Source organism: Pantanalinema rosaneae CENA516, assembly GCF_050753385.1.
Lineage (GTDB): Bacteria > Cyanobacteriota > Cyanobacteriia > Leptolyngbyales > Leptolyngbyaceae > Pantanalinema > Pantanalinema rosaneae.
The window spans coordinates 57,158-114,535 of the sequence record NZ_JBLZFZ010000017.1 but is presented as its reverse complement, the minus strand read 5'-3'; the positions used below and the strand labels follow the sequence as shown (position 1 = coordinate 114,535).

Below are 57,378 nucleotides of genomic sequence, written 5' to 3'. Positions count from 1 at the left end.
TATGGATGCCGATGGCACTCAGGCGGGCTACGACCTGGAGCTAACTCGGACGATCGCTGATCGGGTCGAAATTCCCGTGATTGCTTCCGGGGGGGCAGGGAATTGTCACCATATTTATGAAGCGTTGACGGATGGCAAAGCGGAGGCCGCCCTATTAGCGTCATTACTGCATTACGGACAGTTAACCGTTTCTCAGATAAAGTCTTATCTGGCAGATCATCATGTGCCGGTGCGATCGCTGGCGGCTTGAGTCTGCGATCGTCGTCAAGCTAAATAGATTCAGTAGATTTCACCCAAATCTTTAAAGCTCTCTTACTCTAGAGTTAAATTTCTTTTGACTCCGCATCTGGCAGCTTTGCCTGAGTAACTGTTACAATTTGTAAAATATGCTGATTACAATTCTTGCTATTACGGTTGCTTTGGTTGCCTGGTCACTGCATTTGATGCAGGAGGCGATGGATCGGCGCGAATTTTCATTAATGCTGGCGGGAACGTTAGTGGCGTTTTCAGCCGCCGCCTTAGTCGCCGTTTATTTTTTAATGGGAAATTATATTGGCTATATGGCACAAATGGCGCATCGAGCCAATCAGACTGAGGAGTCTGTCCAGATCTGGATCTCGCAGCTAGAACCTCTAGATGGGGAAGAAATATCATCCTCAGCCGTTCGATCAGATGTGTTCTTTCCTCAGGATGTCGGTCAGTGGGTCATGTCCATTGATGAGTGATGAGGGCTGAGTAGGGAGGCGTTGCGATCGCTGGAACCGGGAAAGCACGATTTTTCGGTGATTAGAGAAGAAAAATTAGGGTTGCTTGAACTGAATGCAACAATCCGGGTTAGAAATTAGTAAGAAGTGGCAAAACTAAGTTCAGCTACGATTCATTAGACGAGAACCGATCGGCTAACATAACTGCTGGACGTGCATCTAGCTCGTTTGATCTGGATGCCACAGTTGTGCGGTCTTTCAGGTTCGCTAACGGAGCTTATCTTAACTGGAGCTTATCTTAACTATGGACTACGCAATTCCTGAGCTTGACACGATTAGCCGACAGTTGATGAGCTTGGAGCGACCCAAAAAGGCAAAGATGTTGGTGGTGGATGATGAGCCAGACAACTTAGATTTGCTCTACCGAACGTTTCGCCGGGATTTTCAGGTCTTAAAGGCAGAAAGTGGGGTGCGGGCATTGGAAATGTTGGCAACCGAGGGCGAAGTTGCCGTGATTATTTCTGACCAACGCATGCCGGAAATGAAGGGAACGGAGTTTCTCAGTCGGACGGTGCCGCAATTCCCGGATACGATGCGGATTATTCTGACCGGGTTTACGGATGTGGAAGATCTGGTGGAAGCGATTAACTCGGGGCAGGTATACAAGTACATCACGAAGCCCTGGGACCCGAATGAACTGAAAGCCGTTGTGCAACGGGCCGCCGAAACCTACGAACTGCTAAAACAACGGACGGAAGAGTTACAACGATCGCAGGCGCAAACTGCCCTTCTGTCGATCATTGTCCGTGTCGCGCAGGAATCTGCCAGCCTGGATGTTTGCCTGGAACCGATCGCGACTGCCTTTGGCAAAAACTTCCATGCCGATGGGGCAATTCTGCAATTGGTTGAAGGGAATACCCTAGTGCCCAGTCAAGGAACCTTTAGTCTAGAGGGGACAGTCGAGAATTGGCTGGATCAAGATCCCCTGGTGAAAGAGGCGATCTCCTCCCACAAAATGCAGGTGGCAGTGAATATTCCGGCGGATAGCAATCTGGCATCCATTGCCCATTACAATACCTCTGGGGTACAGGCACATTTAATTGTGCCAGTGACTTACCGAGAGGAGGTGTTAGCGGTGTTGTCGTTGCAATGGCAGCAGCCCTGTACCTTACGGGAAGATGAACTGGTGTTATTGCATTTGTCGGCACAACAAGTTGCCCTTGCCCTCACCTGTACCCGGCACTACCGTCCTGTTGCCTGAACCTAATCTTCATGACTCCGACCTCTGAGCAGATTCGTGCCATTTTCGATCGCATTGCCCCGGTGTATGATCCGTTAAATCATTGGCTCAGTCTGGGGCAGCATCGGGTCTGGAAGCAAATGACGGTGAAGTGGAGTGGAGCGAAATCCGGAGATACCTGCCTGGATGTCTGTTGTGGCAGTGGCGATCTGACGCAACTCCTCGCTGAACGGGTGGGGGCAACTGGGAAAGTCGTGGGACTGGATTTTTCGACAGCGCAATTAGCGGTAGCTCGGCAACGGGTGCGCGATCGGTTCCTGGACTTGCCAATTACCTGGCAGGAGGGCGATGCTTTGGATTTACCGTTTCCAGATCATAGTTTTGATGCCCTGACGATGGGGTATGGGTTACGCAATGTCACCGATATTCCACGCAGTTTACGAGAACTCTGGCGGGTGTTAAAACCCGGAGCGAAGGCGGCCATTCTAGACTTTAATCATCCCCAGAATCCCCCCATGCGGATGTTTCAGCAATGGTATCTGGATCATTTAGTCGTACCCGTTGCTAACTACTTTGGTCTGACAGATGAATATGCTTATATTGCGCCAAGCCTAGAGCGATTTCCGACTGGCGACCAGCAGGTAAATCTCGCCCTAGAGGTAGGGTTTTCCACCGCCACACACTACCCGATCGCCGGGGGTACGATGGGGGTATTAGTGGTGTGTAAATCGTGATCCGTTCGCGATCGGGTAGTCTGATCAGCCACTAATGACCCATCCCTTATTTTTTCCCTGCCTTGGATCCCTCGACGATTTGGCTATTTATTGCTCCTCCGGTGGTTGGTGGCATTATTGGTTACTTCACCAATGATATTGCCATTAAGATGCTGTTTCGCCCCTACCGTCCGTTGTCTGTGGCTGGCAAGCGGCTACCCTTTACCCCCGGATTGATTCCCCGTAACCAGGCTCGGTTAGCTAAACGGATTTCAGATACCATCATGGGGTCGCTATTGACTCCAGAGGAACTGCACAAACTGGCTCAACGCTTGTTACAAACCGAGCGAGTGCAGGCAGCCTTACTCTGGTTGTTGAAACTTGCCTTGGAACAGTTACAGGGCGATGCCCAACAAAAAACCGCCAAGGTGCTGGCAGGGATTTTGCATGATCTGTTAGGGCAAACCTTACCCCGCTTGTTGAAGGTGCTGGCTCGCCAGGAAGATTTTCTGGAAACCCAGTTGAACCAGATTTTTGATCAGGTTGTGCTGGAGTTTCGTTTAAGTGAGGAACAGGCGACCAAATTAGCTGATTGGTTATTACAGGTCGTGTTGCCATCGGATGCAATTCGGCAACTGTTGATCGACTTTTTGACCGATCGCAATATCCAGGTAATTGATGAAGGTTTTCGGGAAAAAACCAGTGGCACGTACTGGGTGATCGCCAACTTGTTTGGCATCCGGAATGCCTTGCTGCGTCTCCGCACCTTTTGCCTGGATGAACGGGATGCCAGTAATGAGCGGATTGCTGAACTGTTGCAGTCTCTGAATATCCAGCCCCGCTTAAAGGAATGGTTGCAAAATCTGTCGCTGCAAAACCTGCCCGTTTCAACGGTGCGCCAACTGCGGAAAACCTTACGGGATACGGTGCGGAGCTATGCTCAGGATAAAGGGGCTGAGGTCTTAGAGGAATTGGGCAAGTCGGTGGATTGGGATAATCTGGCGATGGTGATTCTGAATCGGCTGCGGACATCCCCGGTGGTGAATGAGTCTCTGGAAGTGATCAGCCTGGAATTAGCGCTGATTCTGGAACGCTACCTGGAACGGGATTTAGAGTCTCTAGTGCAGCAAGCGATTCCGATCCTGAATATTGATCAGGTGATTATTAACCGCGTTAATGCCACATCCCCGAAGGATCTGGAAGCTGCCATTAACGGTATTGTCAAAAGCGAACTGCAAGCGATCGTCAATTTAGGCGGCATTCTGGGCTTCATCATTGGGCTGCTACAATCTGCCTCGCTCCTGTTGCGGTAGATCACTAAACTATTTAGCCTGAAGCTGTTGCATCGCTTGTTGTAGGTTACGATGAGCGGCGGTATAGCTCTGATCCAGGGCGATCGCTTGGCGATAGGCGACGATCGCTTCGGCAATTCTGCCTTGCTGGTGGAGGGCGATCCCTAAATGATGGTAAGCCAAAGCAAATTTCGGGTCAGCTTGAATAGCGTTCTGGTAGGCAACGATCGCGCGATCGACCTGCTGTTGTTGCTTGAGGGCATCCCCTAAAACGGTATGGGCAACGGCAAACTGTGGATCGAAGTCTACCGCCTGTTGGTATGCCGCGATCGCTGCCTCTAACTTACCCTGACGCTCCAATACCTGCCCCAGACTTTGATAGACAAATCCATACCGAGCATCGGCTTGAATCGCCTGTTGGTAAGCCGCGATCGCCGCATCGAGTTGACCTTGCTGTTCTAATAAACCGCCCAAATTGTAAGCACTGTAGGCATCCCAGGGATGGAGTCGTAGAGCGATTTGGTAAGCTGCGATCGCGTGATCAACCTGCTGGTTTTGTTCAGCAGCCCGTCCCTGTTCGACATAAAAGGCATGACTGAACTGATGAATTGCCAGACCTACGGCGATCACCAAGGCTCCACCCAGTAATCCTTTTTGATAGGGGTGCTTGGCGATAGGTTTGCCTGGTCTGAGCGATCGTAGCATTCAGTGAATTCAATAAACTCATGGGTACGATTGCTTTTATCCTAACGGCTGATCAGGTGGGTTGCTTGCGTAAACTTGCTGTTAGAATGAAACCCAAACTTAGAGGAGTTGCCCTATGTGCGTAACCTGTATGCTGACCTCGGCTCTGCTCCTGTTTACGCCGACCGGTTCCGATCTATCAGTACAGCAATCGCGATCGTTGCCGTTAGCCCAGGATGCTCAGATGGCGATTACCGAGGTAGTCAAGCGCATTCCCGCCGATGCAACGACCCAGACGCTCCATCAAGGTCTACAACAGTTGCATGGAAAATTAGCTGAGACGGCGAGTGATCAGGAGGCTAAAGCTGTATTGACGCAGGAGCTAACTGATCTGCGCGATCGGATTGCCGCCGATCCCAATGCCGAGCAGATGAATCAGGTATTAGAAGATTTGGTCATTCCTAATGATCCGTTGCTGGAACTGGAGTCTAGTCCCCAATCCTCCTTAGACAGTAAACGGTGGGGTTGGCTGAAGTAAGCATAAACTACTGCCCAGAAAACCGATAGCCAGCGTACTGATCGCCTTCATATAGGAGTACCAACCAGGTTTGAGGATCGAACTCTAGCGGATAGGCTTCGCGTTGCGCGGTTGCCCCCACCCGAATTTGCAACTCTCCCAGTTCACAATACGGAGCTTTGGTAATCTCCCGCACCTGTTGCTTGTTGCCCCCTTCGGGAATGGCGAGCAGGCGGGCAAGTTGGTGTTTCGATAATGTTGCCTCCGCATGAATCACTTTCTGGCAGGAGTCACCGATCGGTTTGCGATTACCCGAAAGCTGCGATCGTGTTTGCAAATCCGTGAGGAGTCCGAATGCCAGTAATACCGAACCAACGGCCATCATCCGTTTCGATCGCCCATTGCGAGATCCACGAAAAGCCATACGCCTCCAAAGGATGAACCAGGATTGAGAGTAGGGTTGCTCTATAGCCTGCCACCGAGCAAAAATCCCAGCATGATCAGAAACAAGCGATAAATGGAAATCGATCCCGCCCTGGGTACAAACACAGCCAGATAGACGGCGATCGCGGCAGGAGCCAACATCAACAGAGTGACAACGGGAGCCAGCACCGGATAGGACACAACCAGGGCTTGAGCACCGAATCGGATAGCAGTAGCAAGGGCAATCCAGATCCCCGCATCACCAATACGATCCAGGGGTTTTTTCGGTAATCGAAAGATCAGACGTAATGGCAACGATCGTTTGCCAGGAGATCGCTGGCTAGCCCGGGTTGTCCGGGGAACCTCTCGCTCCGCAAACTGGGTCGGGCGGGAAGAAGTAGAGGTCGGTTCTGGTCGCGATCGCTCGGGTGGACTGGATGCTGGCATTGGTCCAGGAATTTCGTCAGTTTCGGTCATGTCCAGTTGCCAATCATCCATTGGGGCTGCCTCTGTATCGGGTAACTGACTGAGAGAACTCGCCGCTTCTTGCATGGCGGTTTCCAGTTCTGCCAATCGCTGTTTAATCCGTTCTGCCTGTGCCTTCAGGGTTTCGGTATCGTCGATTTCACGTGGGTTAGATGAGGCGGAATGAGGCGGTCGCCGCGATCGTCGTTTGACTGAAGTCGAATCCTGCGATCGATTCACCTGTTCCACTGCTTGTTCAAATTGCAGACGGCGGTTTGCCCGTTCGACTAATAGTTGATTAATGCGTTCTGCCTGCGCTTCTAAGCGGTGTAATTCTTCAGCAAAGGGTTGTTGCATCTCCTGAAGTTGCCGAAAGGAGGGTTGAGTTTTCTGCACTGCCGTGGGTTGAGATTTGCGTTTCGCCGCACTCGACGATCGACGTTTGCTGCTAGAGCGACGGTTAAGGGGAGCTTCGGCAATGGTGTCGAGGGATTGTCCAGTTGGGTGACTGGTGGTTGGGTCATCTGCTGGCGGAGGATTACCTAAGTCGTCAGCTAAATCATCCAGCGAATCCGGTTGTTCCGCCAAATTGCGCTGAATGGGATATTTCCGTGCCTTAGGCGACTGAAATTCATCCATAATGGGGCAGACCAAAGTACACAACCAAAAATCCCTACCAGAAGAAATTCTACCAAGGAATCTGGTACTATTGTACTATAATTAAGGATTTGCAGTTTAAAAAATAATCTAAAAAACTTTCAAGTTGGGCGATCGTGGCTGCACTCAATCGTGTTGCTATTCAGATTCAGTCAGGAGCTTGGTAATGGACATCACTGGTCAGATTGCGGTGCTGAAAGGGGGCATCCGACGAGTTAGCCTGTTGCTGGCAGCCATTGGTTGCTTTGTCCTGGGCAGCTTTGTGTTCCCTGCTGCCGCTGTCGGTCATTGGCAGATGGTCGCGCAGTCCGCCGATCGCCAACACGCTCAATATGTTGACCTGGATTCGATCGCTCAAACTGGAGCGATCGTCCGGTTGCACACCTACTGGATGGATCAACGGCAACCGGAGGCGAAAACCTACGCTGTAGCAGAATATCACTGCGATCGCCAGCAATTTCGGGATCTAGAACTCAATGGTGAACCTCACCAGAGTGACTGGCAAACCATCCAAGCCGATCCCCTGAATGCCGCTGTGATGCAGTATGTCTGTCACCATTAACCATTCCTCCTGCGATCGCTCCTAATGAAAGAGGGATAGCATCGGCAAAGTGAGCCAGACAGCGGCCAAACTTAAGGAGTGGATCGTTGGGGTTGCGGGTTTTGCGATCCTGCCAGATGGCATTCTCTACGGTTTGGCTGGTAAGGGGAGTCTAACTCTTCTAAAGCGCTCCAAATTTCCCTGAACAACGCTTAAAATGGCGCAATAACCAGATTCCAGCATCACTATTCTTGGAGCGGCGATGGTAGCTTGGCTGTCAAGCAGTCCAATGGACATGAATACCCGGAAAGAGGAGTTCAGTTATGCCTATATCCACGCGATCGCTTCAGTAGCAGGATTTTCAGTTCATATTAAGGGTAGGTCGATGGATGCGGCTGGTATTGATCTAATGATTGAAGTTCCAGGGGTATTAGCCTCTAAACCTCGCCCTAAGCTGGAACTTCAGGTGAAGTGTACGGATGACGAGAGCATTGTAAAAGAGACAACAGTTAATTTTTCTTTAAAGGTCAAAAACTATAACGATCTGCGTTATTCTGAACCGATCATTCCTGCTCTGCTGGTTGTGATGCTTGTACCAACTGATCTAGAGCAGTGGTTTGAATACTTTAATGTTCCAACTTTATTGTCTGGTAGCAATGATGAGATAACAATTTTAAGAAAATGTGCTTATTGGATGTCATTGAAAGGATCACCAAAAACCTCAAATAAAAAGATTACTGTGCATATCCCTCGTCAAAACCTGCTGACCCCTGAGTCATTAATCGATCTGATGACTAAGGCTGCTAAGGGAGAAGACCTATGAAGCTGCCAACTCAAGACATTGATGCCTTTAACAATGTAGATTTTCAGAAAGTTGCTGAGTATCTTCAGCACAGGAATTGGCATGAAGAAGAAAGAATTGATGATAGGGCAGCAATTTGGGGCTATGTGAATCAGGAGGGGAAAAAGGCTGAGGTTTTGCTTCCTTTAACAAGGGAAGTTCCTGATTATGCTTCCCGTATGGATGATGTATTTCGGGTTTTGGAGATTATTGAACAACGCCCAAAAGCAGAGATTTTCAATGATTTAGTGGATGTGATGGCGATCGCGGCTGACAAACAGCGTGAAATCCTAAACCTTCATTTTTACTTTGAATCAGAAGATAACCGAACCTCAGCAGTGGAGGCATCGGCAAAGCACTTGGGTGCAATTCTGGAATCTCTACAAGCGTTGTTTGATTCGATCGGACAAGTCAAAGCGGGCAGACCTAGTCCGTTTGGAAAGGTTGCCAAAGACATCACTGATCAGACTCGGTTATCGGTTTTGGGAACTTTCAAAGGGTCTTTTGGAGTGCGATTGGCATTAGCCCCTCAACCACAGGAACAGCAGCCAAATCTGTTCAACCAGCTTCCCCCTGAACCATTGGGCGAACTGGTAACACAGGAATTTTTAGAGATTCTGAGCCAGACCCATGAGCAACGGTTAGAGCAGTTGAGCGATCGCCTGATCAGTCTGCAACGTCGCACCGCTTCTAACTATCGGAAGTTTTTGCTCTCGTTACTGGATGCCAGCACAGATTTAAGGGTGGATTGGGGGTCACTCAACGCTAATCGGGGTGGAACGGCAGCAGTCACATCAGCAGATGCGATCGCCACGGTGGAAGCGATTAAGAAAATTGAGGCAGATGCCCCCCAAGAGTATCAATTAGTCAGTGAGCTTTTAGCAGCCAGTAAGAGCAATAAAACCTTTGAGCTTCGTAATATGGAGAATGATGCTCCCCTCGTAGGAAAAATAGCCGATGAAATCATTAGCTCTGGAGAGGTGGAGCTAACCATTGGCAAGCTTTACAACGTAACTGTGAGAGAACGAATCTCTGTATCCCCAATTACTGGAGAAGGCAAGATCGAACGTACCCTAATAGCAATTCACCCTTGGCATTCAGATACAACGGTTGCGGCTTAGAAAACGTTAAGCCGCAAAACCCCTCATATCAATCTTGCCAGTAACAGCATCGGAGATCAGAGCGGTGCGGTATTCTTCCAGTTTGACGATTTGCTCTTTCACATTCTAAATCGCCTCTTTCATCTGTTAGCAGACCAGTGCTCCTATTTCCAGGGGGGTATGCTGAACGGGACTGGCGCGATTCGAACGCGCGACCTATCGCTTAGGAGGCGATCGCTCTATCCTGCTGAGCTACAGCCCCAATTCTTTCGTCATCATAACAGTTACCTTCTAGATCCGGTATTTTAAGAACCTACCGGAGTCGGTTGAGGGGTTGGAGTGAGCTTCGGATAGGCAATGCGTTGATGATTAAACTGTTGCCAAACCTGTACAAAAATCTCGGCAATTTGGGACATTTCCTCCCGGGTTAACCCAGAATCAACCAATTGATTATCCTGCCACCGGGCTCGGAGAATTTTGTTGATCATCGATAGGGCTTCTTCGTAGGTCGCATCCTTCAGCGATCGTAGTGCCGCTTCGCAGGAATCTGCCAACATCACAATCCCTGTTTCCCGGCTTTGGGGAATAGGGCCGTCATAGCGAAAATCGGCTTCGTTGACCTCGGGTATAATGCCATCTACTTCTGCTTGTTGCTGTGCTCGTTGTTGTGCCTGGTGGTAGAAGTAGGCAATTAACATGCTGCCTTGATGTTCTGGGATAAAGGCTCGTACAGCTTTCGGCAAGCGGAATTTCCGCGCCATCACTAAGCCTTCAGACACATGCTTTTTGATGATCTCAGCACTTTTGTATGGATCATCAATCAAGTCATGTTTATTGGTTCCCCCCATCTGGTTTTCGATGAATCCCTGGGGATCATGCATCTTGCCAATATCGTGGTACAGAGTGCCGGTGCGTACCAGTTCGACATTGCAGCCTAGGGCGCGGGCAGCCGCTTCTGCCAGGGTGGAGACAAACAACGTATGTTGGAAGGTTCCTGGCGTTTCCGCAGCTAAGCGCTTAAGCAACAGCCGATTAGGATTAGCCAGTTCAACTAACCGAATAGTGGTGACCAGGTCAAAGAGTTGTTCTAAATAAGGGCTACTGCCTAATGCCACGATGATCCAGGCAAGTCCAATTAAGCCTTGGAGGGCACTAGCTCCTAATAAGGTGTACCAAACTACGCCGGAGGCAACATTCAGAACTAGATAAAGAGTGCCTTGCAGTAAGCCGACGGCTCCTCCTAGTAGGGCTAGTTCTTCCCGCGATCGCAACCGTCCTGCCACCGCACCACAGAGCAAACCACCCGCCGCACTGGCAAGCAATTGGCTCCAGGCAATGTCCATGCCAATTGGCAGTAGTACAGCTAATAGTCCAGTGACGACCAGCCCCAGGGGCGCACCATAGAAGCCACCCACCAGAAAGCCGACGACAGGTAGATTCGTTGATGGCAGTCGTAGTGCCACCAGGATAGGGGTACTGAGGGCAAGCAACCAGACCAAAATGCAGTCTCGCCGCCGTAGTTGTGGTTGGTAGCGGCGTTTCACCACCCAAACGATCGTGACGGCACCCCCCACTAGAGTGCCAAAGCTAATCAAGCCAACCCAGTCTAACCCCCGCCGACTTAAGCCAAAGTAATCCAGTAGGGCAAAGTTGGCTGAGGTGATTGTTTGACCAGCCTGGACAATTACTTCCCCCCGTTTGATACTGACCTGAACGGGTTGAATCTCTTGCGCGGCTTGCTCAGCTTGAATTCGCGTTTGATCCTCGTCCCGGATCAGGTTGGGTTCCAGTGAGGTCAGCAGCAGTTGGGCGGCGATCGGGGCAACCTGTGCTGGTAACTGCTCCTTCACTTGCAACTGCACCGCACTGGATAAAATAATTTGCGGTAGTCCCTGGTGGATCCCCTGGGCTAAAATACGCTGGGCAATCCGGCGGGTCTGGGTTTGAGTGTTCTCCCATTCTGCCGGAGTCAAATCCAGTAACGCCGCATCAAATAATGGTTGTTGTTTCGACTCAGGCGAATTGATGGGTGATAGGGAGCCCAGGGCAGTGGCGTAGTTTAACCGAGCTTCTGAAATCGTTTCGATCAGTGCCAGGTAGCTGCCTAAGTCAGCCGAACGCCGATAGGCCAACAGTTCCCCGATCGCCTGTTGTCGCTCTGCTTCTGTGGAGGCAGGGGAAGGGTTAGACGAGGGGGTGGTTGCAGCCGTTGATTTGGGCGATCGAGGGGAGGAAGCAGGAGGATTGGTGCGAGTACCCAACACGATTTGCCAGTCCGACTCGGGAGCGCGGCGCAGATATAACTGGGTTTGGGTGGACAGGATAGCGGTGCTAGTAAAGGGAAACTGTCCTGCCATGCCTCGAAAATCACTACCCTGTTGAAAACGCTCCTGAAGCCGTTTATAGCTTTCCTGGGTCGCCAAATGATCGAGCTTTAACACTGAAATCGAGCCATCACGGGCAGCTTTCCGTTTGTCGGCGGTTGCCTTGGCATCCTCAACCGTAGCGGCGGCGGGGGCGTAGATGGTTTGGGGAGCGGCTCGCCCAATATCGAGTTTAGGGGCGTTATAAAACCGGTAGCCGATCGCGCTAGTCAGGGATGCGACAGTCACCATTAGCACTAATGGCGGACTGGAAACCAGAGTTAATAATCGTTGATTGCGGGCTGGAGGTCTGGAACTGCTGCCTTTAGTTGCATCTAATATAGGCTTTGGCTGACTGCCCAACCAATCATGAAATTTAAATTGCTTGTTCCACAGGGCTTTACTGGAGTCCATCCATGAGCGATCGCGGTATTGTAAGCGAACCTGTTCAAGCTGGTGTGCCAGCGATTGCAGCAGCTTCATCACATCACCCAATCCCAAAGATGGACGGTAACGATTCCTGGCGAAGGTAGAAACGTTCGGGGGAGGAATGCATAGGCTCCTACATTATAAGAAGCTGGATCAAAAACCAGGACAATTCTCTATGCCAATTTCATAGAGTCGCATTTGGTGATGAATTCCAACGAGGGCGAAGGACTTGCGGCGCGGCTACGGCTGCCATCCGTTGTTCAACCACCGCCACATTGTAGCTGCCCGACCAACTGGCGAAGAGTCGGGTTGCCTGGTGGCGGATTTCTAAGGTTGTCGGTAAGGCATCGGTTCTGCTGATACGGCTGTGATCATAGGCTGTCAGCCAGGGGATGGGCATCCCGATCGCGCTGTTATAGGTTCCAGATAAAGCTCCAGTAATGGCGGCGACGAGGGTAGGAGCATAACTGGTGTGGGTAGCCTGGTGGACGGATAGCTGCAATGTCTCGGGGGCGCTTAAAAAGCAGTAGAAAGCTAAGGCGATCGCCCCAGCTATCTGCGGCTGACGTTGCCATTGCTGAACGATCGTCATTGCCGTTTGTAGGTCGGTTGCGTCGGTTAACAGCATTTGGGTTGTGGCTAACCAGGTGTTTGGGGTTGTCGTTTGCGGCGAACCGGGGGGAAGGCATAACTCCAGATAGGCACTCACTTCGGATAGGAGAGTGGTGGGATTGAGTTGTTGCTTGCAGGCTTGGGCGATCGCATACCCTAGCGCCAGGAGGCTTGCCTGCGTGTTGCTCTCAGTGTGCCAGGATGGCATTGCCTGGGTTAAAGCCTGTTGTTGCTTCAAGGCATCATCATGGAAAAACAGCATCAGTGGGAGGGTGGCGATCGCCTGAGCATCAATGGGTGCTGTGGAGGAATCATGCCCGTTCGCCTGGGGAGAGTGAAGCCAGGAGAATGTGGCTGCTTGCTCGGGGGGTTGGATCAACGGTTCCAAGGATTGCCAGATCAAGGGATTCCAGACGATCGCGGTATCTGTGATCTGGGTCGCTGCATATTCTCCTAATCCGCTGCCTAACAAACATCCTTGAAATCGGCTTAATAATGAATAGGGCATGACCAGATCAGCATGGCGATTGCTGCTTGAAGAAACATCAGTTTGAAATGCGATCGCGGCTCACGTATGCTAACTTCTGCGAGAGGTTAAGCACTTAGTTTCAGAGCGCTCTCCTCACTATAGACAATACCCGACTTAAGGATGCCGATCATGAAAGGGCAACGGAACCAGTCTACTGTAGCGGCGTACTACGAGAATCCATGCTGGATCGACTGGCATCAATTGATGGGGGGTAGCCCATTGAAGTGTCTAACGTTCCGGCTACCTACCACGCTGGTTGTTTTCCTGCTGCCGCAGATTTTGGTGGCGGAAATAGTCTTGAGTCAGTCACCTGCGCCGATTCCCGCTACAAATTCCAGCCGTGACGGAGCGGCTCAATCGGCCGGGCGATCGACCTTAAAGGTGGGTAGCCAGGGAGCGGAAGTGACTGAGGTACAGGCAATGCTGCAACTCCTAGGATTCTTGAAAGATACTGTGAATGGGGTTTATGGGCAAAGTACGGCGGAAGCCGTCGCCAAATTTCAGCAAGTGGCAGGTTTAACTCCCGATGGCATTGTAGGCATGGCAACCTGGAACCGACTGTTACCGCCGACTCCAGCCTTCACGCCGACTCCGGCAGCGACCGGCTCTGCACCAGAGGGCTTTCCCCTGCCGACAGCTACTCCTACCATGCCCTCCCCAACTCCATCTCCGACTCAATCGGCTCCAGCGACCCATGACAGCGATCGTCCGGCGACCAGTCAAACTTCAGCCAGACCCACTCCCGCCGCCCTTCCGATTCTGCGAATGGGGATGCAAGGAACAGCCGTAACAGGGCTTCAAGAGCGATTACGGGCATTAGGGTGGCTCAAATCCTCGGCAGATGGGGTATTTGGGGCAGAAACCTTAGCGGCTGTGAAAGCGGCGCAGCGTCAATTTAGTTTAGAAGCCGATGGAGTGGTGGGGCCAGCCACCTGGGAAGCCTTGCTGCGATAAGGCTGGTTAGCCGTTCAGTAACTATCTGCAACATTAGGGGACTGCCCGATCGCGGGAGGACTGAGTTATGGTGGTAGACAACTCTGACCGTGGACGGATGCCATGAAAAAGTTTCTGCTGCTGGTGTTGTTTCTGATTGGTCTGGGCTGGGCAATCTCTAACTTTAGCGGTCTGGCAGCTCAGGGGACGTATGACTCGATCGTCCTGGACTTCCGGGAGGATGTTGGCGCCGCCCAAATTGAAAATCAAATTAATTGGTTAGCGAAACAATATAATGTCTCGCCACGCTTTAATAGCGAATTTTCCCTGGCAGATCATATTTTTGTGTTGAAAGGGGATCAGGCACTGCTGGAGAAGCTCAAGCAGTCTGATTTACGCAAGTATACTGAGTCGATCGAGCCAAACTATATCTACAAAGCCTATGCTGTGCCCAATGATCCGGAGTATGGCAAGCAGTGGAACCTGCGGAGCATCAATATTGAGTCGGCATGGGATGAAACCAAGGGCAGTGGCGTGACGGTGGCTGTGATCGACACGGGAATCAGTCCGGTGCCGGATTTAGAAAGAACCAAGATTGCCTCTGGCTATGACTTTGTTAATGATCGCATTGAAGCGGTGGATGATAACGGTCATGGTACCCATGTGGCGGGAACCGTTGCCCAATCCACCAATAACGGCTTTGGGGTGGCTGGGGTCGCCTATGAAGCAACGTTGATGCCTATTAAAGTGCTAAGTGCCAGTGGGGCGGGAACAACGTCAGATATTGCCGAAGCGATTCGATTTGCTGCCGATAGCAATGCCCAGGTAATTAACATGAGCCTGGGGGGCGGGGGTGAAAGCGAATTGATGCAGGAGGCGATCGAGTATGCCCATAGCAAAGGGGTCGTGATTATTGCGGCGGCTGGTAATGCGGGACGGAATGCGGCTGAGTATCCCGCCCGGTATCGTCATGTGATTGGTGTGTCGGCGTTAGATTTAGCTGGCAATAAAACCCCCTACTCGAACTACGGAGCGGGAATTGATATTTCGGCTCCCGGTGGTTTGACCACGGCGAATGATGTCTCGGGTGGCATTCTGCAAAATACGATCGATCCCCGGACGGGTGAATCTGTATTTAAGGCGTTTCAGGGCACCAGTATGGCGGCTCCCCATGTGGCGGGAGTGGCTGCCCTAATTCGGGCATCGGGGGTGACGAATCCCGATGAGGTGGAAGAGGTGTTGAAACAATCCGCCGTTCCCGTCAAGGATGATAGCCTGAATCATTTTGGGGCGGGTCGATTGAATGCGGCAGAGGCGGTGAAACTGGCATCGGATGGCAAGATTAGCTTCCGTGACTTTTTCCGGTGGTTGCGGGATAACGGGTATCTCAATCCCAAATTCTGGATCGACGGTGGGGTAATTGCCCTGTGGCCGAAGCTCTTAATGGTGCTTGGTTCTTACTTGTTGGCATGGTTCCTGAAGCGGTTCTTTTCCTTCAAGTGGACCTGGTCGTTGGCAACGGGATTAGTCATGGGCAGTTCCGGACTATTCTTCCTGCGAGGCGTGTATCTGTTTGATGCCCCTCAGTGGCCGTTCCGGGTCTTGGGTAGCTCGTTGCCTGAGTTGGGCACAGCCGTTCAGGGCAGTTCGGTATTAAATCCAGTATTTGCCAGTGTGTTAATTCCAGCCATATTAATCACGCTCTTGCTGGGCCATACGGAATGGAAATGGTTCGCGATCGGTTCCACGCTTGGGGTCGCTTCCTGTCTTATGGTCAGTGCGGCATTATCGCCGACCTTGTTATGGTTAGGAGAGGGCACCCTTGCCCAACTGTTCCTTGCAGTCAATGCAGTTCTCTGCTTGGCGCTGGCACGTCTAGCCGTAAAACCGGGAGTGAGTAATTGATGAGCACTCAAGTAAAAGGCACGATCGAATACAAAGACTTTGGCACTGGAGCCTGGGCGTTGGTGGGCAGTGATGGTACCACCTATGAACTGCACAAAGCCCCGAACACTTTGCAACAGGAAGGGCTTCAGGTGAGTGTGGAAGGTCAGATCCGAGAGGATGTCATGACGATGGCGATGATCGGTCCGGTTCTGGAAGTCAAAACCTTCAAGGTGATTGAGGGCTAAATTGCCTGGGGGAGGTAGAACGATCGTTGGCGGGCTCACTGTGGCTGGCTAACGACTCGCTCCTCCCCTGCGGCGCTAATCCCTTAATTGGTTTCGGCTAAAACGGCTTGCAGGCGGCTGCGGAAGTCCCCCTTGGGATGTCCCCCTTTGACTTCACCGAGGATCTTGAACTCACCTTCTGGAGCATCACAGACTAGATAGGTGGGCCACCCCATCTCAGACTTATCGGGATATTGCGCCAGCAGAATTTTGCGGTACTTCCGATAGGTTTCCGTATCCTGCATTTTGACACTAATAAATCGTAACCCTAACTCCTCGACCACTTTCTGGTCAAAAAACGACATCTTGTGGCAAATGCCGCAATCTTCGGAAGAAAACTTAATCACTGCTCGATCCATAGTCTGACTCGATAATCTATTGCATTAAGTTCCATTCTAAAAAAGAAACTCCGACCCAAAAAAATGAGTCGGAGTGATAAATCAGGGTGCATCTACCATCACTACCTTCCAGCCGCCGCACCAGGCATCCGGACGGTTTAGGCAAAATTTTCTCAGCTTCCTGACCGCGATCGGGCGATACAGGTTGGATGCATGGCATGATCCCTCATCCTGGTTGTGAATCTTCCATGGCACGATCGATAGAAATTTAAAGTTTTAGGATCGAACCTGGTTAAATTTGCGGAAATGCTGGTGCTTCGCTCACACTAGAGAAACAGGGGTAACATCACCAGCATGAAGGAATTAGCGTTTACAAAACTATTTACCGTTTCTGCCTGATCTATCGACTCCGTTGTTGATGATTAAAGATGGGAGGCACAGTCGCATTAGGCGGCAACTGCCAAAGGGCGGAATGCTAACAGTCGGCGGGGAGAGGGATCTGTGACTCAGGAATTCTACATTTCTGTGACTCCGTTAAAAGGGAATGAATATTTGGTGCGAACCGAGCGTGTGGCACCGGGTGTCCCTTTGGCAGAAGAACAGGTGACGTGGGCAGTGGAAGAATGGTTGGCGCAAGCCAGTCTCCTGATGGATGATCCCCTGCTAGGGGTGCTGCGGGGCGATCGTCTAACGAATCCGACGCTGGCTCAGGGCGATCGCGATCCGGTGGCACAATTATTAGCGGCTCAACCCGATCAGCCCTCAGCCGATTTAGTTGCCTTTGGTCAAAAGCTGTATAGTGCGTTATTTCAAGGCACGATCCGGGATAGTTGGTTGACGGCTCAGGGGATTGCCCAGCATCGCCAAGAAGTGTTACGGCTGCGGCTAGGGTTAAAGGGCAGCTTACTACATCGAGTGCCCTGGGAGGTGTTGCACGCGGGCGATCGTCCTCTGGCAACGGGAACCGATGTGATCTTTTCTCGCTATCACTCTAATTTTGCTGGAGTCACGACTCCCCATCCTATAACTGGACTGACCAGCGATCCCAATCAGCCGTTAAATATTCTGATGGTGTTAGCGGCACCGACGGATCAAGAGATGCTGGCATTAAAGCAAGAAGCGCTAGATCTGCAAGAGGAATTAAGTCAGCCGCTGCGTAGCCCGGGCACCTGGTTCTCAGATATTCAATTAACGTTGCTGGAGCAGCCAGGACGGGAGCAGCTAACCCAGGCATTAGAGCAAAACCACTATCAAGTCTTGCACTATGCCGGACATAGTAATCTGGGTGCCAGTGGTGGCAGTTTATATCTGGTCAATCCCCAGACGGGTTTAACTGAAGTGTTGAATGGGGACGATCTAGCCGGGTTACTGGTGAACAACGGCATTTGTATGGCAGTGTTCAATTCCTGCCGGGGGGTCTATACCGCCTCAGCGGAAGCCTTTGGTAATTCGGGGGATGGCAATTTAGCCGAGGCGTTGGTCAAGCGGGGGATTCCAGCCATATTGGCAATGGCAGAACGCATTCCTGATAAGGTGGCATTAACTTTAAGCCGCTTGTTCTACCGAAATTTGAAGCAGGGGTGTCCAGTCGATGTTAGCCTCAGTCGGGCGCGACAGGGGTTAGTATCGTCCTATTGCTCGAATCAGCTTTACTGGGCATTGCCGATTCTATATTTACATCAAGAGTTTGATGGGTATTTACAAGCTCAACCCGCGATGCGGCAGGAGGCGAGTAAAGCGCTGACCTGGATGAATGGAGACACGGGGCGTAGTCCATCATTGCCGGAGTATTACGGTAATATATCGGACTTCGATCGCGCGGATCTGGAAGCGTTTGAGGCAGGTATTTATGCTGAAGACGGCTCGATCGTTGATGAGTTGCTCCCGGACGATCTAGAGTTATACGACCCCACCCCACCGGCGGATTTGGATCAGGTAGCGGGGATGGTGGATGAATTATCTGAGTCCTCTACAACAACATCGTGGCAGGAGGAGGAGCCCATATTACCCGCTCTGGAGGCTGAAAGTTTGTTGCCAGCTACGGCTCAGGCAGAAACCGAGCAGGAGGCTCAGTTCGACCACTATCTGGCGCGGATTGGTCAGCCCCGCTATCCCACCACCTCAAGTCTGTCGATCGCCTCCCCGTTTGGACAAGGAACCGCGAGGAGTGAAGTCGCGATCGCCCCGACGATTACGACTGGAAATGCCGCGCTGTACTCGGAAATAGCCAGTGTGTTGTCAGATATTGGTAAACTGACTCCCGCGATCGCAGCGAGTATCCGAGTGGTGCAGGAACAGCCCCAGGATGCCAAAGCTTACACAAATTTAGGTTGGACGCTGTATCAGCATGGCCTGTTGAACGAAGCGATCGCGGCGTATCAACAAGCGTTACAACTGCAACCAAATTTGGCAGAGGCATACTATCGGTTGGGATTTGCTCTGCGACAACAGGGTCATTTGGGTGATGCGGATCAAGTCTTTAATCGGGCGATTCAACTCGATCCGAATCTCGTCAGCATTGATAGTGATTTAGCCGCCGCCCTCCGCCAACGGGGCAATGTCCCTGTCGTGGCAAGCCATGCCCCACCAACCGATCGGACTGCGAATAAATCCGCGCCGCGTTCCTGGCTCTGGACAGGGGTAGGAGCGTTAGGCTTGACTCTGGTACTGGCAGGCAGTTGGGGAGTCTATAGCTGGATCACCAGTTCACCGCTATCGTTATTGCCGCCTCAGACTCAAAATTCGGAAAACCGTGATCCAAATAGCTTGAAGCGTGTGAAGACGGAACAGGTTGCTGCCTGGGCAACCGAGCAACTTCAACAGGGCAATATTGCGGCGGCGCAACCGATGATTGAAGCGCTACTCGATCGCGGGGCATTAGCCCAGGCGGCGGCCGTGATGACTCCCGTAGTGACTCAACATGCCAAGGATCCAACGCTTAACTTCTTGATGGGACGGTTGGCATGGCAGCAATCGCTCTTAGCCGAAAATACCAATTACAGTCTGCATGATGCCCGGCGGTTTTGGGAAACGGCAACAAGGGAGCAACCGAGCGCCAGATACTTAAATGCCCTAGGGTTTGCTTACTATGCGGAAGGTCAATTCGATCGCGCCGATGGCACCTGGTCGCGAGCGTTAAGGTTGGCCGGTCAGCAAACCGATGAGTCAACGACTCAAGGGACTGTGCCTATCACGAATCTCAACTCAGAACAGGAAGCGTTGACCTCCTATGCAGGATGGGCGCTGACCTTAGCCAAAACTGCCCAAACCCAACCTCCGGATCAACGTGCCAGCTTAATGAATGAAGCGATCAAGCTACGCCAAAAAGTTCTGGAGGCGGATCCGGTGAATTTTCAGCCGGATGTATTAGGGAAGAACTGGATGTGGTCGGAAGCGGCAATTCGGGACTGGCGATCGCTGCTGCAACAGAAGTAGCAATATACTCCCCATTCCACTGCTCAAGTGAGTAAATGTACCAGGCTGGAATAGACTCTAGTCACTAGAAATAATTGCTATTGTCACTAAATGGTTTTCGGAGTTTTGGGTTGATGCTCCGGATGACGTGAGATTCTAGAAATAGTCAACAAACTGTTTAAGAATCATAAGCACGAACGATGGATGCAAATTGGAAACCCACAGCCATTATTACGGGGGCTTCTTCGGGAGTTGGACTTTACGGAGCAAAGGCATTAGCCGATCGCGGCTGGCATGTGATCATGGCATGTCGAGATCTGGTGAAAGCTCAGACCGTTGCCGAGCAAATTGGCATGCCCGCCGGGAGCTACACCATTCTGCATATTGACACTGCTTCATTAGAGAGTGTGCGGAAGTTTGTGCAGGATTTCCGGGCAACCGGCAGGTTTTTGGAAGCCTTAGTCTGTAATGCGGCGATTTATATGCCGTTGATTAAAGAACCCTTGCGTAGCCCGGAAGGCTATGAATTAACCGTTGCCACCAATCATTTAGGTCACTTCTTACTGTGTAACCTGCTGATGGAAGACTTGAAGCGATCGCCGGCTCCAGATAAGCGCATGGTGTTATTGGGAACGGTGACTCACAATCCTGATGAATTGGGCGGTAAGATTCCACCGCAGCCGGATTTGGGGGATCTCAAGGGCTTTGCCGAAGGCTTCAAAGAGCCGATCACCATGATTGATGGTAAGAAATTTGAGCCGGTCAAAGCCTATAAAGATAGCAAGGTCTGTAACGTTCTGACGATGCGGGAGTTACACCGTCGCTATCACACCACCACAGGGATTGTTTTCAGTTCCTTCTATCCCGGTTGTGTAGCCGACACTCCACTGTTCCGCAACCACTATCCCCTGTTCCAAAAGATTTTCCCCTGGTTCCAAAAGAACATTACGGGTGGTTATGTCTCGCAGGAATTAGCCGGAGAACGGTTGGCGGAAGTGGTTGCCGATCCCAAGTACAACCAATCGGGAATTTATTGGAGTTGGGGCAATCGCCAAAAAGCCGGACGGGATTCCTTTGCCCAAAAGGTATCTCCCCAAGCCCGAGATGATGCGAAGGCGGAACGGGTATGGGATTTGAGCGCTAAATTGGTAGGTGTGGCGTAACCTGAGTGCAGAGGTTACAGGTTGCCCGATCGCGGTTTCCCTGAATGCAGCAAGGGCGATCGGGCAAGACTACCCCCTGTGAGTTTAGCTACGACACAATTTTCATTGATGGTCACGCAGGCAGTTTGCAGATGGATATTACCCCAGGATTCGTTGGTGCAATTGGCAATACTCCCCTGATCCGGCTCAACAGCGTCAGTGATGAAACGGGCTGTGAAATTCTTGGCAAAGCAGAATTTATGAATCCCGGTGGGTCTGTCAAAGACCGAGCGGCGCTTTACATCATTAAAGATGCGGAAGAACGCGGCTTATTGAAACCCGGTGGCACTGTCGTGGAAGGAACAGCCGGGAATACGGGGATTGGGTTAGCCCATATCTGTAACGCCAAAGGTTACAAATGTTTGATTATCATCCCGGAAACCCAGTCGCCCGAAAAAATTGAGTTGCTGCGGACGTTGGGAGCGGAAGTCCGAACCGTTCCGGCTGTGCCCTACAAAGACCCGAATAATTACGTCAAACTCTCTGGCACGATCGCCGCTGAGATGGAAAATGCGATTTGGGCAAACCAGTTTGATAATCTAGCCAACCGGCGGGCGCACTATGAAACGACGGGCCCAGAAATTTGGCGACAGACCGATGGCAAGATTGATGCCTGGGTCACGGCTACAGGGACAGGTGGCACCTATGCGGGGGTAGCCATGTTCTTAAAGGAACAAAATCCTGACCTGAAGTGTGTGGTGGCTGATCCCAAAGGCAGTGCTTTATATAGCTATGTCAAAACCGGAGAATTAACGACTGAAGGAAATTCGATTACGGAAGGGATTGGTAGCAGTCGGTTAACCTCGAATATGCAGGGTGCGCCGGCCGATGATGCGATTCAGGTGGATGATACAGAGGCGGTGCGGATCATTTATCAGCTATTGCAGAAAGATGGTCTGTTTATGGGCGGTTCTGTGGGAATTAATGTTGGTGCTGCCGTGGCATTAGCGAAACAGTTGGGACCCGGACATACGATCGTCACGGTGCTGTGTGATGGCGGTAGCCGCTACCAATCCAAACTCTTTAATCGCAGTTGGTTAGCGGAAAAAGGGCTGTTTCCGCCTGCCTAAGGTTGAATGCTCAAGGCTTTTGTGCCTGGATTACCTGTAGGCTGCCCCCAGCATGGAACTCCTGTTTGAGCACTTGAAACCCGATCGCCTTCAGGAGTTCTACTAAATCTGTATTCAACAATGCCCAGGCAGTTTCGGTTTCAAATAAAGCCAGAAACAGATAGACACTGGGGATAAACAGAGGATTGGTCGGACGGTGGAAGTCTACCAGGGTGAACATCCCACCGGGACGCAGAACCCGATACACTTCCCGGAGAATTTGCTGGAGTTGGGTCGCCTCCATTTCATGCAGAGCCGCACTGGTATGTACCAGATCAAACTGTCCCTCGGCAAAGGGCATGGCTTCGGCAAAGGCTTCCACATACTCGGCTTGCGGCACATTTCGTTGGGCTCGCTCCAACGATCGCGGTGAGGCATCCAATCCGGTCACTTGCTGCGATCGTTCGACTAACACCTCGGTGGCTTGACCGCTACCACAACAGAGATCCAGGATTTTGGTATCGGCAGCGATCGTTAATCCTGCTAGTGCTAACCGCCGAAATCGTCCTTCGCCACCGACACTGAGGGCGGCTAATCCAGAAATGCTGTCGTACAGCCATTGGTAGCGGTAGCTTAAATCTCGCAAGATGGTTGCCATAAGTTTGTAGCCTGCCTGCGATCGGCAATCGTTCTATTTACTCCCCTTCTATCTTCTCGTAATCTACCGCTCGGGTCGGCGCTTTCTTTTGACTTCGGTTCAAGGCGGTTTCTACGGCTTGCTGCTGATCGCGGCGGGTAAGCCACTGGTGATAGGTGCGGGTGTGAACGGCAACTGAGTGTCCCATCATCCGAGCCGCCACCGTATCCGGTAGACCAAAGTGAATGGTGCGCACTGCCCAGGCATGGCGTAAATCGTAGGGAGAGAAGGGAACCTCATAGCGACGAAACTGAGAGGTGACTCGCTGACCAATCCGTTGCAAGGTGGTGGTGGCTAAATCGGTTTGGACGGGCGGTAATTTAATTTCCCGTAAATCAAATTGCTCTACCCATTCAGGATAAAATGGCCAGACATCGTGGGCTCCAGTTTTAGTAGTTGCCAGGACTCGGATCGGCGCTTGTGGATCGTTTTGACTTAATGCCGAGTAATCACAGAAAAATACTTCATGGTTGCGTAGACCGTAGGCTGCCATGATGCCGTAGACAAACCGCCAGGTGGGATTGGGAATTTTATCCCAGGTGGCGACAATCAAATCATCCGGGGGCAAATCCCGCGCCTGCGTATGGCGAATGCTGTAGCTCCCCCATAGGGTTTTCAAATCGATCGGCAGTTCTAAATTCAAAAATTTGGCGAAGGCGGCTAACGCGGTACAACAAATTTGCCGACTACGAGAGTTGTCATCCGTTGATCGAATTGTGGCGTAGATCGCCTCTGCCATCGTCAGTTTGGGATTTGCCTGGGCGATCGCTTCTAGCTTGCGTAAATACGGGAGATAGGCAGTCTCCCAGGTGGTTTTGGTCGCGGCACGATTGCCCGATCGCTGGGGGGCTGCCCAAAAATCTTGCTCAAAGGCTTGCAGTTGTTGGGTCAGGCTCATTTGATCCAACCGACCCCACCCAGTGCCATAAACATAGTTCCGCCAGTCGAAGGTGTTTTGCAGCAATTGTGCCGCAATAATTTTCACCTCCTGTTCTGCCTGTTTCAGTCCGGCGATCGTGGCAGGTAAGCCAATACTCAGTCGCTGTTGATGGGGTTTGAGTTGGGTGCTACCGGGGCGGGGTGGCAAAGTGCCGCGTAAATTTAATTTCTGTCCACGGCGCTCGATCTGGAAGCCCATTTGCGCCGCCTTAAGCCGCTGATTGACCTGAACAATCCGCTGATCAATGTCTGTCATGACCCTGTTGCAGTCATGGGAACATCAGAACTATAGCAACAGAATGGAAAAATTAACCAAATTTGCTGCCGATCGCCGAGCAGTTAGTAGGAATTCTCAGTTACGATCGAGGGGCAGTAGGTATTTGTTCACTAGCCTAAGTGCAAACCTATCCTGTTAGAATCAGTTACAAACCTAAAAATAGTGGGAAATCGCGGCTGTTATGGGTCGAGTAGGGGTCTTATTACTAAACTTAGGCGGGCCAGAAAAGCTGGAAGATGTCCGTCCGTTTTTATTTAATTTATTCTCTGACCCTGAAATTATTCGACTGCCATTCCCCTGGTTGCAGCGTCCCCTGGCATGGCTCATTTCCAGTAGTCGTGCAAAAAAATCGCAAGAGAACTATAAACAGATTGGCGGTGGTTCCCCGCTACGCCGGATTACTGAAGAACAGGCACAAGCTCTCCAAACCCGATTACAACAGCAGGGACATGATGCTGCCGTGTATATCGGTATGCGCTACTGGCATCCATTTACTGAAGAAGCCGTCGCTCAAATTAAACGCGATGGTGTGGAAAAACTGGTGATCCTGCCGTTGTACCCGCATTTTTCTATCAGTACCAGTGGTTCCAGTTTCCGCTTGCTAGAACAAATCTGGGATGGGGATGCGGCACTGCAAACGATCGACTATACGGTGGTGCCCTCCTGGTACGATCGACCCGGTTATTTACGGGCGATGGCAGAATTAATTGCTCAGGAACTCGATCAATTCCCTAACCCGAATGACGTGCATGTCTTCTTTAGCGCCCATGGTGTGCCCGTGAGCTATGTTGAGGAAGCCGGAGATCCCTATCAGCGCGAGATTGAGGAATGTGCCCGGTTAGTGATGCGATCGTTGAATCGCCCGAACCCCTATACGTTGGCATATCAGAGCCGAGTGGGGCCTGTGGAATGGCTCAAACCTTATACGGATGATGCGTTAAAGGAACTGGCGGAGCAGGGAATTAAGGACATCGTAGTTGTGCCGATTAGCTTTGTCTCGGAACACATTGAGACGCTAGAAGAAATTGATATTGAGTATCGGGAACTGGCGGAGGAAGCCGGAATTGAAAACTTCCATCGGGTGCCCGCGTTGAATACCCACCCCACCTTTATTAATGACCTGGCATCGATGGTGGAGGATGCGATTAAAGCGCCCCAAGTCAAGCTGTCTGAGGTAATGCGTCCGCAGAAACAAGTTAAGCTGTATCCCCAGGAGCGCTGGGAATGGGGCATGACGATGTCTGCCGAGGTATGGAATGGGCGGTTGGCGATGATTGGCATTCTGGCGGTTTTGCTGGAACTCTTGATGGGACGCGGTCCTCTCCACGCGATCGGCTTGTTGTAGTCTGATTGAACCCCAAAAAGTATGGCAAACCTGGCAGAGTTATTTGCCATTGCGGTGCAGCAGCATCAAGCGGGGCAACTGGCTCAAGCGGCTCAGATGTATCGGCAGGTGTTGCAACAACAGCCCCATCATGCTGAAGCACTGCATCTGCTGGGGGTGATTGCCTGTCAAACGGGGAATTTGTCAGAGGGCATGGCTTACTATCGGCAGGCGATCGCGCTGATGCCGGCATTGATCGATGCCTATCATAATCTGGCGTTGGCATTACAAATGACCGGCAAGGGTGAGGAGGCGATTCAGCAGTATCGACTGGCGATCGCACAACAACCCAATCATGTCGAAACCCATCACCAACTGGGTCATCTCCTGATCCAGCAAGGTTGTGTTCATGAAGGCATGGCTCATTACCAGCAAGCCTTAGCGATTAAGCCGAGCTATGCTCCAGTTGCTGCCAGTTTGGGAGCGGTTTTCCTACAACTCGGTCGCTTACCGGATGCGATCGCTTCCTTGCAACAAGCCCTGCGGACTCAACCCAATTTAGTCTCAGTCTGGCAGGATTTAGGACAGGCATTGTACCTGTATGGGCAATTAGATGATGCGGCCGTTGCCCTCCAACAAGCGTTAGCGCTCCAGGCGCAGCCATCGGTACATTATCTATTTGGCAAGGTGTTGGAGGAACAGGGGGATACGGTTGCTGCGATCGCTCAGTTCCAGGCGGCGCTTCAGTTACAGCCCAATTATCCGGAAGCCACCTGGCAATACCATCTGATTCTGCCGATTGGGTATGACACCCCTGAACAACTTACCCAGTACCGCCAGCGCTTTTGTCGTGGTTTAAATCACCTGATTCGCCAGACTGACCTCACAACTCCAGCAGGCAAACAAGCGGCATTACAAGGACTCAGCAGCCGCACCAACTTTTATCTGGCTTACCAGGGCTGGAACGATCGCGGCTTACAACAAAAATACGGGCACTTCGTCCACAAAATCATGACCGCCAACTACCCCCAGTGGTCACAACTCCCTTCCCCATCCTCCTCACCTCCCCCCGCTTCCCTATCGCCCTCATCCTCCCAAAAACTCCGCATTGGCTACCTTTCTGCCCACTTGATGGCCCATAGTGCGGCGGCATGGGTAAGGGGCTGGATACGGGAACGCGATCGCCAGCAATTTGAGGTGTATTGCTATCACATTGGGCAGCGAACGGATCCCATTACACAGGAATTCCGGGATTTGAGTGACCACTTTCGCCATTTGCCGGGGGATTTGGCCAGCATCGTGCCGCAGATTTGTAAAGATCACCTGGATGTTTTGATCTTCACCGACATCGGGATGGAAGCCCGGACAACCCAGTTAGCCGCTCTGCGACTTGCTCCAGTCCAATGTACTGCCTGGGGGCATCCAGTGACTTCGGGCTTGCCGACGATCGACTACTACCTGTCGAGCGAGTTGATGGAGCCGGAGAAGGCTCAACAGCATTATTCGGAACAGTTAATTCAGTTGCCCAATCTGGGGATTTGCTACCCAAAACCACCTCTCCCAGACATCCGGTATCCACGGACTCATTTTGGGTTGCGCGAGGATGCGATCGTCTATTTGGCGTTTCAGGCTCCCTATAAATATCTGCCCCAATCAGACGAGGTGTTTGCCCAGATTGCCTACCAATTGGCTCAGCGCCATCTGACTGCCCAATTTGTGTTTCTATGTCCTGCTTCGACGTATGCTGTGGAACGGTGGCAGCGCCGCCTGCACTCTGCCTTTGCTGCCCTGGGACTGGAGAGTCAGAATTATTGTGTGTTGCTTCCTAAACTCGATCGCCCGGTGTACTGGAGTTTGAATTTAGTCAGTGATGTGTTTTTGGACACGATCGACTGGTCGGGTGGCAATAGTACGCTGGAGGCGGTTGCCTATGGTTTACCAGTCGTGACCTTGCCGGGAGCATTGATGCGGGGACGACATTCCTTTGCCATCCTGCGACGGTTAGGCGTAACAGAGACGATCGCGACTGACGTAATGGATTACATCAATATCGCGGTGCGGTTAGGAGTCGAACCGACTTGGCGACAGGAGCTTGCCACCCAGATGCAGGCGGGACACGATCGCTTATATGACGATCGCGAGTGTGTGCAGGCGTTAGAAGCGTTTTTCCAGCAAGTAGCCCGTCGTTAACGCTTAAGCACTAACGGGTACGGCGGGATATTGTGCTAACACCTGTTTCAGGTATTGTCCGGTATAGGAGGCAGGATTTTCGGCAACGTCTTCCGGTGTACCGATCGCCACCACTTCCCCACCACGATCGCCGCCTTCCGGCCCCAGATCGATCACCCAGTCGGAGCAACGAACTACATCCAAGTTGTGTTCAATCACCAGGATGGAGTTACCTTTATCGACCAGGCGTTGCATGACATCCAATAATTTATGGACATCGTAGAACGAGAGTCCCGTAGTTGGCTCATCGATCAAATACAACGTTTTGCCTGTGGCGCGACGCGAAAGTTCTGTAGCAAGCTTTACCCGTTGGGCTTCTCCACCTGATAACGTGGGAGCCGTTTGTCCTAACCGCATGTAGCCTAAGCCAACATCCACCAGGGTTTTCAGTTTATTTGCCGCTTGATGAATATTTTGGAAAAAGTCTAAGGCTTCTTCCACCGTCATACTCAAAACATCCGCGATCGACTTGTTTTTGAACTTGACCTGTAAGGTTTCCCGGTTATAGCGTGCCCCTTTACAGACTTCACACTGGACATAAACATCCGGCAGGAAGTTCATTTCGATCACATTCACCCCCTGTCCGGCACAGGCTTCGCACCGTCCCCCTTTGACATTAAAGGAAAACTGTCCTGGCTTATACCCTCGGGCTTTGGCTTCGATCGTTTCGGCAAACACCTCCCGAATCACATCAAATACGCCGGTATAGGTGGCAGGATTCGATCGCGGAGTCCGCCCGATCGGGGATTGATCAATCACAATCACTTTATCTAAGGCATTCAGACCATCTAGCTTGCCTAAATCTGAGGGAAACGGAACCTTAGCACCAAAGTGATGTTGCAGTGCCGGATACAGGAGTTCATTAATTAGGGTCGATTTGCCGGAGCCGGATACGCCCGTTACACACACCAGTTTACCGAGGGGAATTTCGACACTGACATTTTTAAGGTTATTGCGTTGTGCCTGCCGGATATGCAGCGATCGCCCATTGCCCGCCCGCCGTTCGGCTGGAGTCGCGATCGTTTGTCGCCCCGATAGATAGGCTCCTGTGAGGGATTCTGGAGTATTGAGGAGGGTTTCTAAGTTACCCTGTGCCACAATCTGACCGCCATGTACTCCTGCACCGGGGCCAATATCCACCAGATGATCGGCAGCCCGAATCGTTTCTTCATCATGTTCCACCACGATCAACGTATTGCCCAGATCGCGTAGTTTAGTCAGTGTGCATAGCAGTCGGGAGTTATCGCGTTGATGCAGACCGATACTGGGTTCATCCAGCACATACAGGACACCCGTTAAGCCAGCCCCAATCTGTGTGGCAAGCCGGATGCGTTGAGCTTCGCCCCCAGACAAGGTCATGGCGGTACGGTTCAGGGTGAGGTAATCCAAGCCGACATCTAACAAAAACTGCAACCGTGACCGAATTTCGCGCAGTACCAGATCGCCGATCTGCGCCTGGCGGGGAGTCAGTTGTAAGCTGTTGACCCGATCGAGACAGACTCGAATGGAGGCATTGGTTAAATCAATGATGCGGTATTGTCCCAACCGCACTGCCAGGGCTTCTGGCTTTAAGCGATCGCCCCCACAGACATCACAGGCTTGATCCACCAAATACTGTTCTAATTTTTGGCGATAGGTATCCGAAGAGGCTTCCTGATAGTGGCGTTCTAATAGTGGCAAAATTCCTTCGTAACGCCGATTGTAGCCTTTGCTCTCCCGATAACGCGAATCGACCTCAATCCAAATCGCTTCCTTAGAACCATGTAGCAAAACCTGCTGTTGTTCTTTCGTTAATTGGTTCCAGGGAGTTTGGATATCAAAGCCAAAGGCGGTGGCGACACTACACAGCAACGACAGGTAGTAGGTATTATCCTTTTCCGACCAGGGCGCGATCGCGGCATAGACGGGCAGTGTCGGATTGGGAATCACCAGATCTGGAGAGAATTTGCGATGACTCCCTAAGCCATGACAAGCGGGACAAGCGCCATAGGGTGAGTTAAACGAAAATAACCGGGGCGACAGTTCTTCCATGACTGCCCCATGTTCCGGACAGGCAAAATTTTCGGAAAACACGAGGGGGGCAAGCGGTTCAGGGGCGGCTGCCGCATAACTCCCTCCTTTCTCTGCGGCTTTCAATGTTTGGGCAGTGGGCAGTTCAATTACCTTGCCTGCCGGTTCCTCAGTGACTAAATCAATCACCGCAATGCCTTCGGAATGCTTTAAACAGGTAGCGAGAGAGTCTGTTAACCGTTCTTCTAAGCCCTCTTTCTTCACCAGGCGATCGACAACAATTTCGATCGTATGCAGTTGGTTTTTATCTAATTCGATCGCGTCACTGAGTTCCCGCACTTCCCCATCCACCCGAACCCGGACAAAGCCTTCGGCAGCTAAACTGGAGAGCAATTTCTTATGAGTCCCTTTTTTGCCTCGGACGACTGGAGCCAGAATTTGGAAGCGGGTACGATCGGGCAATTCCATAATCCGATCAACCATTTGATCGATCGTTTGCGGCGAAATCGAGCGATCGCAATGGGGACAATGGGGTTCGCCTGCCCGCCCATACAGTAGCCGCAGGTAGTCATAAATTTCTGTCACTGTGCCAACGGTCGATCGCGGATTGTGGGAGGTGGATTTTTGGTCAATCGAAATCGCCGGACTTAACCCTTCGATCGCGTCTACATCTGGTTTATCTACCTGACCTAAAAATTGCCGCGCATAGGCACTGAGGGATTCGACATAGCGACGCTGCCCCTCGGCAAAGATGGTATCGAATGCCAGCGAAGACTTGCCCGACCCAGATACACCCGTAAACACAATCAGGCGATCGCGGGGAATCTCCAGCGTAATATTTTTCAGATTGTGTTGTCGGGCACCTCGGATCCGAATGATGCCTTGACTCAGCGCCCCTGGGATGGCATGACCATTGGTTGCCGCATCCGGTGAGTGACCATTGCCAGACTCTGACTGATCGAAAGCACCATGCTCGATCTGACCAGTGGGAGCAGCAGTTTGAGTCTTGCGAGCAGAACGATTCGACGAAGTACGACGCTGAGGCATAGGGGCAGAGAGAAATGATCCTTCATGATTCTATCGTTCCAATCCCCTGTCCGAATCTCCATCTGGACGAAGTTCTTCGATTTCCCAGATCTTTTGTACGAAAGTACTGATGTACGCCTGACGCGAAATTTTACAAATCATGTCAAACGGTTAGTTGGTTTCTTCCGAACCTCCTGTATAAGTGTTCGGCATGATTGAGCGCAAATGGCTGCGGACTAAATTGATCATGGCAGCCGGTTCCGGTGGTTTGGTCAGAAAGTCCGTGGCTCCGGCTAATTTGGCGCGGGTGCGATCGACAATACTGTTTTGGCTGGTCAGAATAATAATTGGGGTGTTCTTAAAGGCAGGGGTTTTGCGTAAGAACGTGCAGAGGTTGTAACCATCGGTATCCGGCATGATCAGATCCATAAAGATTAGATCGGGTCGATGTTTATTCAACATTCCAATCCCAGACATCGGTTCCTGAATCGTCAGCAGGCGATATCCCGCAGGCAGCAGGATGGTTGACAGCACATGTCCTACGGTTGGACTGTCATCGATACAGGCGATTAACGGTCGAGAACTCTTCTTTCCTGAGGTGTTGCCAAGGCGATGTTCGAGCGGGTTAGGCAGATCGGGGACTTCCTCCAGGGCGATCGCACCTCGCTGTACCCAGGGCAGTAAAAACCGCGTGATGGTAGTTACAGGTTTTTTGGCATAACCGGCAATATCCCACAAAGTATGCCGTCCGGCGAGAAAGGGCGTGAGGTTGCTGGGCAATGGCGTGATACTCGTCCCCTCGATCGCCGCCGATTGTCGCAGAATGGGTGATTTATAGGGATTGAGCGCTCCTAATTCCAGGGCTTTCCAGTGTTTCCAGACCTGAAGGGATTGCTGCAACACCCAATCCACTTGGGGAAAGGACAACAGCAGACTTAGCGCCGTATTATCCCGCAGTGAGAACCGTTGGGTGGTAGACCAATCACTGGTTAAGGCTGGATTACTCACCCAGGAGAACAAAACTTCTTCCAGGCTACTTTTGATCACTTCCTGCGCCTGGGCGGCACTGATTTGTCCCTGCGTTACGGCATGGCTCAGGAGTTGATATTCCCAGAGATCACTGTTTGCTAAATCTGGTAGATCTGCGGCTTGAAAATTAGGGCAGTGCCGCTTCACGGCTCGGTGCCACCGCCGCACTCGATGTAAACTGCCGGTGGCATAGACCAGGCGACCATGAAAAAAACAGAGTTTCCACTGGTATTCATCATTTGCCAGGGTTAATTCGCCAGTGACTCGCTGCTGGCTAAGAATGGCTAACGTTTGGGCTGTACTGGCGTATCCGATCGAGGTTGATGTCATTGCGAAGGAAGACCTGATGACTTAAAAAGCAGCCGCATACCACTGAGCATTGGGCGACTCAACCCAGTACCCTGTAAGATCACATGCCCCGGTGAACCCATGTATCCCCTGTGAGATCATGGGCTGAGTCTGCTAGCGTGACGGAGTTGGGAGATTTCTGATATCCAGGTTGAAGTAGCCCGACAAGTTAGGAGTTAGAGGTTGGCACAACCGACAAGAACTATCAGAAATTGAGCCAGTTTGACACTTCTAGCCCAAAGTCTAGTCATTCTTACACAAAATGAAAAATGGGGTTTTCCCGGAATTGTCTGGTGATTAATTGCCATCTCCCGTAAATTACGGATCAAATACCTACGGTATTGTCCAGAAACCAGCTTTTTTCTAGATTTCGGTGCCGTCTTCCCAGGGGTTGGGCAAACTAGGAAGTAGGAGTTCACGCTATCCAATTGGGTGTCGCCAGTATGAGAGATCGGATTGACCGTTTAACCGCCAACCTGGGACAGGCGATCGTGGGGAAACACGATGCCATCCGATTAGTGCTGGTTGCCCTCCTATCGGGTGGACATACGCTACTGGAGGATGTCCCTGGTGTTGGTAAAACCCTGTTGGCAAAATCCCTTGCCCGCTCGATCGACGGCAAGTTTCAACGGATTCAATGTACCCCTGACCTATTACCCACGGATGTTACTGGAACCAACATCTGGAATCCGCGCTCCGGGGACTTTGAATTTATGCCGGGACCTGTCTTCAGTAATGTGCTGCTAGCCGATGAAATTAACCGAGCCACTCCCCGGACTCAGTCTGCCCTCTTAGAGGTGATGGAAGAACAACAGGTTACGGTGGATGGGGTGTCGCGATCGGTGCCTCACCCATTTTTTGTGATTGCCACCCAAAACCCGGTGGAATATCAGGGCACATTTCCTTTACCCGAAGCCCAGATGGATCGATTTACCCTATCTCTATCGCTCGGCTATCCCACGGCAACGGAAGAGTTACAAATGTTGCAATTACTTCAGGGTGGATCCACTAGCCATGAATTGCAACCCTGTATTTCCCTGGAGGAGGTGCAGGAATTACAGCGGTTATGCTCTCAGGTGAAACTGGATGTGTCTTTGCAGCAATATATTCTGAATTTGGTACGAGCTACCCGTCAGGATGAAGAGATTACTTTAGGGGTAAGCCCTAGAGGTGCAGTCGCGTTACAACGGGCGACCCAAGCGCTTGCCTTCTTGAATGGGAAAGATTATGCCATTCCCGATGACATTAAGTATTTGGCTCCCCATGTCCTTGCCCATCGTATGATCCCGTCGGGCGGTCGTCGTGCCAGCGCGATCGTCGATCGCTTACTCAGTACCGTCCCGATTCCTTAAGTGACTGAGATTTGTATGTGATCGGCTCTCTTAAAGTAATGAGGAGAGCGATCGCCGTTTGCGTAAATCAACCGCATCGGCTAGTTCGGTGGTTTGCCAATCGAACGGTTTCCGAATGTCGGGGGGCAAAATACTAACCGAAGCCTGCACCGTGGGACGAGGTAACACCACTTGGGCTGGAGCCGACTTCGCTGAAGTGGAGGGGCGTTTGAGCAGGGGAGGGAGCACTGAGCGCTCCACCGGAGCAGGGGCACTGGCAGATTGTCCGAGGGCGGGCGGGATGGCAGGATGAGGTGGCTGAGGAGCAGGACGCTGATTCAGCCGTTGACCCGCATGGGGATGTGGCGATCGTCGGGCAGTAGGGGGTTGGTGCTGCACCTGCGGAGAGGTTGCTATGGGCGGTAAGGCTAACTGGGCGGTGGCTTGGGGACGTAATCGCCGCTTGACTGAGCGAGATCTGGGTTTGGTCATCCGTCGTGGTGGTACAGGTGGGCGGTTAAGCTGGCGCGATACCAGGATGGATCCGGCGGTGCAGGTCAGGGCGATCGCGCCAAACATCCATAAAGGCACCCGAGCTTGTTGGGGCATGGGTTGGGTGGCAAGCGTGGAATCCGAACCGACAACGGTGGTAGAAACACTTCGACGTTCTGAAGCACCAGGACTGAGTAAGCCACCAATGGCGACTAGCGCAATCAGCAGGAGTGACATCCACAGACCTCCCACCATTACTAATGGTCGTGTGATCAGGAGATGACCTATTCCTTGAAATGAGGAGGTCGCTGATTTACCGGTTGGGGGTGAATCAGGGCTGAATGGGATAGGATGCTCTGGTGGGTGCTGAGTTTGAGGCATGTTTGGATACCCCTTGATGGCGTGCGCCTCTATGCTAGCAGGACTTTTAAAAACAGATCCGATTAAACTCTATATATAGAGTCTATTTAGGCAGAAATTTCCGTAAACACCACTGGATATAGAAGAAGCCGATTAAATTTGCTTCGATCGAATTAAGGTAGTGTTACTCGAATTCTACTCAAAGTGGCAGTAAACGGAAACTGAGTATTCTCAGGAGGTCGGGCGATCGCTAAAACTCTAGCCTCCGAACTTTAAAGATTTGACCCAGAACTCCAGATTTATCTCTAGACTGGAGTCAGAAGAAAGATTTCCAAATAGTATCAGTAGCGGCTGTCCGATGAACGGTTCACTTGCAGACTTATCCAATTTCCGCTCCAAAAGCCTGCACCAGAGTCCTTTGGGACAACTGTGTGGATCTCGGCAGCGTTTTCGCGATCGCTATGAGATTCTGAAGATTCTGGGACGTGGCGGGTTTGGGGTAACGTTTCTTGCTCGGGACGCTGGTTTACCCGGTCATCCGCTGTGTGTGATTAAACAGCTTTGCCCCAAGGTCAGCGATCCTACGGCTCTACAACGGGCACGGAAACGATTTGAACAGGAGGCAAAAACCCTCAGTCGGTTAGGCAACCATGCCCAAATCCCGATGCTGCTGGATTACTTTGAGGCAGATGGGGAGTTCTATTTAGTTCAGGAATATGTCCGGGGTTATACCCTGGCAAGGGAAATCCGACGATCAGGTCCGGTGTCAGAAGCGGCAGTCAAGCAATTTCTGCGGGAAATTTTGCCTTTGCTGCAATATATTCATGATAATCGGGTGATTCATCGTGACATTAAACCCCCCAACCTGATTCGGTGTAAGGATGATGGGCGATTAGTGTTAATTGACTTTGGGGCGGTCAAAGAACAGATTTCACAGATTGAGGATTCGGGATTTAAGTATCCAACTACCCAGTTTGTCGGAACAGTCGGCTTTGCCCCGCCCGAACAACTGGCAACCCGTCCGGTATACGCCAGTGATATTTATGCGATCGGCGTTACCTGCCTTTACCTGCTCTCTGGGAAATCGCCCCTGGAATTTGATTATGAATTTATCTCGGGTGAGGTGCGCTGGCAGGAGCATGTGCAGGTTTCGGAACACTTTGGCAATGTTCTGAGCAAGATGTTAAAAATCTCCCCGCAGGAACGCTATCAGTCTGCCAAGGATGTCCTGCGAGCCATGGAACTGGAGCCGCACTTCGAGCATTTAGTTCACTGTATGAATGTCAGACCGCGACCGTTTGTTGAGTCGAAGTTATCCCTGGAAGAGCCTCATTCTGCCGAATATGTCCCACCGTTAGTCCAAAAAGCGATCGCAATTCGCAACTGGCGTAATAAGATGAAAGCCCGACAGGTGCGCCACGATCGCCTGCAACCTCGGATTACCTATAGTAGCTCCGGTGTAGATAAATAAACCGGGCAGCTCAGGTCTTACGGTATAAGCCTGACTGAGGATGGGCAAGCCTCCTTGACCCTGGTTGGGAGTTGTTGCAGAACGGCAGGGTGAGTCAAACGTTAGCGCCTAATTGTTTAAGAAAAGCTTTGTTTTGTTAAGGTTTTTGAGGAAATTCCTTAAGTTTGTAAGGAAGTTATTCTTCTGTCAGTGAAGATGGGAATTAAAGGAACAGGAGTTGACTTCTGGTTAGTTCTCAACCTGCGATCGCTAGAATTCATCAACAACCCAATTGCTGTGAAATTCCAGCCTACACCGAAACTCTCCCATGCGGAAGATAACTCAACCGCCACATTTTAGATACAAGGCTGGTGTTCGACTCACCTCCTCTTCAGTAAATAAGGACTGCAATGATTATCAAGATTGAATACCCAACGGGGAATAGTACAACGTTTAACGGTAGAACGTTAACTCAGGAAGGACTCTTAACGTTCTTTGTCAACCAGGCATTCCGTAGCCAGGTCGGAGCGGAGTCAATTTTGATTCAATTCGATCGGGCGTAATGGTAGTGACGTTCACCGCCTATCCCACAATCGTGTTAGAACAGGAGCCAGTCCTCCCTATACTCCTAACTAACGGGATAAAATTGCTGTGATGCTCTGGTCACTAGCATTTGGGACGGATGCTTTGCAGCACCAGCCTGAACTTTTACCCATGTGGGTGAGTGCGCTGAATTGGGGTTGTAAGGCACACTCTATATCAGAGCGTTTAACACAGCACTCCTATGGTGGTACTGGCTGAAATGGCGTTGGCTGAAGAACTGGCAAGTGAATGGCGATCGCGGCTCCAGGCAGAGTTGCCGACTCAGGATTCTGAGCAGCGTGAAAGCATTATTCAGTGGTTGCTAGGAGAAGATCAAACCCGGTTTGATCAATTAACTCCAGAGCAACGGCAGGTCGTTGAGCAGGCGATCGACTATCGTTATCGCATTCTGCGGCAACGTTATTTAGATATGCCGCCGGAACGTGCCTACAAGAATTTGATTCAGCGCCTGGGTAACTTATTCCTGATCCGCAATAAGATTCGCACCTGGATTGCCCTGTCTCGCGATCGGCAACGTACTGTTGTGGATGTTTTGCAAGAGGTGATTCAAGAACTGCTGCAAAATGACAATTACATGCAGCAACAAGTGCTATGGATTGCCCAATGTACTTCTAACTCCCGCCTACGGAATGCGTTACTGTTAGCCAGTGCCGAAGAATATTGTCTGCGTCCGATTCGCAATCAACCCCTACTGTGTTATCGGTTCGTTAACTATTTACGGCGCTCCCAAAAAGGTGGCATGACCCAGGTGCCAGCCAATGATTTCATTCGGTTGGTGTCTGAGGAAATTACGCCAGATGAGGCAGAAGGTTCCGTTAGTTTGCTGGATGCCCAAGCGATTACCCAATATCAGGATGCTCAGGCCGCAGAAGAACAACAGGAATTACGGGTCGCGGTACAGCAAAAATTTGAGGCGTATCTGACCGAAAAGGTTGACCCACTGGCAGCAAAATGGTTACGACTCTATCTGCAAGGTCGATCCCAGGAAGCGATCGCCCAGGATCTTGATCTGCCCGTGAAGCAGGTATACCGATTGCGGGAAAAGATCAGCTATCATGCCACGCGGGTGTTTGCGACCAAGGGGCAAGCGGATTTGGTGACCAGTTGGTTAGGGAGCCGTACCCATTCTGATTAACGGGAGGGACGGTGTACCCAAACTTTCGTCTCCGCTGCTCAGGATGCATCTACAACTAAGTCATACCCATCAAAGCGACTGATAAACTCTGAGGCGATTGGCGATTGAGTAGGGCGATCGCGAATCACTCAGGGCATGTCTCCGGTATAGTGGGATCAGGGCAGTCTACTGGATGGTCAACGTGTTAGGAATGAACGGTTAAAATGGCAGATAACGGATTCATTCTTTTTCCGGAGGACATCACAGCTCAGGCGGTTTAGCATGGTATGAACGCTAACTGAAACTCTCTATGGTGTCTCCATCCGGTGACCAAATTGAGGCACAAACTCCCAACTCCGATAATTCTCCTGCCTTAGGGAAGCCTAAGATTGATTGGACGACTCAAGTTGATGCGGAACAGGCATTTCGTCTGGTCGATAGCATCTTACCGTTTGAAGCCTGTTTATATCACCAGATTTTGCCCCTGGCGCTAGAGGGCAGTCGCTTGAAGCTGGGGATGGTGAATATGGATGATACCGCTGCATTGGACTATGTGCGGCGGATTCTGGCATATATGAACTGTTCGCTGGTGCCGCATCCCCTCGCGTCTGAAGTGCATTATGCTGCCTTAACGGCTTATCTCAATTATGCGGGCAAACAAAAGTCGCCCGTCGGCACATCCACTCAACCCGTGGCACGACGAATTGCCCGGAAGTTGGCAGAGGAGTCGTCGCGCAAAGCCGCCGAGGGGGTCAATAGCCCTCATATAGCGAACTCTGAACCGTCAGCGAACTTTGATCCCCATACTCATCCCACCTTTTTGGTGGAAAGCCCAGAGTTGCTGCATCCTGATCTACCAGCCGCATCTGAGCGTCAGACGAATCCGACGGCCGATAGTAGTCACCCATCCTCTGGACGATCGCCAGCTTCTCCGCCTGTAGAAGTGAGTGTTGGTCACCCAGGGGGGAATTTTGGGGATATGTTGCCATCGCTGAATATTGAGGTTAAACACTTATCGGACCCGATCGAGGTGCTGGCGACCTTACCACCTCAGGAACTATTTCAAGAGTTGCTCGGACGCATTCTCACGGGTGGAATTGGGCGGTTATATTTTGAGTGCCAGTCAGAATCTGGGCGAATTCTTTGGAGTCAGAATGGGGTATTGCAGTCGGTATTAGAGGATTTGCCCCTAGCAACAGTACAAGGCGTATTGCAGGAGTTAAAGCAACTGACGCGGTTACCCTTGGCTCCGGTGCAGAAAACTCGCCAGGTTGAAATTGAGCGGTTATACCAGGGACAACGGTTACTCCTGCGGTTGCGGATTATGCCGGGTAACTATGGTGAAGAGGCAACCGTCCAGGTTTTGCGAGGCGCGGCATTAAAGTTTTACCAACAGCAGCAAATTGCTACCCTGGGGCGAGATGTTTTAGAAACGGCTCAGGAACTACAACGGAAGGTCAATCAGATTCATTCGCAAACTCAATCTAACCCCATGCTATTGACTGAGGATGCTAGTTTGATTCCTGCTTTAGATGAAGTGCTGAGAAATGTGGGACAACAATTAGAAGCATTGAAGGCAATGCAAGGCGATCATCCGTAGAGCGAATCTTGCCAGTCATGGCATGGTTTTAGAAAAAGTCCCAACAAAAGGGAGCTGCCGCCTGCCATGCTTGATCGAGTTGAGGTAATAGAGTCTCATCACCTGTCAGTTCTAATTCCCCTGTCCAAAGCAGATCCTGAGATCGCCGCCAGCCACAAAATAATTCAGTGAGATGCTCGATCGAGGTTTTCAGTACCGTTGAGGTCGGTGATTGACGCAGGTGCATCTGGCGATCGCTGAATTCAGCCGTAATCTGCTGGTCGCCGAATACCGGATCGGAAATCTCAAAGGTTAAGGCAAAGGGGTCACTGGGTTGCAGCGATCGCCGCTCGAAGGCAGCCGCTAGATCAACTAACCGCCACATGAATCCCCCGCCAAGTTGACCAAAGGCATGAACTAAGCCAAATTCAAAGGCAGGTGCGGTGAAGCTGGGATCACAGCGTTGTTCCTGGAGGAGATGGGGAAATGGATCGCTGGGAAACGTATTCCAAACAATGGTAGATACCTGATCCCGCAGGGAGGCGAGAAACCCTAGAATACCTCGATAGGCGGCAGCGGTAGCGGCAACCCATTCTTGAACCACAATCGCTAATGGAGAGGAGGCAGCACCGAGCCGAGTAAATTGGAGGATGACGTAGCCCTGAAGTTGATTGCTGTCCTGGTAAACGTAAATTTCTCTGCCATTACTGGGTTTTAACCGTTGTTGCCATTGCCAGGTCTGCCGGTGTAACCAACCATTTTGTTGAGCGGCGACAGATTCATAGACAGCCGATAAACTGTGACGACTGGAATTGTATGGCATGATGCCCGATCGCTCTGGATATAAGGGTAGGTGACGCGCCGCCACTCGGTACTGATGCACTGATTCCACCCAAGCCCAGCCTAACCGGCGATAAAAACCATGTTGAAAGGGATACAGCATGACAATTGGTAATTGCTGCGATCGGGCTGTTTCTAACGCATGTTCCAACATCAACCGAGCAATTTTCTGACCGCGTTTTTGGAGCGCCACTGCTACGGCAGCGATTCCCATAGCCGGAAAAACCTGCTGTTGGAAGTGAATTGCCAGTTGTAATTGGGCATAGGTGCCGATACCAGCTCCAGTAGCTGACTCGATCGCCAGGAATAGTTGCCGACCAGGCAGTTCCAAGCCCTCGCTATACCACTCTTGCTGGATTTCCGTTTCGGAGGTGAGGGGGGCAAAGGCTAACCGATCCAGGGTAATAATTTGGTTGAGATCATCAGCTTGGGCAGGGCGCAGACTGACTTCAGGCAACGAAAAGGTTGGCATAAGTTATTTCTTTTCAAAGAGTTAATTCATCTTTCATTTACACATTCTCGGCACAGTGCGGTAGGGTGGATGTGCAACGATTACCCTGACATAGTAGTTATGCTTTCAGGTATTCCTACCGTTTTAGCGCTTGACTTTGATGGTGTTCTACTGAATGGCTTAAAAGAGTATTTCCAAACGGCATGGCGAGCCTATTGTCGCATTTGGCATCCTCCTGATTGTCACCCGCCGGTCGGGTTAGCAGAAACCTTTTACCGTCTACGTCCAGTGGTGGAAACGGGGTGGGAAATGCCATTAGTGTTAAGAGCAATCTTACAGGGCAAATTGGAAACAGATCTGTTGCAACATTGGGGCACGATCGTTCCAGAACTGTTAATTCAGGAGACGCTAGATGCTCAACGGCTGCAATTTGAAGTGGATGATGTTCGAGATCACTGGATTGCGACGGATATCCAGGGGTGGTTAGCCGAACAGGGGTTTTATCCTGGCACGATCGCGGCGCTCCAACGACTGTTGGCAACCAATCAAACCTATGTGGTGATTATTAGCACGAAAGAAGGACGGTTTATTCGGCAACTTTTGCAGCAGCAAGGAGTTGATGACACCGATTTGCAGGTCTATGGTAAGGAGGTAAACCGTCCTAAGGCAGACACTTTGCGAGAGTTAATGCCGGTATTTGGGCAGGATGCCAGTATCTGGTTTGTGGAAGACCGATTACAAACCTTACAGAAGATCCAGCAGCAGCCCGATCTGCACACCGTCAAATTGTTTCTAGCGGATTGGGGCTACAACACGTTGCGAGAGCGGAAGATTGCCCAAGCTGATCCAATGATCCAATTAATTTCGTTAGATCAATTCAGCCAGGATCCAGGTCTGTGGCTGCCTGCCAAAGCACTTCCCATTGAGGAGCACCCCTAACCTGTGAAGTGCCCCTCGACGGCGCAGATTATCCCGGTCAGGTAATTGACTGACTTACACGATCGCGGCAGTTGGTTGTAAATTCCAGCGTCCTAGTGGTTGAGCCACTACAGCCAGTTCAGTCATGAGCTGATCAAACCGATCGGGCGTGAGGGATTGGGGGCCATCCGATAGGGCTTTCGCCGGATTCGGGTGAACTTCAATCATTAAGGAATCTGTGCCTGCTGCGATCGCTGCCATTGCCATTGATGGAACATATTCGGCTTTGCCAGTCCCATGACTGGGATCGATCATGATCGGCAGGTGAGTCAGCGATCGTAGGACGGGAATCGCGGCTAGATCCAACGTATTCCGGGCATATTGATTATCAAAGGTGCGAATGCCTCGTTCACAAAGAATCACATTCGGGTTGCCTGCTGCCAGAATATATTCGGCTGCCATCAACCACTCTTCGATCGTGGCAGACATCCCCCGCTTCAATAAAATTGGTTTATCCTGCGCTCCCACTTTCTTCAGCAGTGAGAAGTTGTGCATATTCCGAGCGCCAATCTGGATCACGTCCGCAACCTCGGAAATCGCGTCTAGATCGGCCGCATCCATCAATTCTGTAATGATGCCTAAGCCACTGACTTCCCGAGCCTTTGCCAGTAGCCCTAAGGCACTTTCCCCATGTCCCTGAAAGGCATAGGGAGAGGTGCGCGGCTTGAAAGCGCCTCCCCGTAGAAAAGTGGCTCCCGCCGCCTTAATTCGTTGGGCGGTTTCGATAATCATAGCTTCGTTTTCAACCGAGCAGGGCCCTGCAACGACCACGATCGGATGGTGTTCACCAAACGGCACTACACCATTGGGTGTCTGAACCAGCACTTCACTGGGTTCACCATGCCGAAACTCGCGGCTGGCTCGCTTGAAGGGTTTCTCAACCCGGAGAACCTGCTCAATCCAGGGGCTAAACTCTTGCACCTGAAGCGGATCCATATCTACCGTGTCACCAACCAAGCCAATCACGACCTTGTGCTTGCCAACGATCGTCTCCGGCGACAGTCCCCAAGAAGTAAACTCTTCAGTTAAACGAGCGACTTCTGCTTCGGGTGAACCAACCTTCATGACCACAATCATGGTGTTTGTCCCTGCTCAGTGAGATGTGTATATGGCGCGGGGTGAGTGGGAATTTATGGCAGGATCAAGACTTTTGTTTAGCCGCCTGCCAGGATTCGCGCAACCGTCCAAAGTTGGTCGTAAATTCTTCCCAACCGAGCCGAGTGCCGACTCGCTGTTCATCCCAGGAGGCTGAAAGCACCCCGTAACTCAACCCCAGAACGCCTAAGCCAAACCATCCCATACTAACTAAGACCACTACGACATTGGGGAGCTTGACCCACTCGTGGCTGACGATGAGATAGCTCACTACAAAGGTCAACATGCCCAGGGTGGTAGGCACACCACAGAAAAGCCCCATGCGACGTGCCATCCGCCGACTGACTACCTCCGGAATGGTTCCACCTTTAGCCGCCGACTTACCAGTGGACTGAACGGTTGACTGAGCAGGTGCATCTGTTTCCTTCACCACTGGAGCCGATGGGCTTTTCTTTGCCGCTTTCTTGCGGTGCTGTTGGGGCTCAAACGGTAACCGCTCGGTGTCAGTCTTGGCTTGAGCCTTAGTGTCAGACTTACCTGCCTTCGCCTTACTGTTCTGTGAACCTTTGCGAGACTTAGAAGCCATTTCTCGATCGCCCTCTTAACCCTCTTAACCGCGAATTCCTAGCCGAGTGATCAGCGCCCGATACCGTTCCTGGCTTTGTTTTTGGATGTATGCCAGCAAGCGTTTCCGGGTTCCAATCATCCGGAGTAACCCTTGCCGAGAAGCATGATCTTTCTTGTTTGATCTCAAATGTTCACTCAGGCGATTAATCCGTTCAGTTAGCATTGCCACTTGAACATCTGCCGATCCAGTATCCGTTTCGTGAACCTGGTATTCCGAAATAATTTCGTGTTTGCGCTGTTGCAGCAGAGCCATGATGCAGTATGTATTCCTAATAACTAATAAGGCAGCAGTCCTCCATAATAGCATAGGGATACCCAGAGGACTAAACTCAACCGATTAACGACTCAACCAGGCGATCGCCTCACGAATCCAGACTTCGGCATCTTCCCGTTTGGATAGAGTGGTATTTTGCCCGACCGCTTGAAGTGCCTGGGTAATCTCATTGTTGGTATATCCCAATGCCACCAGGGTCATCTCGACATCTTCTTGAATTGCCATGGTGGGTGCCGCCGAAGGAGCGGCTGGAATGCCAGCTTGTTGTCGCCATTCCGCCAGCTTGGTGCGTAGTTCCAGGGCAATCCGTTCGGCGGTTTTGTTGCCCACTCCTGGAGTTCTGGCGAGAACCCGACTATTCCCGGTGACGATCGCCTGCACAAGATCCTGCAATCCCAGGGTATCGAGCAGTGCCAGTGCCAGTTGTGGCCCAATGCCACTCACACTGACTAATTGCCGGAATAAATCTCGCTCGGCGGCGGAGCCAAACCCAAACAAGGTCAATTGATCTTCACGCACATGTAAATGGGTAAAGATATGAGCGGTTTCGCCCACGTCTGGTAACTGGTTGGCTAACCGGGGCACAACTTGTAGATCAAAGCCAATCTGTCCGACCTCCAGGGTAAGAATGACGCGATGACTAATTTTTTGTAGGCTGGCGATCGTGCCTTTAAGGTAGCCGAGCATGAATGGAGGGAGGGGAGATGAGGGAGATGGGGCAGTGAGGTGGTTTAAAGCAAGCCGAAGTGATTGAGTCCTTCGAGAATGCCGCCAGCACAGTGGGCTGTAGCGAGGTAGCGATCGGGGTTGGGGTTCGCATGATGCCAGTCCAGTAGTTCGGACATAGCATTGCCAACAATGATGCCGCGTTCTGGGCGATCGGCGAATAGGGCGATATCGTTACCGGAGTCCCCGCAGGCGACGGTTTGGGTGGGCGCAATTCCCAGGTCTTGGCGCACGAATGCCATTGCCATACCTTTATTGGCACGACGCGGCAGAATATCCAGATCCTGACTGCCACTATAGATCAATTGTACCTCTAGACCCTGCTTGGCGAGTAAGGTTTCTAGGCGAGGAATCACCTCGATCGCGGCGGATGGCGATAAAAAGTAACTCACTTTAAAAGGACGTTGTTCTGTCTCCGCTTGGGGGGTGAGATCTGCTATATGAGCTGTTGTCGCGACAATCTGTTCGCGATCCCATGCCTGCGAGAGAATACCTGCCCAATTGGGATCGGGTCGATCGCTACCGTTGACGTAAATTTCCGTTCCGACCGCTGCAATCAGAATATCGGGTTCTAATAATGGCTTTTCTGTTGCCAATTCTTGATAACGGATTGGCGATCGTCCGGTAGAGTAGACAATTTTGCTGCCATAGTGCTGACGATGGTGGCTGAGTCGCTGATTCAGTTCTAGCATTGCCTGATCATCACCAACTAAGGTGTTATCCAGGTCAGTTACCAGCAGAAAAGAAGACATGGTGCGAACTGCTAGGGAGGGACATCGTTAAGTATAGTGAATCCCTGACCCTCGGTTTCTGCGATCGGCGTAACTGAAATAGTGTAGAAGGGGTGGAAGCCTATTACCCGCGCCATCGCACCCCGCTTTAGGAAAGAACCTCATATCAGTTATTACATGTCCGTGGGTAGACTTTACGGATCAACCACCGCTTGATGCTGAGCGATGGTGGCGATCGCGATCGGGCAGTGACTCAACCGGATGACGCAAGGGCTGGAAACCAAATGATAATTTGGTACAAAAGTACTGTATAATCAAATTTGTGATTTTAAGCGAATAGGGTTTGAGAATGGGCGGCGATCGCATAGGATAACCAGCAATAGTCATAATTTGTGTTTACTTTAAGGATGCTAATATCCCGGCGTGACGGAACTCGTAGTATGCTTGACGGATACTGAGGCAGATTCCATGAGTGTTGAGCAATCCACCCAGCTAATTCAGTTAATCCTAAACTCCATTTTGATCAGCGTCGCCTGTGCCTTGGTGTTAGGAGGGTTAACGGCACGTCAAGCGGCGTTAGAGGAGCGATTACAACTTCTGGCTCGTCAGTATTACGATTATGCCGATGTGGAGGGCAGTGCTGGATGGCGCAGCGATCGATTAAGTTACGTCAAAAAGGCGCTGCGTCAGGTACAGTATCGTTGCCAGATCAGTCATTACAGTGTGTTGGCAGTTCATTATGCCCTGCTGTTCTCGATCGTCAGTGTATTAATCCTGGCATTCCGAACCGCGATTAGTTTGGAGTGGTTGATCCCTGTAGCCCTGGCTTGTTTTATTTTTGGCATTGCCATTATGTTGCTGGGTGTGGGACTCACGTTGATTGATTTACATTTATCCGATCGTCCTCTACTGGAGGATATGCGGGGCATTCTGAATTTAGGAATCAATGACGATAGCTATCCAGCCCCCTCACGCCCACGACGATCGGCTGGTAATTACGATCGGGCGTATTCTGGCAGGATGTCCTCTGGTCTAACGTCCCGCGCTCGCCGACGGGTAGGGTAATTAGGGTTGTGGTGCGATTAATGTGACTTGGTTGGTGGCACGATCGCAGACGAACCACGCCATTTGATTGTCCAGGTTTTCCGTGGTTTCGGTAATACAGAAGGGGACTTTTTCGCCAGTCCGCATTTCTACAGCCAGGTCGGCATTCGGAACGGAGACAACTTTAAAGCCGCGATCGCGTAGACAGTAAGTGATCCAGCCTTTTAAGGTTTGGCGCTCTGGATCAAACGGGACGGGAGGAGCGCTTAAAACTTCCTCTACCAGGGAAAACACTTGCATTTCAGTCAACTCCAATCACTGTTTTGATCATGCCATTTGAGCCGCCCTCTTACACCGATGTACAGCCATAAAAAACCGGGCAGTTTTCAGGCTACCCGGCAAATTCTAGCAAGTGTGATTAAGAACCGTTCTTGATGACAATTTAGACGGTTGCTGCCGTTTTAGCTGCCACTTGATCCAGTTCACCTTTCTTGTACTTGATCGCGTAAACATCTACGGATGCTTGCTTGATCTTGCTGGCGTTACCGGCAGTCCAGAATTCTTTATAGCGATCGGCACAAACTTTCTGCATGTACTTGATCGAAGGCTTCAGGAAGTGACGGGGGTCAAATTCCTTAGGATTCTGTTGCAGGGCTTCGCGCACAGCCGCCGTGATTGCCAAGCGATTGTCGGTGTCAATGTTGACTTTCCGCACACCGCTCTTGATTCCTTTCTGGATTTCTTCCACGGGTACACCGTAGGTTTCGGGAATCGTGCCACCATGCTGGTTGATCAATGCCAATAGGTCTTCAGGAACAGAAGAAGAACCATGCATGACCAGGTGGGTGTTGGGCAGACGCTTGTGGATTTCTTCAATCCGGCTGATTGCCAGAATTTCGCCAGTTGGCTTGCGGGTGAACTTGTAAGCCCCGTGGCTGGTGCCGATCGCGACGGCTAGCGCATCCACTTGGGTTTGCAGGACGAAATCAACGGCTTGATCAGGGTCGGTCAGCAGTTGGGAGTGATCCAGTTTTCCTTCAAAGCCATGTCCATCTTCAGCTTCACCCATGCCGGTTTCGAGTGAACCCAGACAACCGAGTTCGCCTTCTACGGAAGCCCCGATCGCGTGAGCCACTTTCACCACTTCACTGGTGACGGCCACGTTATATTCATAGCTGGCAGGAGTTTTGGCATCTGCTTCCAGCGAACCATCCATCATGACGCTGGTGAAACCATTTTTGATCGCTGAGTAGCAAGTGGCAGGCTCGTTCCCATGGTCTTGGTGCATGGCGATGGGAATGTGAGGATAGGTTTCCACAGCCGCCAGGATCAGGTGACGCAGGAAGTTTTCGCCAGCGTAGGAGCGAGCGCCACGGGAGGCTTGCAGGATCACGGGGCTATCAGTTTCCTGAGCCGCCTGCATGATTGCCTGGATTTGCTCCATGTTGTTTACGTTAAACGCCGGAATGCCGTAACCATTCTCAGCCGCGTGATCGAGCAGCAGCCGCATAGGTACGAGCGCCATAGACAGTCCTCCTGGGTACGTGTGATTAGCTTGTATCGACGAACTTAATCCTTACAGTAATCTTAAGATACTTTTCACTCTGCTGTAAGACTTAACTTGCGGTTGACTGGCTGTAATAAGTAAAAATAACTATTAAACAAATTTATATTTTTGTAACCTATGGGCGATCGCTAGCCTGACCAGGCGATCGGGCGTGAACTCACTAAGCTAGCTGGGGATTGCAGTCCGCCAGAGCGCGATCGACCCTAAGCAGTCAAGGTGATCTACAGATATCAGGTTGTCTTTATGGGTCACCCGGGATTCGAACCCGAGACCAATCGGTTAAAAGCCGAGTGCTCTACCGCTGAGCTAGTGACCCGCGCAATTGAATTTCGCAACGTTTTCTACAGTAGCACAGGGTTTCTAAAAAAAGCTAGTCCTCTAAAAAAAATTAGCTGAGTTGCACTACGGGTTGATCTTCAACCAGAGTTTGCAGGGCTAACAGGTCATTCACCGTAATCCGGAGAAATCGCTGGTCATCGACCCGGAATTGCACCTGGATACGATCGCGCCCAGGGAATCCCAATGGGTCTAGCTTCGCGATCGTCCTTGCTCCGTCCCGATCGTTGAGCGGTTGTACCTGGGTTTGGCTGCTGCCGACTCGGCGGGTAATTAAGCGATCGCCGTCAAAGTAGACTTCGGTTTGCTCGGATTCTGCCCCCAGTTCTCCAATAATCAGTTCAATGCTGGGTTGATTGTCGATCGAGGCTCCCAGCAATAACTCGACTGGATCTGCCATCGGGTAGGCTTGTCCGGCTTTAATGATCGAGTGCCAGTTGTGGCGTTTGTGGCGATGATCCCAGTAACGAATGCCGTAGCTGTGATACAGGAAATCTTTTAGTTCGATGCCCTGGGTCAGTTGTAAAGCCCCCTGGGCGATCGCTTCAAACGGTTTTTCGCTACGGATTTTACTCGGTTCAAAATATTGTTGTACCCAGGTTTGGACGGCGGGAATTTGGGCAGTGCCACCGACGAGTAACACGGCATCGATATCAGCGACTTCCAACCCCTGACGGCGAGCTTGCTGAAGAACCTGTTGCATCGACTCGTCCAGTAACTCAAAAAATCGATGCTCTTGCAAAATCTGTTCAAAGCCACTACGAGTTAGCTGGAGTTCGTAGCTCTCAAAGGTTTCGTCGTTGAAGTAAACCTCTTGCGCCTGCTGTTGCAGAGATAGTTGAATCTTCAGCCGTTCGGCTAACCGAGTGGTGATCGGTGTAATCGGTAGTCCCTGGCTGGTGGCGAAATGATCGGCTAGCCAATTATCGATATCGGAGCCGCCTAAATTTTGTCCAGCTTTGGCGAGGACTCTAGCGATTTTGGGTTTTTGCCCCGATTGTTCGGCAAACGACTTTTGTCCCCACTTAAGAATAAAGCCGATCGGTTTGGATTGGTTCTGAGTTGCCTGATCGAGCCTCACCAGGGATAAATCCAACGTGCCACCGCCAAAATCGATCACTAACAGAGTTTCGCGATCGGCTAACCCATAGCCCAACGCGGCGGCGGTTGGTTCATCCAGCATTCGGACTTGCTCAACTTGCAACGCCTCACAGACTTGACCCAGCCAGAGGCGGTAGGCTTCAAAACTATCGACGGGTACCGTGAAGATCAGCGATTCTCCCGCTTCCGGTTCGGTGGCTTTCAGTTGTTGAATCACCTGGGCGAGAAACCATTGTCCAACCTGCTCAAACCGAGTCGGTCTACCATCCAGTTCGGGCAAAAACCCCTGAATCGGTGTGCCGATGCCTCGTTTGAAGTTACGGAAAAAGCGCGGATCGCTGCCCAAATCCAAGGCCCGATCGCGGACTTCCTGACCCACAATCACTTGATCTTGGCTGGCATCCTTGACATAGACCAGGCTGGGAATTAACGGCGGATTTTGAGTAGTTTTCCAGGTGATGCCCGGTAGGGCAATGGTTTCTGCCTGCTGTGTTGCCCGATTCCACCGAGCGATCACGGTGTTGCTGGTGCCAAAGTCGATCGCGATTCCCATGCCGTTCTAGTAATGGTTAACCTGAACATTCATTAAAGACAATATCAAATTGCTTCCCGGAATGTCCTGGCAAGCCGCGATCGACTTTATTCTTTGCTGGTGGGCTATCTTTTCGCTGCCAACCGTAAAAATTTCCTGTGCTTTCTGGAGGATAGCGAAGCGATCGCCTATGGTCGTGGAAGTTAGATCCAAACGAGGACAGGAACGTGAAAAGTCAACAAGGGCAAACCTGGCAACTGACCATCATTCTATTTTTACTTAGTATTGTTGCCTTGTTGGGATTAAATTCATTTGTGATTGTTAATCCGGGTGAAGCTGGAGTTTTAAGTATTTTAGGCAAAGCTCAAGATGGGGCTTTATTAGAAGGATTTCATTTCAAACCGCCCTTAGTGTCTCAAGTCTCTATGTATGATGTGACCGTACAAAAATTTGAAGTCCCGGCGCAAAGTTCGACCAAAGATCTGCAACAACTATCGGCGAGTTTTGCGATTAACTTCCGCTTAGATGCCATGCGAGTCGTCGATATTCGTCGGACTCAGGGGACATTACAAAATATTGTGGCAAAGATTATTGCCCCGCAAACTCAAGAATCTTTTAAAATTGCGGCGGCTCGTCGCACAGTGGAAGAAGCAATTACTAAGCGGGATGAATTAAAGCGCGATTTTGATATTGCTTTAGGCGAACGTTTAGAAAAATACGGCATTTTAGTGTTAGATACGAGCGTGGTTGATCTAGCGTTTTCAGAAGAGTTTTCTAGAGCGGTAGAAGAGAAACAAATTGCGGAACAACGGGCACAACGAGCGGTTTATGTGGCGCAAGAAGCCGAACAAGAAGCGGAAGCGAATGTGAATCGGGCTAAAGGTCAAGCGGAAGCCCAACGGTTATTACGAGAAACTTTAACGCCGGAATTATTGCAGAAACAAGCGATCGAAAAATGGGATGGTAAATTCCCGCAAGTCATGGGTGGGAATGGCGCATTACCCTTGCTCAATTTAGATACCACAAAGTTTTCAACTAATACTCACTTAGAAATACCAGTTAAAAAACCATAGCATTTTTATATCTAGAGGAGATTTGTTCTATACTGTGATTCTTATAAGAGAAAAACTCTTATGGAATCTTGTTTGGGGGTTTGCCACGGAACACTTTCATAAATTGAAAGTTATGTTTGCTTGAAGGAGATAATCAATTGATGGAAGGTTTGGCAGATATTGAAGCTCTTTCTATGAGTTGTTGCTCGGAATACTCAAAAGAATATATTTCCGAAGCAATTTTATGCTATCGAGCAGGTGCCTATAGAGCAGCAATCGTCAGTACGTGGATCGCTGTAGTTTTTGACCTAATCGATAAAATTAGAGAGTTGTCTTTATCAGGAGATGCAAATGCAAAACAGCTCGAACAGCAGTATGAGAAATATTTACAACAAATTGAAGAAGGGAATGACCAAGGAGTAAAACTTGCGCTCGAGTTTGAAAGGGGGATTCTTGTAGTTTGTAAAGAGAAACTACAGTTTTTTGATCAACAACAATTTATTGATCTTTGTCGTCTTCGAGAAGATAGGCATCGTTGTGCTCATCCTTCATTTCAGAAGGTTGGTCAAATCTACCAATCATCTGCCGAACAGGCTCGTCTTCATCTTAGGAATGCGATTACTCATGTATTATCGCAGCCTCCTGTCCAAGGTAAAGCAGCACTAACTGAGTTGGTTTCTCTTGTTAGCTCCACTTACTTTCCTACTGAAACTAGTAAAGCGCTTACTCAGCTAAAAAATTCTCCTCTTCAAAAGCCTACAGAGGCTTTAGTTAATGGTTTTGTTGATCGAATGCTTCTTGGTTTTGTCGATATAAATAGCCCTTTGCATAGAAGAACTCAAGTTATAGCTGCTATTAACGCAATATTACAAATGTATCCTAGAGAGGGCGAGATACGTCTTACCAAGCAGCTTAATAAGCTAACTTTTTTCTCAGATGTTCAATTTCTTGATGTTGTTATTTTGGTTGCATCTATTGTTTCAGCCTGGAGTTTTTTAAACAAATCATCCCAGGAAAAAGTTGCTGAATTTATACGAATTGGCTTTACATACGATGTAATTAAAGTACTACATTTACTATCAAAGCTTAAACCTTTAGAACAACCTATTAAAGCTAGAATTGCAATGTTGAGTTTTGAGGAGTTGGCTCAAGCAATCTCGTCTTATAATCTTGGTGCACCAGCAAAAGAACGAGCATTGCAATTTTTGTCTATGGTTAGTTCTTGGAACAGAGCTAATGAGGTGTTTGATAAGGTAATCTTACCAATATTTGATGAACTTGAAAAAAGTGATATTATGCAAATAATAAGATTTCCTAAGGAAACTGAAGCAGATCTAATCGGTGCTACAGGTTTTTCAATATTTATTGAGAGAGTAAGGCTTAGTAAATTATTTGATGATGATGAGCTAAATCAGTTACTCTCTCAAAATGGTGCTAGCTACCTTGTTCTTAGAGCAGAATGAGTATAGCAATCTGATGTATTAAAGAACTATGTATATATTTCATAAATGTGACATGTTTAGCCGGACGATCGCTCTGGAAAAACGATCGTCCGGCTTCATAATTACAGAATTGAATCAATTAAACGGCTACAGGTTGCAGCAGTTTGATGTTAGAGAATGAAAACTCTGTAGTCGATACTTGACCGTTCGTTTCAGTCCGGATCAAGCGACGGTTGAGGACATAGTAATTACCGACTTTTTCGTACTCATCCTCAAATTCGCTCTTACCGCCTTTTTGTTCACCCGTTTTGGGATCGCGGTAGACCGAATCATAGCGGTGAGACAGATAGCCTTCCTCAGTTTGGTGGCTGCTGAACGTGTTAATGGTGACGAAAGTGCCATGAATTTGGCGATGTACTAAGCTGACTTCATTGTTATGGACTTTATAGCGATCGCCGGATGCCTTCCCACCCACCAGCAGTTCTACGGCTCCATTCTCGTCGGTGTCACCGTACTCAAAAACATTCTTAGCATGGGTTTCCTCAAACGGACGACGCACCCGGTGAACGGCAATTTCCCACACCTGACCATGAATCGCTTTCTTAGCGTTTTCATCTGCCACATCCATGACCTCAAAGCTCATGTCGGCATTGATGCGGATTTTGCCTGTAAAGGTTTGGTCGTTGTCCCGCAGTTGCACATCGGCAGTATAGCCAGGGAAATTTTGATCCCAGGTATAACGGTTTTCATAAGCGGCACGAAACAGCTCACGCGCTGACAGTTGCTCGGTCATGAAACTCTCCTTAGCTGTTGTCTTTTCCTAGTGTAAAGAGTTTTTCAGCTTGGCAACGATCTCAATAGGGGTGGAAATCCGTCCCAATGGACTTGTTTACTCATCAGACTCGGTTGTCGATCGCACCATTTGGAGTACTTGAACCCGTTGTCCATCTTCCAGCACCGTCAGGACAATGTGATCAATTTGGATGCGATCGCCGGCTTCCGGCAACCGTTGTAACTCTTCTAAAAACAGTCCAGCTAAGGTAGCGGCATCTTCGCGAGGCAGTTGAATATCCAGTTCATTATTTACGGTGGCAATACTGGCGCGAATTTTGAAAATTCCCTCATGTTCCCCAATCTGCCGAAACTCACGCTCTTCTTCGGCATCATATTCGTCCCGGATTTCCCCGACAATTTCTTCCAACACATCTTCCAGGGTGACTAAACCCGCCGTCCCGCCAAACTCATCTCGGACAATCACCATGTGTAAGCGGTTTTTCTTCATCTCGCTTAACAGGTCGGCAACGGGTTTAGTTTCAGGGACAGCGCGGACAGGGCGTAGGAGTTCGCGCAGTGCCGGAGGATGTTCCAGTAGGTCAGGCAAGGGGCGGATCAGATCCTTGACATGCAAAATGCCGACGATGTTATCCAGGTCTTGATCACAGACAGGAATGCGGGTGTGGGCATTTTCTGAAACGAGTTCATAGACTTTGCCGATCGTTTCGTCAATCTTCAAATACTGAATCTGTACCCGTGGCACCATAATGGCTCTAGCCGTGATATGAGACAGTTCGACGGCACCGTGAATGATCCGCCGCTCCTGTTCCCCGACGGAACCTCCTGCCCGACCCGCATCAACCATTGCCTTAATTTCTTCAATGCTGACCGCCTCCTCTGCTTCTGTGAGAGAGTTGCCAGTTAATTGCAGAATGATGTTTGTAGTGGCACTGAGAAATTTGATGATCGGGGCAGTGATTTTTCCTAACCACCGAATCGGTTCAATGGCAAACAGGGCCACCTGTTCCGCATGGCGGAGTCCAATCCGTTTAGGCACAAGTTCACCTAAGATCAAACTCAATAGAGCGATCGCAATCGTGACGAGCGTAAATGCTATCGTTCCAGCGACTTGCTCCCCTGTAAAGGGGGTGAGGACGACGGCAAGTGGATCGGATAGTTTGGTTGCTGCGGTGGCAGAAGTAAAAAATCCGGCCAGGGTAATTCCAACTTGAATGGTTGCTAGGAAGCGAGTACTATCCTCTGTGGCAGCTAACACCCTGCGAGCGGAGCGATTTCCTTGGTCTGCCAGCATCCGCATTCGAACTTCGTTAGCCGAAACTAACGCGATTTCTGCGGCGGCAAAAAAAGCATTAATGGCGATCAGAAACAGAATAACGGTAAATTCTAAAGCAACATTCATGAACTAGCTGGTGAAACGGATTGGGGCAGGCTGATTATCTTGCCAGATTATAGAGGGAGTTGTTACTCGTCGAGAATAATAATCAGGTCAGGACAACAGCTCTTAGCGGGGGATGGGCTTGATTGCATAGGTCTTCTGTTGCCGAGTGTTAACCGGAACGATCGTCACAAGTTGCACCTGTCCTTGCCGATCGCCGGAGGGAGTAAATTTCACTTCACCCGTGGCTCCTGGCGCTGAAAAATCCGGTTGAGTCAACGATCGTTGCACTCCTTCACGGGTTGGTTCGCGGCTGATCGCTGCAATTAAGGCTTTTGCCGCATCGTAGGACAGGGCAGTTCGCCAACTGATGGTATCTGGGGAACCCCAAAACTGGGTAGCCTGTTGCTGAAACGCGGATCCAATCAGGTTGGTTGGCGTTGCCAGCACCATCCCCACCGCTTCTTCTCTGGCAACCTTCAGGGTTTTTGAAATAGACAGGCTATCGCCCGCTAAAATCGGTAAACGGCGTTGGTTCAGGGCAATCACCTGAATTGCGCGATCGGAGACATCACTATCGGATGCCAGCATAATCACATCGGCTCTTTCGCTCAACGCCCGATTGATACTCTCGGCCGGATCAAAATCTGGACGCGATAAATCAATTTCATCGACTAACTCAGCCGCGTTATAGAACAGGGCTTGCTTAAATTCATCTTTAAGCGATGTACTGTAAGCGCTGGCGGAATTGAAGAAGACGATCGCTCGCTTTTTGTGCAGTTGATTCAGCATGTAGCGACCGAGGGCTTTTGCCGTAAAGCTATCACTGGGAATGGTGCGAAAAATGTAGCTACCAAAATTGGATAGTGTCACTGCCGAACTCGAAGGTGACACCATGACTAATTGATTGGCTTGATAGATTTCGGCGGCAGCCAGGGCTGTATCGCTAATGCCATGACCAACTACTCCTAAGACTTCTGGATTGTTGGCTAGGGTTTTGGCAACGGCTTCAGCCGCAGCCGGATCATTATCATCATTGGCGATCGCGACTCTAAGAGGCACTCCTTGAATGCCACCCGCCCGATTCACCTCATCCTGAGCTTGGGCAACCCCTCGCAATAGCTCTAACGCTGCATTTAAGGTATTCCCCAGGGGGACGGCAACCGCGATCGTATAAGATTTGGCTTGACCGATCCGCGCATTATTTAAATAAATTAAGGTTTCTGGATCGCTGGGGTCGGCTTTGTGGGCTGCCTCCAGAGTTTTGGCGGCTTGTTCATAATTACTCGCTGCAATCTGAGAAATTCCTCTCTGTTTACTGGCATTTTGCGGGTTGAGGTGCCATTTATTGAGTAAAGACTCGCCCCAACTGATGCGATCGAGGGTAGATGGTGTAGAACTGGGTTGCGGCTCGGGGGTAAAGTCGGGGGATAGAACTTTGACTAATAGCGCGATCGCCAGTGTGCCCAGGATGGCTCCACCAATGCGCGTCACCGTTTTACGGGATGGTTTTACCTGGGGTTTGGTGACGGGAGCAACGTACTCCGGTATAGGGTTAGAGAGCGGGCGGAATGCGGTTTCTGAGTAGGTTGCTGATTTGCCGGAATCGACGGCTCGGCTTGGGCTTAAAACGGTTTGGGAGCCTAATTTAGCTTGCAACAGGGCATCTAAGACATCATGCACCGATTGAAACCGTTGCGCGAAGTGATACCGCACCATCTTGTCAATTACCTGCGTTAGGGCTGCACTCACCTCAACGCGATCGTGCCAGAGTACCTCTGAAGTGCTATAGTCCTGCGGTAGTTGTGATGGTCGTAATCCGGTTAATGCCTGAATCGCCAGCATTCCCAGTGAGTAAATATCGCTGTTAAAGCGAGGCTGTCCCATGCACTGCTCACTCGCACCATACCCGGAGGTATAGATGGGGACGCTCAAGGCAGTGTCTCCAGTAGAAACTGCCACCGTATTGCCAATATTTTTGACGGCTCCGAAGTCAATCAAGACGAGTTTGCCGTCCTGCTGTCGTCGAATCAAGTTATCAGGTTTAATATCCCGGTGAATCACATTCTGGGCATGAACGAATGCCAGAATACCTAAGGCATCTTCCAGTAGAGCGACCACCTGGGCTTCGGAAAACCGTTGACCATCCTTCAGTTCTTCGCTGAGTGGATGACCCTCGATAAATTCTTGTACCAGATAAAATTGTTCGTCCTCTTCAAAATATGCCAGCAGACGAGGAATTTGGTCATGTTTGCCTAACTGTTCCAGCGTTTCCGCTTCAACCTGAAATAAACGTCTGACCTGTTGGAGAACGGCGGGATTATTGCTGACAAACGTCAGGTGCTTCAGCACACAGCGAGGATTGCCGGGACGCTGGGTATCCTCTGCCACATAGGTATGACCGAAGCCCCCCGCTCCCAGCACCCCAATTACCCTGTAGCGTCTGCCAATCAGTTCGCCTATCATCGTCTCTGCGGAGTCCGGTTAAAGTCTTTCCTCAAGAGTGCCCTGGCTAAAAATATTCTTTTCTATTTCTATTGACTCTATCGTGATGCTGGTAATCCTGCCAGACTGGAGTGAGTGATTGATCAGGAGTCATGAATATTCAGCATGAGTGGCCCGCTACCGCCGAAGAGGCGATCGTGATCCAGCAATCACTCCAAAATCAGGTGATCATGACTGATCAACTGGATGCGGTCAAGTATGTGGCTGGAGTGGATGTTGGCTTTGAAGCGGAGGGCAGCATTACCCGTGCGGCTGTAGCGGTATTGAACCTGAACGATTTGCAGTTATGCGATCGCGCGATCGCTCGTCGTCCGACGAGTTTTCCGTATATTCCGGGGTTTCTGTCATTTCGAGAGGTTCCCGCCGTACTGGATGCGATCGCTCAACTGACGATTACCCCAGATTTGTTACTCTGTGACGGTCAGGGAATTGCCCATCCCCGCCGCTTGGGGATTGCCTGTCATCTGGGATTATTGACGGATATACCCAGTATTGGAGTTGCCAAATCTTTATTAGTCGGTCGTCATACCGAGGTGGGGAATGAGAAGGGCGATCGCCAACCATTAATTCATAAAGGTGAACTGGTTGGGGTGGCGCTGCGGACTCGTCCCAAGACTAAACCGCTCTATATTTCCCTGGGACATCGAATCAGCCTGGAAACCGCGATCGCCTATGTCCTGCGTTGCACCACGAAATACCGCTTACCCGAAACGACCCGCCATGCTCATCGGTTGGCTTCGGGGCCCGCGATCGATCAGCCAGAGCCATCGGCTAATCGGGATATGGGACACCCCCCTGAACAAATGTCCCTCTGGAGCCAAGACCATTAAGGTTCTCTAGAAGGTATCTGTTCGATCCCCTGTTCATCCAACCGTTCCGTTA

At 50.6% G+C, this 57,378-nt stretch carries 54 protein-coding genes and 2 tRNA genes (2 of these 56 only partly in view); 28 read left to right on the top strand and 28 right to left on the bottom strand.

Going from position 1 to position 57,378, the window contains the following annotated elements:
* The 5 genes from hisF to ACN4EK_RS12435 all read left to right on the top strand — a co-directional run.
* A protein-coding gene (hisF, locus tag ACN4EK_RS12455; protein WP_431658216.1) for an imidazole glycerol phosphate synthase subunit HisF crosses the window boundary here: on the top strand, positions 1–250 show its end. 551 nt of this gene lie to the left of the window's left edge; the window shows 250 of its 801 coding nt (coding positions 552–801); its start codon lies beyond the left edge, outside the window; it ends in the stop codon at positions 248–250.
* 136 nt (positions 251–386) lie between these two features.
* Positions 387–725, top strand: a complete 339-nt coding sequence (locus ACN4EK_RS12450) for a hypothetical protein (protein WP_431658215.1) — start codon at positions 387–389, stop codon at positions 723–725.
* 283 nt (positions 726–1,008) lie between these two features.
* A complete protein-coding gene (locus ACN4EK_RS12445; RefSeq protein ID WP_431658214.1) occupies positions 1,009–1,965 on the top strand; it encodes a response regulator in 957 nt (318 codons plus the stop codon).
* Between the two features lie 11 nt (positions 1,966–1,976).
* On the top strand, positions 1,977–2,678 hold the full coding sequence (gene ubiE / locus ACN4EK_RS12440) for a bifunctional demethylmenaquinone methyltransferase/2-methoxy-6-polyprenyl-1,4-benzoquinol methylase UbiE (protein ID WP_431658213.1): 702 nt from the start codon (positions 1,977–1,979) through the stop codon (positions 2,676–2,678).
* Positions 2,679–2,740: 62 nt separating this feature from the next.
* Positions 2,741–3,970, top strand: a complete 1,230-nt coding sequence (locus ACN4EK_RS12435; RefSeq protein WP_431658212.1) for a DUF445 domain-containing protein — start codon at positions 2,741–2,743, stop codon at positions 3,968–3,970.
* Between the two features lie 9 nt (positions 3,971–3,979).
* Here the strand turns inward: ACN4EK_RS12435 and ACN4EK_RS12430 are convergent, their stop codons facing one another.
* Positions 3,980–4,654: a tetratricopeptide repeat protein gene (locus ACN4EK_RS12430; RefSeq protein ID WP_431658211.1), complete on the bottom strand. Its 675-nt coding sequence runs from the start codon at positions 4,652–4,654 to the stop codon at positions 3,980–3,982.
* 115 nt (positions 4,655–4,769) lie between these two features.
* Between ACN4EK_RS12430 and ACN4EK_RS12425 the strand changes: the two genes are divergently transcribed.
* The gene (locus tag ACN4EK_RS12425; protein ID WP_431658210.1) at positions 4,770–5,171 is read left to right on the top strand and encodes a hypothetical protein; all 402 of its coding nucleotides are present in this window, start codon (positions 4,770–4,772) and stop codon (positions 5,169–5,171) included.
* A gap of 7 nt (positions 5,172–5,178) precedes the next feature.
* On the opposite strand, the gene ACN4EK_RS12420 is transcribed toward ACN4EK_RS12425, so the two are convergent.
* Positions 5,179–5,574: a hypothetical protein gene (locus ACN4EK_RS12420; RefSeq protein ID WP_431658209.1), complete on the bottom strand. Its 396-nt coding sequence runs from the start codon at positions 5,572–5,574 to the stop codon at positions 5,179–5,181.
* 41 nt (positions 5,575–5,615) lie between these two features.
* A complete protein-coding gene (locus ACN4EK_RS12415) occupies positions 5,616–6,677 on the bottom strand; it encodes a hypothetical protein (protein WP_431658208.1) in 1,062 nt (353 codons plus the stop codon).
* A gap of 184 nt (positions 6,678–6,861) precedes the next feature.
* On the opposite strand from ACN4EK_RS12415, the gene ACN4EK_RS12410 reads away from it, so the two are divergent.
* The 3 genes from ACN4EK_RS12410 (at position 6,862) to ACN4EK_RS12400 (ending at position 9,198) form a co-directional block, all read left to right on the top strand.
* Positions 6,862–7,257, top strand: a complete 396-nt coding sequence (locus tag ACN4EK_RS12410) for a hypothetical protein (protein ID WP_431658207.1) — start codon at positions 6,862–6,864, stop codon at positions 7,255–7,257.
* A 241-nt stretch (positions 7,258–7,498) separates the two neighbouring features.
* Complete coding sequence (locus ACN4EK_RS12405; RefSeq protein WP_431658206.1) at positions 7,499–8,059, top strand: DUF4365 domain-containing protein; 561 nt, start codon at positions 7,499–7,501, stop codon at positions 8,057–8,059.
* Positions 8,056–9,198 carry a hypothetical protein gene (locus tag ACN4EK_RS12400; RefSeq protein WP_431658205.1) on the top strand — a complete coding sequence of 381 codons (1,143 nt, stop codon included), beginning with the start codon at positions 8,056–8,058 and terminating at the stop codon, positions 9,196–9,198. Before ACN4EK_RS12405 ends, ACN4EK_RS12400 begins: the two co-directional genes overlap by 4 nt.
* A gap of 167 nt (positions 9,199–9,365) precedes the next feature.
* Here the strand turns inward: ACN4EK_RS12400 and ACN4EK_RS12395 are convergent.
* From ACN4EK_RS12395 to ACN4EK_RS12385, 3 genes are all read right to left on the bottom strand, one after another.
* A tRNA-Arg gene (locus ACN4EK_RS12395) sits at positions 9,366–9,439 on the bottom strand.
* A 43-nt stretch (positions 9,440–9,482) separates the two neighbouring features.
* Positions 9,483–12,023, bottom strand: a complete 2,541-nt coding sequence (locus tag ACN4EK_RS12390; protein WP_431658204.1) for an HD family phosphohydrolase — start codon at positions 12,021–12,023, stop codon at positions 9,483–9,485.
* A 130-nt stretch (positions 12,024–12,153) separates the two neighbouring features.
* Entirely contained in the window at positions 12,154–13,089 is a 936-nt protein-coding gene (locus ACN4EK_RS12385) for an ADP-ribosylglycohydrolase family protein (protein WP_431658203.1), read from the bottom strand.
* Positions 13,090–13,239: 150 nt separating this feature from the next.
* On the opposite strand from ACN4EK_RS12385, the gene ACN4EK_RS12380 reads away from it, so the two are divergent.
* The 3 genes from ACN4EK_RS12380 (at position 13,240) to ACN4EK_RS12370 (ending at position 16,175) form a co-directional block, all read left to right on the top strand.
* Complete coding sequence (locus ACN4EK_RS12380; RefSeq protein WP_431658202.1) at positions 13,240–14,064, top strand: peptidoglycan-binding domain-containing protein; 825 nt, start codon at positions 13,240–13,242, stop codon at positions 14,062–14,064.
* 102 nt (positions 14,065–14,166) lie between these two features.
* Positions 14,167–15,948 carry a S8 family peptidase gene (locus ACN4EK_RS12375; RefSeq protein WP_431658201.1) on the top strand — a complete coding sequence of 594 codons (1,782 nt, stop codon included), beginning with the start codon at positions 14,167–14,169 and terminating at the stop codon, positions 15,946–15,948.
* On the top strand, positions 15,948–16,175 hold the full coding sequence (locus ACN4EK_RS12370) for a hypothetical protein (protein ID WP_431658200.1): 228 nt from the start codon (positions 15,948–15,950) through the stop codon (positions 16,173–16,175). Before ACN4EK_RS12375 ends, ACN4EK_RS12370 begins: the two co-directional genes overlap by 1 nt.
* An 83-nt stretch (positions 16,176–16,258) precedes the next feature.
* On the opposite strand, the gene ACN4EK_RS12365 is transcribed toward ACN4EK_RS12370, so the two are convergent.
* Positions 16,259–16,573, bottom strand: a complete 315-nt coding sequence (locus ACN4EK_RS12365) for a thioredoxin family protein (RefSeq protein ID WP_431658199.1) — start codon at positions 16,571–16,573, stop codon at positions 16,259–16,261.
* 16 nt (positions 16,574–16,589) lie between these two features.
* The gene (locus ACN4EK_RS12360; RefSeq protein WP_431658198.1) at positions 16,590–16,772 is read right to left on the bottom strand and encodes a hypothetical protein; all 183 of its coding nucleotides are present in this window, start codon (positions 16,770–16,772) and stop codon (positions 16,590–16,592) included.
* 281 nt (positions 16,773–17,053) lie between these two features.
* On the opposite strand from ACN4EK_RS12360, the gene ACN4EK_RS12355 reads away from it, so the two are divergent.
* The 3 genes from ACN4EK_RS12355 to ACN4EK_RS12345 all read left to right on the top strand — a co-directional run bounded on the left by ACN4EK_RS12355 (position 17,054) and on the right by ACN4EK_RS12345 (position 22,238).
* A complete protein-coding gene (locus ACN4EK_RS12355) occupies positions 17,054–19,987 on the top strand; it encodes a CHAT domain-containing protein (RefSeq protein WP_431658197.1) in 2,934 nt (977 codons plus the stop codon).
* 179 nt (positions 19,988–20,166) lie between these two features.
* Complete coding sequence (locus tag ACN4EK_RS12350; protein ID WP_431658195.1) at positions 20,167–21,129, top strand: protochlorophyllide reductase; 963 nt, start codon at positions 20,167–20,169, stop codon at positions 21,127–21,129.
* Positions 21,130–21,173: 44 nt separating this feature from the next.
* A complete protein-coding gene (locus ACN4EK_RS12345; RefSeq protein ID WP_431658194.1) occupies positions 21,174–22,238 on the top strand; it encodes a cysteine synthase A in 1,065 nt (354 codons plus the stop codon).
* Positions 22,239–22,248: 10 nt separating this feature from the next.
* Here ACN4EK_RS12345 and ACN4EK_RS12340 read toward each other — a convergent pair whose 3' ends face one another.
* On the bottom strand, positions 22,249–22,875 hold the full coding sequence (locus ACN4EK_RS12340) for a class I SAM-dependent methyltransferase (protein WP_431658193.1): 627 nt from the start codon (positions 22,873–22,875) through the stop codon (positions 22,249–22,251).
* A 37-nt stretch (positions 22,876–22,912) separates the two neighbouring features.
* Entirely contained in the window at positions 22,913–24,109 is a 1,197-nt protein-coding gene (locus ACN4EK_RS12335; protein ID WP_431658192.1) for a site-specific integrase, read from the bottom strand.
* Positions 24,110–24,311: 202 nt separating this feature from the next.
* Here ACN4EK_RS12335 and hemH point away from each other — a divergent pair, with 202 nt between their 5' ends.
* Complete coding sequence (gene hemH / locus ACN4EK_RS12330) at positions 24,312–25,475, top strand: ferrochelatase (RefSeq protein ID WP_431658191.1); 1,164 nt, start codon at positions 24,312–24,314, stop codon at positions 25,473–25,475.
* Positions 25,476–25,496: 21 nt separating this feature from the next.
* Complete coding sequence (locus tag ACN4EK_RS12325; RefSeq protein WP_431658189.1) at positions 25,497–27,644, top strand: O-linked N-acetylglucosamine transferase, SPINDLY family protein; 2,148 nt, start codon at positions 25,497–25,499, stop codon at positions 27,642–27,644.
* 3 nt (positions 27,645–27,647) lie between these two features.
* Here ACN4EK_RS12325 and uvrA read toward each other — a convergent pair whose 3' ends face one another.
* Positions 27,648–30,740 (bottom strand): excinuclease ABC subunit UvrA, encoded by a 3,093-nt coding sequence (gene uvrA / locus ACN4EK_RS12320; protein ID WP_431658188.1) that lies wholly within the window; start codon positions 30,738–30,740, stop codon positions 27,648–27,650.
* A gap of 150 nt (positions 30,741–30,890) precedes the next feature.
* Positions 30,891–32,078, bottom strand: a complete 1,188-nt coding sequence (locus tag ACN4EK_RS12315) for a response regulator (protein WP_431658187.1) — start codon at positions 32,076–32,078, stop codon at positions 30,891–30,893.
* 461 nt (positions 32,079–32,539) lie between these two features.
* Between ACN4EK_RS12315 and ACN4EK_RS12310 the strand changes: the two genes are divergently transcribed.
* Complete coding sequence (locus ACN4EK_RS12310) at positions 32,540–33,448, top strand: AAA family ATPase (RefSeq protein WP_431658186.1); 909 nt, start codon at positions 32,540–32,542, stop codon at positions 33,446–33,448.
* A gap of 30 nt (positions 33,449–33,478) precedes the next feature.
* Here the strand turns inward: ACN4EK_RS12310 and ACN4EK_RS12305 are convergent, their stop codons facing one another.
* The gene (locus ACN4EK_RS12305) at positions 33,479–34,156 is read right to left on the bottom strand and encodes a hypothetical protein (protein ID WP_431658185.1); all 678 of its coding nucleotides are present in this window, start codon (positions 34,154–34,156) and stop codon (positions 33,479–33,481) included.
* 481 nt (positions 34,157–34,637) lie between these two features.
* Between ACN4EK_RS12305 and ACN4EK_RS12300 the strand changes: the two genes are divergently transcribed.
* From ACN4EK_RS12300 to ACN4EK_RS12280, 5 genes are all read left to right on the top strand, one after another.
* Positions 34,638–35,750, top strand: coding sequence for a protein kinase domain-containing protein (locus tag ACN4EK_RS12300; RefSeq protein WP_431658184.1), 1,113 nt, complete (start codon positions 34,638–34,640; stop codon positions 35,748–35,750).
* Between the two features lie 195 nt (positions 35,751–35,945).
* On the top strand, positions 35,946–36,089 hold the full coding sequence (locus ACN4EK_RS12295; protein WP_431658183.1) for a hypothetical protein: 144 nt from the start codon (positions 35,946–35,948) through the stop codon (positions 36,087–36,089).
* Positions 36,090–36,139: 50 nt separating this feature from the next.
* A complete protein-coding gene (locus ACN4EK_RS12290; RefSeq protein WP_431658182.1) occupies positions 36,140–36,292 on the top strand; it encodes a hypothetical protein in 153 nt (50 codons plus the stop codon).
* Between the two features lie 221 nt (positions 36,293–36,513).
* Positions 36,514–37,467 (top strand): HetZ-related protein 2, encoded by a 954-nt coding sequence (locus tag ACN4EK_RS12285; RefSeq protein ID WP_431658181.1) that lies wholly within the window; start codon positions 36,514–36,516, stop codon positions 37,465–37,467.
* 289 nt (positions 37,468–37,756) lie between these two features.
* Positions 37,757–39,046, top strand: coding sequence for a GspE/PulE/PilB domain-containing protein (locus ACN4EK_RS12280; protein ID WP_431658180.1), 1,290 nt, complete (start codon positions 37,757–37,759; stop codon positions 39,044–39,046).
* 28 nt (positions 39,047–39,074) lie between these two features.
* On the opposite strand, the gene ACN4EK_RS12275 is transcribed toward ACN4EK_RS12280, so the two are convergent.
* A complete protein-coding gene (locus ACN4EK_RS12275) occupies positions 39,075–40,337 on the bottom strand; it encodes a GNAT family N-acetyltransferase (protein WP_431658179.1) in 1,263 nt (420 codons plus the stop codon).
* 99 nt (positions 40,338–40,436) lie between these two features.
* Between ACN4EK_RS12275 and ACN4EK_RS12270 the strand changes: the two genes are divergently transcribed.
* Positions 40,437–41,255 (top strand): HAD family hydrolase, encoded by an 819-nt coding sequence (locus ACN4EK_RS12270; protein WP_431658178.1) that lies wholly within the window; start codon positions 40,437–40,439, stop codon positions 41,253–41,255.
* Between the two features lie 54 nt (positions 41,256–41,309).
* Here ACN4EK_RS12270 and aroF read toward each other — a convergent pair whose 3' ends face one another.
* The 6 genes from aroF to ACN4EK_RS12240 form a co-directional block, all read right to left on the bottom strand.
* On the bottom strand, positions 41,310–42,371 hold the full coding sequence (gene aroF, locus ACN4EK_RS12265) for a 3-deoxy-7-phosphoheptulonate synthase (protein WP_431658177.1): 1,062 nt from the start codon (positions 42,369–42,371) through the stop codon (positions 41,310–41,312).
* 64 nt (positions 42,372–42,435) lie between these two features.
* Positions 42,436–42,975, bottom strand: coding sequence for a PAM68 family protein (locus tag ACN4EK_RS12260; protein ID WP_431658176.1), 540 nt, complete (start codon positions 42,973–42,975; stop codon positions 42,436–42,438).
* A gap of 24 nt (positions 42,976–42,999) precedes the next feature.
* Positions 43,000–43,269 (bottom strand): 30S ribosomal protein S15, encoded by a 270-nt coding sequence (rpsO, locus tag ACN4EK_RS12255; RefSeq protein WP_431658175.1) that lies wholly within the window; start codon positions 43,267–43,269, stop codon positions 43,000–43,002.
* A gap of 84 nt (positions 43,270–43,353) precedes the next feature.
* Positions 43,354–43,977 (bottom strand): Holliday junction branch migration protein RuvA, encoded by a 624-nt coding sequence (ruvA, locus tag ACN4EK_RS12250; RefSeq protein ID WP_431658174.1) that lies wholly within the window; start codon positions 43,975–43,977, stop codon positions 43,354–43,356.
* A gap of 44 nt (positions 43,978–44,021) precedes the next feature.
* Entirely contained in the window at positions 44,022–44,768 is a 747-nt protein-coding gene (locus tag ACN4EK_RS12245; protein ID WP_431658173.1) for a sucrose-phosphate phosphatase, read from the bottom strand.
* A 180-nt stretch (positions 44,769–44,948) separates the two neighbouring features.
* Entirely contained in the window at positions 44,949–45,134 is a 186-nt protein-coding gene (locus ACN4EK_RS12240; RefSeq protein ID WP_431658172.1) for a hypothetical protein, read from the bottom strand.
* An 81-nt stretch (positions 45,135–45,215) separates the two neighbouring features.
* Between ACN4EK_RS12240 and ACN4EK_RS12235 the strand changes: the two genes are divergently transcribed.
* Complete coding sequence (locus ACN4EK_RS12235; RefSeq protein ID WP_431658171.1) at positions 45,216–45,812, top strand: DUF2721 domain-containing protein; 597 nt, start codon at positions 45,216–45,218, stop codon at positions 45,810–45,812.
* Here ACN4EK_RS12235 and ACN4EK_RS12230 read toward each other — a convergent pair whose 3' ends face one another.
* From ACN4EK_RS12230 to ACN4EK_RS12215, 4 genes are all read right to left on the bottom strand, one after another.
* Positions 45,813–46,091 carry a hypothetical protein gene (locus ACN4EK_RS12230; RefSeq protein ID WP_431658170.1) on the bottom strand — a complete coding sequence of 93 codons (279 nt, stop codon included), beginning with the start codon at positions 46,089–46,091 and terminating at the stop codon, positions 45,813–45,815. It abuts the gene before it with no gap.
* Positions 46,092–46,233: 142 nt separating this feature from the next.
* Positions 46,234–47,316, bottom strand: coding sequence for a class II fructose-bisphosphate aldolase (gene fba, locus ACN4EK_RS12225; protein ID WP_431658169.1), 1,083 nt, complete (start codon positions 47,314–47,316; stop codon positions 46,234–46,236).
* A 286-nt stretch (positions 47,317–47,602) separates the two neighbouring features.
* Positions 47,603–47,674 (bottom strand) — tRNA-Lys (locus ACN4EK_RS12220).
* 72 nt (positions 47,675–47,746) lie between these two features.
* Positions 47,747–49,348 (bottom strand): Hsp70 family protein, encoded by a 1,602-nt coding sequence (locus ACN4EK_RS12215; protein WP_431658168.1) that lies wholly within the window; start codon positions 49,346–49,348, stop codon positions 47,747–47,749.
* 206 nt (positions 49,349–49,554) lie between these two features.
* Between ACN4EK_RS12215 and ACN4EK_RS12210 the strand changes: the two genes are divergently transcribed.
* Both ACN4EK_RS12210 and ACN4EK_RS12205 read left to right on the top strand, forming a co-directional pair.
* The gene (locus ACN4EK_RS12210; protein ID WP_431658167.1) at positions 49,555–50,400 is read left to right on the top strand and encodes a prohibitin family protein; all 846 of its coding nucleotides are present in this window, start codon (positions 49,555–49,557) and stop codon (positions 50,398–50,400) included.
* Positions 50,401–50,516: 116 nt separating this feature from the next.
* On the top strand, positions 50,517–51,842 hold the full coding sequence (locus ACN4EK_RS12205) for a hypothetical protein (protein WP_431658166.1): 1,326 nt from the start codon (positions 50,517–50,519) through the stop codon (positions 51,840–51,842).
* Between the two features lie 118 nt (positions 51,843–51,960).
* Here ACN4EK_RS12205 and ACN4EK_RS12200 read toward each other — a convergent pair whose 3' ends face one another.
* The 3 genes from ACN4EK_RS12200 to ACN4EK_RS12190 all read right to left on the bottom strand — a co-directional run bounded on the left by ACN4EK_RS12200 (position 51,961) and on the right by ACN4EK_RS12190 (position 56,457).
* Entirely contained in the window at positions 51,961–52,614 is a 654-nt protein-coding gene (locus ACN4EK_RS12200; protein WP_431658165.1) for a DUF3386 domain-containing protein, read from the bottom strand.
* A 96-nt stretch (positions 52,615–52,710) separates the two neighbouring features.
* Complete coding sequence (locus ACN4EK_RS12195) at positions 52,711–54,015, bottom strand: hemolysin family protein (protein WP_431658164.1); 1,305 nt, start codon at positions 54,013–54,015, stop codon at positions 52,711–52,713.
* Positions 54,016–54,117: 102 nt separating this feature from the next.
* Positions 54,118–56,457: a bifunctional serine/threonine-protein kinase/ABC transporter substrate-binding protein gene (locus ACN4EK_RS12190; protein WP_431658163.1), complete on the bottom strand. Its 2,340-nt coding sequence runs from the start codon at positions 56,455–56,457 to the stop codon at positions 54,118–54,120.
* A gap of 131 nt (positions 56,458–56,588) precedes the next feature.
* On the opposite strand from ACN4EK_RS12190, the gene nfi reads away from it, so the two are divergent.
* Entirely contained in the window at positions 56,589–57,326 is a 738-nt protein-coding gene (nfi, locus tag ACN4EK_RS12185; RefSeq protein WP_431658162.1) for a deoxyribonuclease V, read from the top strand.
* A gap of 49 nt (positions 57,327–57,375) precedes the next feature.
* On the opposite strand, the gene ACN4EK_RS12180 is transcribed toward nfi, so the two are convergent.
* Positions 57,376–57,378 carry the end of a PhnE/PtxC family ABC transporter permease gene (locus ACN4EK_RS12180; RefSeq protein WP_431658161.1) on the bottom strand. The gene runs 1,683 nt beyond the window's last position, so 3 of the gene's 1,686 nt are visible here — the last part of the coding sequence; the start codon falls outside the window, past its right edge — the gene reads right to left on this strand; the stop codon is at positions 57,376–57,378.

Bases quoted from the DNA above. Each gene is read 5' to 3' on its own strand.
- ACN4EK_RS12380 (WP_431658202.1), top strand. From the start codon at position 13,240: ATGAAAGGGCAACGGAACCAGTCTACTGTAGCGGCGTACTACGAGAAT.
- ACN4EK_RS12310 (WP_431658186.1), top strand. From the start codon at position 32,540: ATGAGAGATCGGATTGACCGTTTAACCGCCAACCTGGGACAGGCGATC.
- ACN4EK_RS12190 (WP_431658163.1), bottom strand. From the start codon at position 56,457: ATGATAGGCGAACTGATTGGCAGACGCTACAGGGTAATTGGGGTGCTG.
- rpsO (WP_431658175.1), bottom strand. From the start codon at position 43,269: ATGGCTCTGCTGCAACAGCGCAAACACGAAATTATTTCGGAATACCAG.
- ubiE (WP_431658213.1), top strand. From the start codon at position 1,977: ATGACTCCGACCTCTGAGCAGATTCGTGCCATTTTCGATCGCATTGCC.
- ACN4EK_RS12195 (WP_431658164.1), bottom strand. From the start codon at position 54,015: ATGAATGTTGCTTTAGAATTTACCGTTATTCTGTTTCTGATCGCCATT.
- ACN4EK_RS12365 (WP_431658199.1), bottom strand. From the start codon at position 16,573: ATGGATCGAGCAGTGATTAAGTTTTCTTCCGAAGATTGCGGCATTTGC.
- ACN4EK_RS12405 (WP_431658206.1), top strand. From the start codon at position 7,499: ATGGTAGCTTGGCTGTCAAGCAGTCCAATGGACATGAATACCCGGAAA.
- uvrA (WP_431658188.1), bottom strand. From the start codon at position 30,740: ATGCCTCAGCGTCGTACTTCGTCGAATCGTTCTGCTCGCAAGACTCAA.
- ACN4EK_RS12340 (WP_431658193.1), bottom strand. From the start codon at position 22,875: ATGGCAACCATCTTGCGAGATTTAAGCTACCGCTACCAATGGCTGTAC.
- ACN4EK_RS12415 (WP_431658208.1), bottom strand. From the start codon at position 6,677: ATGGATGAATTTCAGTCGCCTAAGGCACGGAAATATCCCATTCAGCGC.
- ACN4EK_RS12270 (WP_431658178.1), top strand. From the start codon at position 40,437: ATGCTTTCAGGTATTCCTACCGTTTTAGCGCTTGACTTTGATGGTGTT.
- ACN4EK_RS12445 (WP_431658214.1), top strand. From the start codon at position 1,009: ATGGACTACGCAATTCCTGAGCTTGACACGATTAGCCGACAGTTGATG.
- ACN4EK_RS12425 (WP_431658210.1), top strand. From the start codon at position 4,770: ATGTGCGTAACCTGTATGCTGACCTCGGCTCTGCTCCTGTTTACGCCG.
- ACN4EK_RS12350 (WP_431658195.1), top strand. From the start codon at position 20,167: ATGGATGCAAATTGGAAACCCACAGCCATTATTACGGGGGCTTCTTCG.
- ACN4EK_RS12240 (WP_431658172.1), bottom strand. From the start codon at position 45,134: ATGACTATTGCTGGTTATCCTATGCGATCGCCGCCCATTCTCAAACCC.
- ACN4EK_RS12410 (WP_431658207.1), top strand. From the start codon at position 6,862: ATGGACATCACTGGTCAGATTGCGGTGCTGAAAGGGGGCATCCGACGA.
- aroF (WP_431658177.1), bottom strand. From the start codon at position 42,371: ATGATTGTGGTCATGAAGGTTGGTTCACCCGAAGCAGAAGTCGCTCGT.
- ACN4EK_RS12390 (WP_431658204.1), bottom strand. From the start codon at position 12,023: ATGAAGCTGCTGCAATCGCTGGCACACCAGCTTGAACAGGTTCGCTTA.
- ACN4EK_RS12235 (WP_431658171.1), top strand. From the start codon at position 45,216: ATGAGTGTTGAGCAATCCACCCAGCTAATTCAGTTAATCCTAAACTCC.
- fba (WP_431658169.1), bottom strand. From the start codon at position 47,316: ATGGCGCTCGTACCTATGCGGCTGCTGCTCGATCACGCGGCTGAGAAT.
- ACN4EK_RS12215 (WP_431658168.1), bottom strand. From the start codon at position 49,348: ATGGGAATCGCGATCGACTTTGGCACCAGCAACACCGTGATCGCTCGG.
- ruvA (WP_431658174.1), bottom strand. From the start codon at position 43,977: ATGCTCGGCTACCTTAAAGGCACGATCGCCAGCCTACAAAAAATTAGT.
- ACN4EK_RS12360 (WP_431658198.1), bottom strand. From the start codon at position 16,772: ATGCCATGCATCCAACCTGTATCGCCCGATCGCGGTCAGGAAGCTGAG.
- ACN4EK_RS12245 (WP_431658173.1), bottom strand. From the start codon at position 44,768: ATGTCTTCTTTTCTGCTGGTAACTGACCTGGATAACACCTTAGTTGGT.
- ACN4EK_RS12385 (WP_431658203.1), bottom strand. From the start codon at position 13,089: ATGCCCTATTCATTATTAAGCCGATTTCAAGGATGTTTGTTAGGCAGC.
- ACN4EK_RS12290 (WP_431658182.1), top strand. From the start codon at position 36,140: ATGATTATCAAGATTGAATACCCAACGGGGAATAGTACAACGTTTAAC.
- ACN4EK_RS12295 (WP_431658183.1), top strand. From the start codon at position 35,946: ATGGGAATTAAAGGAACAGGAGTTGACTTCTGGTTAGTTCTCAACCTG.
- ACN4EK_RS12200 (WP_431658165.1), bottom strand. From the start codon at position 52,614: ATGACCGAGCAACTGTCAGCGCGTGAGCTGTTTCGTGCCGCTTATGAA.
- ACN4EK_RS12325 (WP_431658189.1), top strand. From the start codon at position 25,497: ATGGCAAACCTGGCAGAGTTATTTGCCATTGCGGTGCAGCAGCATCAA.
- ACN4EK_RS12230 (WP_431658170.1), bottom strand. From the start codon at position 46,091: ATGCAAGTGTTTTCCCTGGTAGAGGAAGTTTTAAGCGCTCCTCCCGTC.
- ACN4EK_RS12450 (WP_431658215.1), top strand. From the start codon at position 387: ATGCTGATTACAATTCTTGCTATTACGGTTGCTTTGGTTGCCTGGTCA.
- ACN4EK_RS12285 (WP_431658181.1), top strand. From the start codon at position 36,514: ATGGTGGTACTGGCTGAAATGGCGTTGGCTGAAGAACTGGCAAGTGAA.
- nfi (WP_431658162.1), top strand. From the start codon at position 56,589: ATGAATATTCAGCATGAGTGGCCCGCTACCGCCGAAGAGGCGATCGTG.
- ACN4EK_RS12430 (WP_431658211.1), bottom strand. From the start codon at position 4,654: ATGCTACGATCGCTCAGACCAGGCAAACCTATCGCCAAGCACCCCTAT.
- ACN4EK_RS12400 (WP_431658205.1), top strand. From the start codon at position 8,056: ATGAAGCTGCCAACTCAAGACATTGATGCCTTTAACAATGTAGATTTT.
- ACN4EK_RS12275 (WP_431658179.1), bottom strand. From the start codon at position 40,337: ATGCCAACCTTTTCGTTGCCTGAAGTCAGTCTGCGCCCTGCCCAAGCT.
- ACN4EK_RS12335 (WP_431658192.1), bottom strand. From the start codon at position 24,109: ATGACAGACATTGATCAGCGGATTGTTCAGGTCAATCAGCGGCTTAAG.
- hemH (WP_431658191.1), top strand. From the start codon at position 24,312: ATGGGTCGAGTAGGGGTCTTATTACTAAACTTAGGCGGGCCAGAAAAG.
- ACN4EK_RS12375 (WP_431658201.1), top strand. From the start codon at position 14,167: ATGAAAAAGTTTCTGCTGCTGGTGTTGTTTCTGATTGGTCTGGGCTGG.
- ACN4EK_RS12370 (WP_431658200.1), top strand. From the start codon at position 15,948: ATGAGCACTCAAGTAAAAGGCACGATCGAATACAAAGACTTTGGCACT.
- ACN4EK_RS12420 (WP_431658209.1), bottom strand. From the start codon at position 5,574: ATGGCTTTTCGTGGATCTCGCAATGGGCGATCGAAACGGATGATGGCC.
- ACN4EK_RS12345 (WP_431658194.1), top strand. From the start codon at position 21,174: ATGCAGCAAGGGCGATCGGGCAAGACTACCCCCTGTGAGTTTAGCTAC.
- ACN4EK_RS12305 (WP_431658185.1), bottom strand. From the start codon at position 34,156: ATGTCACTCCTGCTGATTGCGCTAGTCGCCATTGGTGGCTTACTCAGT.
- ACN4EK_RS12260 (WP_431658176.1), bottom strand. From the start codon at position 42,975: ATGGCTTCTAAGTCTCGCAAAGGTTCACAGAACAGTAAGGCGAAGGCA.
- ACN4EK_RS12315 (WP_431658187.1), bottom strand. From the start codon at position 32,078: ATGACATCAACCTCGATCGGATACGCCAGTACAGCCCAAACGTTAGCC.
- ACN4EK_RS12280 (WP_431658180.1), top strand. From the start codon at position 37,757: ATGGTGTCTCCATCCGGTGACCAAATTGAGGCACAAACTCCCAACTCC.
- ACN4EK_RS12300 (WP_431658184.1), top strand. From the start codon at position 34,638: ATGAACGGTTCACTTGCAGACTTATCCAATTTCCGCTCCAAAAGCCTG.